The organism is Burkholderia cepacia GG4, from assembly GCF_000292915.1.
Lineage (GTDB): Bacteria > Pseudomonadota > Gammaproteobacteria > Burkholderiales > Burkholderiaceae > Burkholderia > Burkholderia cepacia_D.
The window spans coordinates 1,602,012-1,659,182 of record NC_018514.1 but is presented as its reverse complement, the minus strand read 5'-3'; the positions used below and the strand labels follow the sequence as shown (position 1 = coordinate 1,659,182).

Sequence of the window (57,171 nt, the reverse complement as noted above, 5' to 3'; positions counted from 1 at the left end):
GCGAAATCGATGATCTCCTTCTCGAGTTCGGCCGTTCCCGCATAGCCTTCCGCGAGGGTGACGACAGCCTTTACGCGTTCCCCCATCTCCGGATCGGGGATGCCGATGACCGCCACGTCCAGAATGGCCGGGTGGAGTGCGAGCGCGTTTTCGACTTCCTGCGGATAGATGTTCACTCCGCCGGAAATGATCATGAAGCCCTTTCTGTCGGTCAGGTAGAGGAATCCATCGTCGTCGACATGGCCGATATCGCCCACCATCGTCCACGTCGAATGAACGGGGTGTTGGGACGCACGTGTCTTGTCGGGGTCCTCGTGATACGCGAATGGCGCCGTTTCACGCTCGAAGTAGACGAGCCCGTCCGAGCCAGCCGGCAGTTCATCGCCGCTTTCGTCACAGATGTGAATTGTGCCGAGTATCGAACGTCCGACCGACCCCGGCTTGTTCAGCCATTCCGACGGACTGATGGTCGTAATCCCGTTCAGTTCAGTGCTTGCATAGAACTCATAGAGTACCGGCCCCCACCAGTCCATCATCTTGCGTTTCACGTCGACCGGGCACGGTGCCGCCGCGTGTATTGCAACTTTCATGCTGCTGACGTCATACGCGCTTCTGATGTCGTCCGGCAGTTTCAACATCCGGACGAACATTGTCGGCACCCATTGGCTGACGTTCACGCGATATTTCTCGATTGCCGCGAGTGCGGCTTCGGCATCGAATTTGTCCATCACGACGACGGTGCCGCCCATGGCCTGAATCGCGGCGCAAGTCCGCAGCGGTGCAGCGTGATAGAGCGGCGCCGGGGAGAGATAGACCGTGTCGCTGCCGCACCCGAAATGTCCGCCGAACATGGCGACCATGCTGTCGCCGGCGTCCGACACCTGACGGTCGGGCAGCGGAAGTCTCACCCCCTTCGGACGTCCGGTCGTGCCCGACGAATAGAGCATGTCCGCGCCGCGCGGTTCGTCCCTTGGACGTTCTGACGACGCCGTTTCCAGCACGGAACCCAACGAGACGGAGCCGGGCGAGGCCACGTCGAAATGCACGACATGCGAAAGAGACGGAAGGTCGGTCCATGCACGCGCGAGATTCTGTCCGACCCCTCCGACGAAGAGACATTTCGCGCCGGAGTTGCGCAGGATGTATTCGATCTCGTCGCTCTTGAGATGAAAGTTGATCGCCGCGACGTAGAGCCCCGAGCGCTGGGCCGCCCAGTAGACGTCGAATATGCGGTGGTCGTTCTCCGAGAGGATGGCGACGACGTCGCCGCGGTTCATCCCTTGCGCGCGAAGCCAGTTCGCGATCCTGAGAGACCGCTCTTCGAGTTCGGAAAAGGTGACATGCAGCCCTGATGCAGCCATGATCACGGCGGGCTTCGAGGGATGTGTTTGGGCGTGCGTTCCGGGGTACATTGCTTTCAGGAAAGTAGAGTTGCTCTGGAGGCGAGATCCAGCCTGGATGGCATGGCGGATCGACAAGACGGCGGCGTCGACGACGACTTCCGGATCACGAAGGAGCGCTCGGTGTTTGCGAAGTCGCGAACGACTCCAGCGGATGTGTGCCGATCGCCGCCGCGCGGGTGCCGCAATCGCACTGCAAAGTTCGTGATGAGTCGACGGCGGCCGACTCCATGAGCATGTTGAACTGGCACATCGTCTCCTCTCCATCTTGCATCGTTCTGCGAACCAGGGCTTTGCGCGACCGCGCTGTTGTGGTGCTGACGTCACGCTTCATCGAGCCAAAATACTACTTTGAAGTATATACAATACTTCGACGTAAGAACAATGTCGATTGTGTGTTTGTATGTCTCCGGCGCAGTCGGCTTGCGACCCGGGCGATCGACATATACCGCAGCTCATCGGTCGATTCATTGCGTGTCGGTGACGTCTTCATGTACGCACCCATTTCTCGTATCAATCCGTGGACAAGCGTTGTGCAAGGCGTGCCGCAGTTCTTTGTAATGCTGTTCATATGAACTAGTTCTCCTTGGAACCGGTCCTGCGTCACATCCTGATTCCCGGGGATTGGGGTATCTGCTGAGTCGTTAGTTTTGCGCACTGCGATCTCGTCTATTTCGACGATGGTCTCACCTGCGCGAGTGCGCGCCTAATCCGTGTGCCGACCGTGACACGCATCGCTGGTCGGCGCACTCAGACAAGGTGGAGACAACATGACCGACGAATATCAGACAACCTCGAGCTTCTGCAGGGGGTTGGCCGCGACGAGCATCGTGGGCGCGGTGGTGGCTTTGGGCCTCGCTGCTTGTGGGGGGGAGGTTGACAACGCTGCAGCGCCAACGCCGACGGCGCCGACTACGATGCAAGTGCAGAATGCTGCGAGCGCATGTTCTGCTCTTGCCGGCGCCGGCGTTCCCGCCAGCGCCATTGCACTACCGACACAAGGTGCGACCATCACATCGGCATCGCTCGTTGCAGCCGACAGCACGACGGGTCTTCCGGACTACTGCCAGGTACTGGGCAAGGTGCTGGCCACCAATTCCTCGGATCCCGCGATCAACTTCGAAGTCAACCTTCCGACTACCTGGAACTTCAAAGCATTGCAGATGGGCGGCGCCGGTTTCAACGGGTTGTTGGTAACGGGCCTCGGTGGGCAGATTGGCGGCATACAAAACTGGCCGTCGGACGAGAAGCAGCCGCTTGCCATGAACTACGTGACGTTTGGTAGCGATGGTGGGACGACGCTGGATGGGTCGTTCGGCCTCAATGCCCAGGCACTTGCGAACTATGGCGGCGAGAGCGTCAAACGCACTCACGACACGGCGCTTTATATTCTCAAGGCTTTCTACAAGACCGCACCGCATCGGATGTACCACATCGGCGGATCCAAGGGCGGCCACGAAAGCCTGGTCGCCGCGCAGCGGTACGGTAGCGACTATGACGGAATCGTCGCCTACTATCCTGCAAACCAGAATCAGGCCATGGTGATGTCATGGTTTCGCATGTGGAGTGCCGCGTACTCTACGCCCGGAGGTGCACTCGATCCGGCGAAGCAGGCGCTTGTGAAGGCCAAGGTGATGGAAGCGTGTGACGCACTGGACGGTGTGGCAGACGGGATCGTGAGCAACACCGCGGCGTGCCAGGCGAAATTCTCCATCAACAGCTTGCGCTGTGCCGGCGGAGTCGACTCGGGAGATACCTGCCTTTCGGATACTCAGATCAACACGCTGATGGCGGCGGCGACTCCGATGGAGTTTGCATTCCCGCTGGCCAACGGCGTCACGAGTATTGGCCCGTATCCGGTGTTCCAAGGTGGTGATGTGGCAGGGACGTTGTTCGATCCGGTCGGGACGGACGGTACGCGGACCGCCTACTACAGTCTCGACGAACCCGTGATCAAGTACTTTGACGAGCAAGACCCGAACGGCACGACGACGGGGTTCGACTATCGGGCCTGGCAGCCGCGCGTCACGCAGCTGTCCAACTTGCTGGACGCGACGGATCCGAATCTCGATACGTACCAGAAGAGGGGCGGAAAGCTGATTCTGGTGCAGGGCACGGCCGACATGCTGGTCACGCCGAATCAGACGACGGCCTACTACAAACAGGTCGCCGCCCGATACGGTGATTCGACGAGCAGCTTTGTCCGGTATTACGTCGCACCGGGATTTGGCCACGCTGGCGGCACGTTCGCGTTGAAATGGGACCCGCTGACAGCACTGGACGGCTGGGTGGAATCGGGACAAGCGCCCGTCAATCCGATCGTGACGGACGGCAATCCCGCCACCAAAGGCCGCACGCGCCCATTGTGCGAATACCCACAGTTCCCGAAGTACAAGGGAACCGGCGATGCAAATAGCGCTTCCAGCTTCGTGTGCGCTGACAGCTAAGCGATCCGACTCGGCTTCTCCGAAAGAAGCCGGGTCCACTCGAATGCCCGGTCTGGCCACCTGGTGAAATGGCCGGGATGGCAGGGGCGGGTGTCCGGCGGTGTGGTCGCGGCAAGGTGCTGAAGTGCCGAATCGGAGGAACTCATCCTGACAAGCCTTGCTCGCGTTGCCGGAGATCGAGCGGAGGCATTGGAGCAAGCCGGTTTGCTTGACGGTAAACGTCGATCCGGAAACAAAAAATATTCTTACATTTGGTTAGGAGATCTATGTATGAACAAGCCGTTCTATCGAAACCTTCTCTGTACGGCCCTGCTGGGTGTGTTCTCGGCCGCAAGCCATGCGCAAAGCACCGTTACGTTGTATGGCGTCATTGACGAAGGCGTGGTGTTTCAGAGCAATAGCGGAGCCGGCAAACGGGTCTCCCTCGACTCGCTGGGTGGCATCTTCGGCAGTCGGTGGGGGATGACGGGCAGTGAGGATCTGGGCGGCGGCCTCAAGGCGATCTTCACGCTCGAATCCGGCATCAACTTGAACAACGGGGCATTCGGCCAGGGTGGAACTGCATTTGGCCGCCAGGCTTTCGTAGGTCTCAGCAGCGATCGCCTCGGGAGCCTTACTCTCGGGCGGCAATATGACATGATCTTTTATTTCCCGGAGCCCCTGACCGCCGAAGGGCTGCTCGGCGGTCCGGCCTCGTCGCATCCGGGCGATCTCGATAACGCCGCCAATACCATTCGCGTGAACAATGCGATTCGCTACATGAGCCCGACATTCAACGGGTTGAAATTCGGTGGCGAATATAGTGTCGGCGGTGTTGCGGGCAACTTGACGGCCAATAGCGGCTACTCGGTCGGCGCATCGTATGAATACGGCCCGTTCAAGGTTGCGGGCGCGTACGAATACTTCAAGAATCCGACTTCGGCAACGGCCGGATCCGGCTTCTTCACTGACAACGCCAGCGGTGCATCGCCGCTGGCATTTTCGCTCAACTCCGGATACAAGAGCGCGCAGTCGTTTCAGAATGCGATCGTAGCGGCCAACTACAAGATCGGGGCACTGACGCTGGCGGCGTCGTACTCGAATATTCAGTATGGCCACCTCAACGGCGAGTTGCTGGGCGGAACGGCACGCTTCAACAACTTCGACATCGGTGCGCAGTATCAGTTTTCGCCGTTTTTCTTCGCCGGCATCATGTACAACTACTTGAACGGCCGGGGTGTCGGTACTGCCAGTGGCGCGACGATTGGCGGTCAGCACTACAACCAGGTCGGGTTGATGGCCAACTATTTCCTTTCCAAGCGGACGGACGTCTACTTCACCATGGGCTGGCAACGAGCGTCAGGCATCTCGTCGACCGGCGCAGCCGCCGTTGCGGATATCGGCAACTATGGCGATTCGTCGAACAATCATCAGATTCTGATTCGCGCGGCATTGCGCCATCGCTTCTAAATCTGGGCGGGGCTGCATGCGGACGCGTCAACGAGATCATGCCGCGTGCAACTCTCCACGAGAGTGGCGTTGACCCGGTCGACCATCTGCATTGACGGCGAAGATCGAAACGCGGACAACGCCTCGATGCTTGACAGTGGGTGAGCGTCGCCCCAATATCTACTCACAAGTAGAAAATATACTTTTGAGTATTTCCGGATTCGTGACGTATCCCGAGACGCCAGAGAGACGCGTCGTACTTTTATCCGAATGGAGATTGGCATGCATATCGAGGGATTGGCTGCAATTGTGACGGGGGGCGCGTCCGGACTCGGCGGTGCGGTTGCGCGCCTGCTGGCGGAGAAAGGTGCCAAGGTCACTATTTTCGATCTCAACGAGGAATCGGGCCGCGCGTGTGCCCAGCAAGTTGGCGGCAATTTCGTCAAGGTCGATGTGTGCGACGAGTTCGCGGTCGATGCGGCGCTCGCGACGGCGGAAGGGCTCCATGGGAAGGCGCGCTTGCTGGTGAATTGCGCCGGCATCGGGCCGCCGGGAAAGGTCATCAATCGCGACGGATCACCGCTCGCGCTTGACGACTTCGCGCGGATCGTCAACATCAACCTGATGGGGACCTTCAATGTCTTGTCGAAATTTGCCGCTCGATTGCACACGGAAGCACCGATCGGTGAGGAGCGCGGCGTCATCGTCAATACGGCGAGCGTGGCGGCATTCGATGGACAGATCGGTCAGCCCGCTTATGCCGCATCGAAGGCAGGCATTGTCGGCATGACGCTTCCCATTGCACGCGAGTTTGCGCGGTACGGGATTCGGGTGATGACGATCGCTCCCGGCATTTTCCTTACCCCGTTGCTGGCCAGCCTGCCGCAGGACGCTCAGGACTCCCTTGGCAAGCAGGTCCCGTTTCCGAGCCGTCTCGGGCAACCGGACGAATTCGCCAAGCTCGTACAGTCCATCGTTGAGAACTCGATGCTCAACGGGGAGGTGATTCGGCTCGACGGCGCAATCCGGATGGCGCCGCGATGATGTATCGCGGGTGCCGGCCGAACATTCGACTTGTGCGCTACAAGCAGTCGCTCTGAAAGCAGGCTTGTGGTCGCTGTGCGGTAGACGGTTGGAAACGACGTCGGCGTTTCCGATCCTGAAACATAGGAACGTGTATGAATGGACAAAGCTTGCTGGTCGACGTTGAGGATGGCATTGCAACCCTTGCACTCAATCGGCCGGAATCTGGAAATGCAATCGATTTGCCCCTGGCACAGGCGCTCATGCGGGCAGCTATCCGGTGCGATCAGGATCCGTCGATTCGCTGTGTCGTACTCACGGGCATGGGACGGCTCTTCTGCACGGGGGGCGATCTGGGCTCGTTCGGGGCGGTCGGCAATGACCTGCCCGGCTTTCTGAGTGAACTGGCAGGTACGCTTCATCTTGCGCTTTCGCGTTTCATGCGGATGCCCAAACCGCTTCTCGTCCTGGCCAACGGGCCCGCCGCCGGGGCTGGCTTCAGCCTCGCAATCGCTGGAGATATCGTCATTGCCGCACGTTCCGCGCATTTCACGCCTGCGTATGGCGCGGTTGGACTCAGTCCGGATGGTGGGATGTCCTGGCAACTTCCCAGGCTGGTGGGATTCAGGCGCGCCCAGGAAATGCTGCTTTTGAACCAGCGTGTCCGGGCCGACGATGCACAGGCAATGGGGCTGATCAATCGTGTCGTCGATGATGAGGATCTCGCGAGTGAGGGGCGAATGACCGCGCGTACGCTTGTGCAATCCGCAACGAAAGCCATTGCCGCCAGTCGTGAGCTGCTGCTCGAATCGTTTCACGGGGAGTTCGAGGCGCACCTCGAGCGGGAAGCGCGCTCAATCGCCGCGCTCGGCGCAGGAGACGAGGCTGGCGAAGGCATTCGGGCTTTCACCGAACGGCGAAAGCCCCAGTTTCGTCGAGGGGTCTGAGTCGCGTGCCGCCGCGGCGATCGCCGTGCGGAAACCGGAGTGATGCCGGGCCGCAGGAGAGGAGCCCGACGACTTCCGGACATCTGCGTAGCGCGGTGTCTTGATCGTCCGGCATGCTGCCCAACCGCACCGAGGCGCATGTGCCGGTTTCGTTTTCATGCATCGGCACGGCCGCCGGAAAATCTGCTGCCACGAGCGGGCGCCCGTCGATTAATCGGTACGCCGGCGGAGTTGGAGCCGGATGTACAAGCGGGCATCCAGTCGCTCCGATAACCATGCGACTGGATGTGCTTAATCTCTGGCCGTGCTCCACCCGATGTTCTGGTCCTGGCGCACATACAACTTGCGACACGAACGCGTGGTTGCCAAACACCGCCTCGGAACCGACGGGATCAGGGCGCTTCTTCCGATCCAACACGCGTGGATACCACCGACCATCGGCGACAGCTGGAACCGCAAGCGCCAAGCGAGTCTCAGCGTGTGCCGGGCGAGGTCGTAGGCTCGGGTGGCATCGCCTTCGAGACCGCCCGTGTGCCCCGCCGTCTGGGCGAGCGTGCGATCAAGCGCCCAGCAAGGACCGACATGGATCGGCGGCGTGTGCCTACGGCATTACGGCTTTGCGGTATGCCAGACGTTCATGAAGCCATCGCCGGTGATCTGGCCGGGCGCCTTGTCCTGCGACCAGAGATAGAGCGGCTTGCCGCGATAGGCCCACTGCTTATTGCCGTCGTCGCGGACAACGAGGGTGTAGTCCCCCACGGCTTTGTCGGCAGCATCGGCGGTCAGCGGTGGCCACTTGATTGCGCAATTGCCGCTGCATGCGCTCTTGCCGGCGACCGTATCGCGATCGAAGGTGTATAGCGTCATTCCGCGTGCATCCGTCAGGACGCCATCAGCCGTTTTGACCGACATCGGGGCCGACGACATGCCGATGCTCTGGCTTGCACAACCGCCGAGATTCAGAGCGACTGCTGTTGCGGCTACGACAAGCAACTGCCGCGCGATCGAGTGGGGAAAGGGCTTGAGCTGGTTCACTTGTTTTCCTTGGGAGTGGGGCGCATCGGTTACGCCGAATCACGCAGTAGACGCGCGGCAGAGCGCTTTATTCCAGCCGATCTGATATTTTTTTGTGGTCCGCCGATATACGCGGGGCAAGTCAAACAAGCACGGATTGAAAGCGATGCGACCGATGCCGTTCGCCCCGCATGAAGTGGGGCAATCCTGATCCAGGTCATGACATCGGAGCGCGGGAAGCGGGGAGGTGCCCTTCGCCCCGAATCCCGCGCCGGTTACTCAACTGCCCTGCAGTCGGATATCGCGCGACGACGCACCGACATACACCGTCCCGCCCGGCACGACCTTCCAGCCGTTACGCGACGTGTCCCACACGCTCTGCATCCGCGGCGACACGGTCACGCGCACATGTCGTGCCTCGCCCGGGTTCAGCCGGACCTTCTCCCAGCCGACCAGCCGCTTCGGCGGCTCGTCCTTGTACGGCACGCCGAGATAGACCTGCGACGTTTCCGCACCGGCGGCGCGCCCGTCGTTGCGCACGGTGAACGCGACGCTCAGCGAGCCGTCCCCTTGACGCGACACCGACAGCCCCGAATACGCGAAGTGCGTGTACGACAGTCCGTAGCCGAACTCGAACATCGGCTTGATGTTGCGCGCGTCATACCAGCGATAGCCCATGTTCAGCTTCTCCGCGTAGACCGGATCGTTCTCGAACGCCCCGTTTTGCCCCCACGTCGGCGTGTCCTGGTCGCGCGCCGGGAACGTGACGGGCAGCTTGCCGGACGGATTGACTGCGCCGAATAGCACGTTCGCGATCGCCTTGCCGCCGCCTTCGCCCGGATACCACGCCTCGACGATCGCCGACACATTGTCCTTCCACGGCATCAGCACCGGATTGCCGCTCTGGACGACGACGATCGTGTGCGGATTCGCGCGAGCGACGGCTTCGACGATCGCGTCCTGGTTCGACGGATTCGCGAGGCTCAGGCTTTGCAGATCGCCGAACTCCTCGCCGGCCGGCTGCGCAACCACGACGATCGCGACATCCGAGCGGCCCGCGAGCGCAGCGGCCTGGTCGATCTCCTGCTGCGTGTACGCGCGGAACGGCGATTGCTGGTCGCTGTTGCCCGCGAACGTGACCTGTGCCGCCGGCGCGAGCGCGCGGATCGCCGCGACGATCGGCACGTCGACCTTCAGCCACGGATTGCGCCACCAGCTGCAGCCTGTCGACGAACCGAATGTCAGGCCGCCGCAGCCGGCGAACGAACCTGACACCGGAACGCGCGTGTTACCGGAGCCGCCGCCCGACAGCACGGCCGCGTCGGCATGGCCGCCGATCACGGCGATGCGCGACAGCGCGGACGCCGCGAGCGGCAACTGGTTGCCGTCGTTCTTCAACAATACGATCGACTGCTCGGCGACACTTTGCGCGAAGCGGTTCGCGGCCGCGAAATCGATCGTGCCGCCGCCCTTGGCCGGATCGTCCATCACGCCGACACGGATCATCACCGCGAGCTTGCGGCGCACCATGTCGTCGAGGCGCGCGGTCGACACCGAGCCGTTCGCGATCGCCTGCTTGACGGCTGCCGGCGTCAGGTACTTGCTTGGCGCGACATCCTCTTCCTCGTCGAGCCCGGCGTTGATCGCGGCGGCGGTGCTGTGTGTCGCACCCCAGTCGGATTGCACCTGGCCCTGGAAACCCCATTCGTTCTTCAGCACGTCGTTCAGCAAGTGACTGTTCTCGCACGCGTACGTGCCGTTCAGCCGGTTGTAGCTGCACATCACGCTGCCCGGCTGTCCGCGCTTCGCGGCGATCTCGAACGGGAGCAGGTAGAGTTCGCGCAGCGTACGTTCGTCGATCTGGCTATTGCCGCCGTAACGGTTATGTTCCTGCTCGTTGCCGGCATAGTGCTTGATCGTTGCGATGACTTTCTGGCGTTGCGTGGCAAGGATGCGCTCCGAGAGCAAGTCGCCGGCGAGCAGCGGATCCTCGCCGAGATACTCGAACAGGCGGCCGCCGCGCGGCTCGCGCGCGAGGTTGGTGCCGCCACCGAGACCCATGCCGAATCCTTGCGCGCGCAACTGGATCGCGACCTGCTTGCCGTAGTCGTACGACAGGCGGCGATCCCAGCTCGAGGCGACGGCGATCGTCGCGGGAAACGTCGAACTCGTTTGCCAGCCGCTGCCGGAGCCGGTCGCCGAATCGACCATATTCAGATCGGGAATCCCGAGCCGCGGCACGCCCTGGATGTAGCCAGCGCCTCCTCCCGGAACCTTCAGCATTTCGTATTGCGAATGAATGAACTGCAGTTTCTCGTCGAGTGTCATCTTGTGCACGAGAAGGTCGGCACGCCGCTGTGCAGCGGACGACGCGAACGCGTCGGCAGCGTCGCCCTGTGAATTGAAATCGGTGTTGGCCGCATAGACGCTCGTGCAGAGCACCGTTGCCAGCACGGCGGCCGGCCAGAGTTTGTCCCGCATGTTGCTCTCCATGTTTATGTTGCTCGTTGTTCGAGTGAGGTTCTGGAGTTGCACGCGTCCGATGGATCTGTACCGGACACATTCGGCTGGCAAGGCAGGGTGATGTGGCGTAGTCATGCCAGATCAGGCGAGAACTCGCTACGGCCGGTTGGGCCCGAACGGTCGACGCGGATACCTGTATACAGGTAGCCCGACGTTGACGAATCGATGTAGCGATTCTCTGCAATGGTCAATGGTAGGGATGTAGTCTCGCTACGACAATGGTATTTCTACTGACGAGTAGGTTTTTTATTTTGCGTGGTGAAGGGACGAAAAAAATGACGGTCGTCTTTGCCGATTACGTCGCGTACAGGAGTAGGAAGTACCCGTGCAGAACGCTGCGAGGAAGTACGCCGGCACACAACGGGGAATGATTCGGGTGCTCGTGTTGCGAACTAACGCGGCATCGAGCCGTTGGGCGATTCGGGCGCGCCTGGAGAGACGCGCGGTGCTGGTGCTGCCTGCGCTGCGCCTGAACGTCCTGGTTGACCGGAATGAAGCGAAGGAGAGGAAGAGGCAGAGTTCAATCGTGACGCAGCGAGTGACGACAGTCACCGGGTGCAGGAGTGGATACGGCGGGTTCGGCCCAGTAGCCGCAGTTGCACATCTGCTGCGCGCTCATCGTGCTCGCAGGCCGTTCAACAAGATGGAAGTGGCCTGGCGGGCGATTTCTTCCGCGGTCATTTGTCCGTCTTCGCGATACCACCGGCCGATCCAGCTCAGCGCGCCCGCGACGACGAAGGCACCGAGCTTGGGCTCGATCGGGGCGAAGGCTTTCTCCTCGATGGCCTTTTCGAGCAGAATCCGGAACTCATGATCGATGTCTGCCTTGAGCCTGCGAAGCTTGACCCGGTTCTCCGGAATCAAGGATTCTTCACCGATGCGAATGACGCACATGCCGAAATCCATCGTGACGATCTTCGCGTATTCGAGCATGGCCGCTTCAAATTTTTCGACTGCGCTGCCACCCGTCACCGTGATATTGCGGATCGCCTGTTGCATCATGTCCAGGCCCATGCGTACGCATTCGAACAGGATTTCGTCCTTGTTCTTTGCATAGTAATAGACGGTCGGCTTCGTGATGTGGAGCCGTTCGGCAACCTCATCCAGCGACGATGCGTGAAATCCCTTTTCATTGAAAAGACGTGCGGCCGTTCGAAGAACGGCCAGCCGCTTTCGTTCTCTCTCGCTTTCGCGAGCTTCAGCCTTCTTCCAAGGTGAAGCGATAGCGCCCATGAAGACTCCCTCAGATTCGTCGTGTCCGCCTCCCGTGAACGTCTGTCTTGCACGAGGCAAGTAACGGATCGACACGCGGCGGCAACCGCAGTATGCGAATGGCGGATACTACCATGACGTCGAATCTATACTTTCGGGTAGCGCTGCGCGTCAGTGAGTCTTCGGGAGCGGCGTATTGCCTGCCCGGCATCGCGAGGCGCGGGCGTCGGCGCGATGCCGTTCCAAGAGGCGCTCGTCACCCGGGTGGACCCGGATAAACGAGCCAGTCGGTGTCCTACTCCGTGACGAATGTGGCAACCTGGTTCAGCGGTGCTCTTTCGGTTCGAAATGCATTCGCGGGATGCGAAGAATCTGCATATCCGAAGGAGATGCCGCAGACGACGCGTCGCTCCGACGGGATCGACAGGATCTCGCGCAGGACATGCGCTTTGGACGCAAGGGCGGCTTGTGCGATTGCCGACACACCAAGGCTCGCTGCAGCCAGCATGAAGTTGTTTACGTACGCGCCGCAATCGAGAACGCCATAGGTGCCGAGCAGTGCGTCGGTCGTGATGACGGCCACATGCGGCGCGCCAAACAGCCTGAAATTTTCCTCGGCTTGACGAGCGGAAGCCTCGCGGTCTCCGGCGGTGACGCCCACACTTTCATACAACTGCAATCCGCAGGTGCGTCTGCGATCGCGATATACGCCGCGATATTCCGCTGGCGGAGCGATTTCCCACTGATCGTTGGGTAACGCGGATGCCGCCTGCAATGCGGAACGAAGCCGATGCGTTGCAGCGGGCCTGGTGAGGATGATTTGCCACGGCTGCGAATTGCACCAGGAAGGCGTGCGTTGTGCGATCGAGAGAATCGCGTCGATCGTTTCGGCAGGCACCTCCCGGGAGAGGTAGCCGCGGCAACTGAATCGAGTGTCGAGAACGGATCGCAGAGCGTCGAAAAGGGGCGTGTCTGTCATGGGTCCTGTCGCGCATGCGCGCGTGTGTTCGTGTCGGGGAATCTCATTGGCCTTTGAAGACCGGTCTGCGTTTCTCCAGGAAAGCAGCAATACCTTCTTTCGCGTCGTCGGTTTCGAGCACACGCCGCATCAGTGCGGCTTCCCTGTCCATCCCGGCTTGGTCGGCAGGGCCGTCGGTCGAGGGAAGGCTGTCGAGGATGCTCCGATACGCGACGGCGCTGAACCCCGCCACCTCGTTACCTAACGCGATCGCGTGGTCCAGCAGGGCAGCGCGGTCATCTTTCACGAAGCTCACGAGTCCCCACATCTGGGCTTCCTGAGCATTCAGCACTCGTCCGGTCAGCATCAATTCCGCCGCGCGTGAACGACCGACGACGGCCGGCAGGAATTGAGTTCCGCCGTATGTCGGCATCACGCCCAACCGGATTTCCGGCATCGCGAATGTGGCACGTTTCACCGCGGTCCGCACTGTGCACGCGAGCGCGAGTTCCAGTCCCCCGCCAAACGCGGCGCCGTTCATCGCCGCGATCGTGAACAGCGGCGATCGTGAAAGTCGCAGCAGCAGATTGCGAATGCGGTCGTTCTTCCTGGCTTGCTGGTCCCAGGTCTCGATGGCGTTGTCTTTCAGATCGCTACCGGCGCTGAACGCACGTTCTCCTTCGGCCGTGATCAGCAGAAATCGCGTGCCATCCCGTTCCACCGCGTCCAGGCAAGACTCGAGTCCGTCCCAGACTGCGCGATCGAGTGCATTCAATCGATCGGGACGGGTGATCGTGAAGACGGCGCCGGACTCGATGCGCTCAAATCGGAAATCCAAAGTTGCTCTCCGCTAAGCGGGCGCCGCCGGACGGCGCCCGCGAAACACCGGTTACGTCACTTGCCGCTGCCGAACACGCCGGCCATGAGCTCGTAGCGTGTGCCGTTGAATTGCATCAGCTGCAGCTTCTTGATCGGATAGGCGTCCGTTGCCGACGTCTGCACGTTGATCCCGGGTTGAAGCATCGGCAGGGTCACGTTCAGGCTCAGCGCCTGCTTCATCACATTGTCTCGCGTGAGGTTGTCGCCCGCCTGCTTCAAGGTTTGCACCAGCGTCTGCGCAATCGAGTAACCGAGCACGTTCAGCGTGTCCGACACGTCGCCCGCCGGGTAGTACTGCTTCATGAAGGCCGCGTAATCCTGATACTCCTTCGTTGCCTTCGTGGACGGATCCGTCGGATCCCTCAGATAGGTCGCGCTGATCACGCCCTTGGACGCGCCAAAGCCGGCCGGCTTGAGAACCGTGCCCACGGAGCTGGCCGAACTGACGACATACCGAGTCGGTTGCCAGCCGATTTCGGCCGCCTTCTTGATCGCCATTGCCGAGAACTTCGGCGTGGTCAGCAGAATCAGCGTATCGGCGCCCGAACCCTTCATCGACACGATCTGGCTGTCGACCGTAGGATCGGTCGTCTCGTACGTCTGGAACGAGACGACCGTTGACTTGGCCTTGCTTCCCAGCCCGTCGATGATGCCTTGGTAATAGTCTTTGCCGAAGTCGTCGTTCTGCATCAGGATCGCGACCTTTGCATTCGGCTGGGTTTGCAGGATGTGCTGTGCGTATGCGACCGCTTCAGCGTGGTTGGTGGGTTGCCAGCCGATGGTCCACGGATTCTGCTTGACTTCGCCAAAGCGGGTGGCACCCGAGCCGACGAAGAGTTGCGGCACCTTCTTGATCGTCAGGTATTTCTGGATCGCGAGGTTGTTGGCCGTACCGAGCGGCAGGAAGATCGCCAGCACCTGATCCTGTTCGACCAGTTTGCGAGCCTGCTCGACCGTCTTGGACGGCGTATAGGCATCGTCAACCGAGATGAAATTGATCTTGCGGCCATTGACGCCGCCTTCGGCGTTGATCTTCGCGAAATAGGCGGCGGCCGATTTGCCGATCGTGCCATAGGCCGATACCGGGCCCGAGTAGGGCAGGATGTTGCCGATCTTGATCTCGGTATCGGTGGCGCCGGGATCATATTTCTTTTGCGCGTAGGTCCCGGTCGTGGCCAGCATCAGTGAAGCGGCGGCCACGCCTGCGATAAACGCTCTGCGGTCGATTCGGACGGTCATGGTGTCTCCTGGGATGCAGGGTGCGGATGCCCCTGGGTTTTTCTGCTATTAGTCCCTTGGCATCCTAGGCGCGGTGCAGCCGACACCCCATCGTCGAAAGCGACGAATTGCACATCCGCAGGCAAGCTGGTCAGCGTACGATGCCCAACCGGCGCGCAATTGCCACAGCCTGGGTGCGGCTGCGGCTGTCGAGCTTCGTGTTGATGTTGCGAAGATGCGTGCGTACTGTGCTGTCGGAAATAAACAGCTTCTCGGCCATCGCGGTATTGGAGTAACCCTCCGCGAGCAGTTGGAGAACTCGAATCTCTTTACGCGTAAGCGGTTCGGTAGGTCCGGATACAGCCTGGCCGGCGTCGGCTTCGTCGTCGGTTCCGACCGGACCCAGGCGGTCGGCCAGGCGCTGGACGTACTCTTGCAAGATCGGGTCTTGGGCGGAATCCGCCGAACCCGATTGAATGCGATGCAGGAGCGGAGCCACGATGGGTCCCTCATCCAGCAGCAAGCGGACGAATCCCTCGCGACAAGTTTCCTGCAGAAGCGGATTCGCCCAGTTCATTGCACGCCCCACGTCACCATTGCGGAAGAAGGCGAGCGCCAGAAACAGGCGCAGTTTGAGGGCGCGATGCTGGCGGCCGGACTGCTGGGCAAGTCGCAACTGAACTTCGAGTGGTTGCACCAGTGAATTGGGATCGCCGGCATGGAGATCGAGCCGCATCCGTGCGATGAATGCATCGTCGACGTCTTGAGAGGGTTTCGTATCGGAGTTGAGGGCGTCCAGCGCCAGGGCCCGTGCCAATTCCTCGCGTGCTGCAACTGCATGCCCTTGCAACGTCAGCAGCCTCGAACGTTCCAGCTTCGCGCTCGCGGTGACGCGCGGCAACTGGCGCTGATGGCCCAGGTATTCGAGCTCCGTCAACGTAAGCAACGCGGTGTCCACTTCTCCGCGCAGGAATGCAAGACGCGCACGCAGGCGGTGACTGGAGATCATGTGGTCGGGCAGCCCGACATCCCTCGCCAGCGGCAGGTAGACGTTCAGCAGTCGTTCGGCCGCCACGAGATCATCGGCTTCGTAAAGCGCGCCTGCATAGGGCACGCCGGCCCATGCATTGCCGTGCGCGTAGTTGTAGGCCGACGTGCTCGACGTTGCAGTGACCGCCATGCGAAAGCGGGCGGTCGCCTGTCGCAGATGACCTTCGCGCAGGTCCAGCATCCCCCCGACGGTCTCGGTGTACATGCGGTTGAAGGCGCCGTCCGCCTGGGCATGGCGGGCGTCCTCGAGGAAGCGGTGCGCTTCCTTGCGCTCGCCGATGACCGACAGGATATGCGCCATCGCGTTGAGCAGCACGCTGTCGACGAACGCATTGCCGGTCGGTAGTCGAGCCAGGCCGGAATGGCCGGCTTCATTGGCCTCTTCGTAGCGATCCATCATCGCCAGCAGCACCGGAAGGAGTGCCCGGACGTGGGCCTGAACCTGCGGATCGCCGCTCTCCCGGCAGCCTGACTCTTCCAGCCACTTCATCGCGGTCCACGGGCCCTGGCTGAAGCAGCGTGCCCATACCGCGATCACCTGCAGCCGCGGTCGCGCGCGCAGCAATTCGGGCGTGATCGTGGTAAACCAGCGATCGAGCAGACGCATGCGACCTTGTTCGAGGAGTCCGTGCGCATGGTGCTCGAGCAGTTCCAGCGCATGCGGATAGTCGCCGCCGGCAATGGCGTGGTCGATCGCGGGCACGGGCCGCTGCTGCGACTCGTACCAGCCGGAGGCGGCCAGGTGCAGTCGCGCGGCATCGTCGGGGCGTTCCCGCTCGAGCTGACGGCGGAGGTAGTCCGCGAACAGGCTGTGGTACCTGAACAGATCGGGCGCGTCTTCCACCGGGATCAGAAAAACATTGCCGCGGTGCAGCGACTGCAGCATGGCATCGCAATCCGCCTGCGGGAGCAACGCCTGGCATACGGGCGCGCTGAGGTGATGCAGCACGCTCGTGCGTAGCAAAAACTCCCGAACGACGGGCTCTTGCTGAGAGAACACCTCTTCGGTGAGATAGTCGGCCACGTCGCGGTCCGATGCAGAGAGTCGCGCGACGACATCCGCGGATTGGTCCGAACGTTGCAGCGCCAGCGACAGCAGCCAAAGGGCCGCTACCCAGCCTTCGGTCTTCCCGAGGACGCGATCCAGCGTTTCCAGCGACAGCTCGGCCCCGCGCAGCCGGAAGAATTCAGCGGCCTCGGCGGGCGAGAAACGCAGCGAGTCCGTTTCGAGTTCCAGGAGCAGGCCGCGCGCGCGCAGACGACCGACGCCGAGGTCGGGCAGGTTGCGCGAGCCAATGATCACTTGCCCGTTGCGCGGCAACTGCTCCAGCAGCTCTCGCACCAGGCCGAGCACGCCTCCTTCCCGGATAACCTCGAAATCGTCCAGGAACAACGCGTAGGGGGTTTGTTCCGAAACCAGTTGCGCCAGCGGATCCTGCGCGGCGGCCCCGCGCTCGAGGCCCATCTGGCCCAGCGCGGCTGACAAGCCGGCCAGAAAACGCGGCACGTCGTTGTCGGCGGCATCCAGCGTCAGCCACGCAGTCGCCATGCCGCGATCTTCGAGCGCTTCGCGGATCTGGACCATTGCCATCGTTTTGCCGAATCCGGCGGGGGCGCGCACGAGGATCAACTTGACCGCGCCGGCGTTGGCGAGTCGGCCGGCGACGCCGGCGCGCTTCACCTCGGCCGCGCGTTGCACCAACGGTGCCAGCTTGGCCAGTGAAATCATCGGCGTGGTGTGATGGGGGGGATAGGTGGACACTGGGGGCGCAGAAGTGGATCGCATACGGGGATGTGTCGAATTGTTGCGTGTGAAGGTCCGGCGTGCACTCGTCTCTTCCGACGATGGTATCGCACCAGGTGCGTCCCTAGACTACGAATCGCAGTGGACGGATGGCCGTCCAGCAGACATTGCTCTCACTATGCAACTTGATTCTTCCATTGCTGCCGTCGTGACCGGCGGCGCTTCCGGCCTCGGGGCTGCCACGGCCCGTCGTCTGGCGACGAGCGGTGTCAAAGTCGCCGTGTTCGATCTCAACGCCCAGCTTGGTGAAGCCCTGGCCAGCGAGATCGGCGGAATCTACTGCTCCGTGGACGTCACGTCCGACGAGCAGGTGGACGCTGCTTTCGTCAAGGCGCGTGCTGCACACGGCCAGGAACGGATCATGATCAACTGCGCCGGTATCGGCCACCCCGCGAAGACGGCGAGTCGCGACAAGACCACCGGTGCCGGTCGGCACTTTCCGATGAAGGATTTCGAGCGGGTCATCCAGATCAACCTGCTCGGGACCTTTCGCTGTGCAGCAAAGTCCGCAGCAGGAATGCTCGATTTGCCGCCGGGCCCGGACGGAGAGCGCGGCGTCATCGTCAACACGGCGTCGGTCGCCGCGCAGGATGGCCAGATGGGGCAGGTGGCCTACGCGGCGTCGAAGGCCGCGATCGCAGGTATGACGCTGCCGATCGCCCGTGACCTGATGGACGACGGTATCCGTATCAACACCATCCTTCCCGGCATCTTCGACACGCCGCTGATGCAGGCTGCGCCCGACAAGGTGAAGGACGCGCTGGCCGCATCGGTTCCCTTCCCCAAACGGTTCGGTTCGCCGACCGAGTTCGCTCAGATGGTCGAAATCACGATCATCAACGGATACCTAAACGGTGAGTGCGTCCGCCTCGATGGCGCGATTCGCATGGCGCCCCGCTGATCAATCCCTTCATTACCGCAGGAGAAGCATTCATGGCTGAAGCATTTATCGTCGCTGCCCGCCGCACCGCGGGCGGCCGTCGCAATGGTCGCCTGTCGGGCTGGCATCCTGCCGACCTGGCGTCCGTCGTCCTGGATACCCTGGTGAAAGACACCGGGATCGATCCGGCTGCAGTCGAGGACGTGATCATGGGCTGCGTCGGTCAGGCCGGCGAGCAGTCGATGAACATCGCCCGCAATGCGGTGCTGGCGTCCACGCTGCCGGATTCGGTGCCCGCGACGTCGGTTGACCGGCAGTGCGGTTCATCGCAGCAGGCGCTGCATTTCGCGGCGCAGGCCGTGATGTCGGGCGCCATGGACTGTGTGATTGCAGCCGGCGTCGAGAGCATGACGCGCGTGCCGATGTTCACGCCCAGCGAACTTCCGCGGAAGGCGGGATTGGGTGTCTACAACAGCCCGCGCATGGACGAGCGATTCCCCGGCGTCCAGTTCAGCCAGTTCTCCGGCGCCGAGATGATCGCCCGGAAGTACGAACTGACCAAGCAGCAACTCGACGAGTATTCGCTCGAGAGCCACCGGCGTGCTGCCGTGGCGACGCAAGAGGGTCGTTTTGCGCGCGAGATCATCGCGCTGGAAGCCCGTACCAAAGAAAGCGGAGCCACCGGTGAAATGCATGCCGCCGACGAGGGCATCCGCTTCGATGCAACTCTCGAAGCCATCGCCGGCGTGAAGCTCCTGCAGGAAGGCGGCGTCATCACTGCGGCCAATGCCAGCCAGATCTGCGACGGTGCCGCTGGCGTCCTGGTGGTCAGCGAGCGTGCGCTCAAGACCTTCGGGCTCAAACCCATTGCTCGCGTGCACCACATGTCGGTGATGGGCCACGATCCGGTCATCATGCTCGAGGCGCCCATTCCCGCGACCGAGCGTGCGTTGCGCAAGGCCGGCCTGAACATTCAGGACATCGATGCGTACGAGGTCAACGAAGCGTTTGCGCCGGTGCCGTTGGCCTGGCTGCAAGCGATCGGTGCGGATCCCCGGCGGCTGAACGTCAATGGCGGCGCAATCGCGCTGGGCCACCCGTTGGGCGCGTCGGGAACCAAGTTGATGACCACGCTGATCAACGTCCTTCAACAGAGCGGTGGTCGCTACGGCCTTCAAACCATGTGCGAAGGCGGTGGCATGGCGAACGTCACGATCGTCGAGCGCCTCTGATACAGCGCCGCGGGCCGGGCAGGCCCACCCATGGAGACTGGGATGCAAATAAGACAAGAACGCGCGGATTCGCCCTTGCTCACGGTAGACAGTGTGTCCGTGCGCTTCGGCGGGATCGTGGCACTGGACCGTGTCAGTTTCGATGTGCGTCGGGGTGAAGTTCGCGGCCTGATTGGTCCGAACGGCGCAGGCAAGAGCACCTTGTTCAACTGCCTGTCCCGACTCTATCGCTGCGACAGCGGCACGATCCACTTCGATGGCCATGTTTTGTCCCGCATGCCGCGACATCGCATCGCGAAGCTGGGCGTGGGTAGAACCTTCCAGAATCTGGCGTTGTTCCGGACCATGACGGTGCGCGACAACGTACTGGTCGGTGTCCATTCGCATCACCACAACGGCTTCCTTGCGGACGCGCTTCGACTGCCGGCGGCTGTCGGCACCGAGCGCGCGGCCCAGGAACGCGTGGATGAGGCATTGGAGCTCGTCGGGCTGACGGCGTTTTCCCACCGGATCGTCGTCGACCTGCCGTTCGGAACGCAAAAGCGGGTCGAACTGGCGCGTGCGCTTGCAAGCGAGCCGTCGTTGCTGTTGCTGGATGAGCCGGCGTGCGGCCTGAACCATGAGGAGCTCAGCGGTCTCGGTGAACTGATTCTGGACATTCGCAAGCGCCTGAACCTGACGGTGTTGCTGGTGGAGCACCACATGGGGCTGATCATGGGTGTGTGCGACCGAATCGTCGCGTTGAACTTCGGTCGCAAGATCGCCGACGGGCGCCCTGAGGATGTGCGCAACCATCCCGACGTGATTCGGGCCTATCTCGGCGCGGAAGAAGGGGAGACAGCATGACCCGGCTCTTGGAAATCCGCGATCTGCGGGCAAGCTATAACGCGTCGGAAGTCTTGCATGGCATCGACATGAACGTGGAAGCCGGTCAAGTGACGGCTCTGCTCGGCGCGAACGGAGCGGGCAAGACGACCACGTTGCGCGCGATCTGCCGATTCATGGCGCGTACAAGCGGGAAGGTCACGTTTCGTGGGCAGCAGATCGAAGACCGTTCGACCGAACAGATCGCTGTGCTCGGCGTCGGGCATGTGCCTGATGGCCGCGGGACGTTCCTGGGGCTGACGACCAGGGAGAACCTGTATCTCGGGTGTCATGCGCGCAAGGACCGGCGGGCGGTCGAGGAAGACGTGGAGCGCATGTACGACTACTTTCCCCGTTTGAAAGAGCGTCGCGCGCAGCAGGCCGGCACGCTTTCCGGTGGGGAGCAGCAAATGCTGGCGATCGCGCGCGCACTGATGGCGCGTCCCGCGTTGCTATTGCTGGACGAGCCTTCCTTCGGCCTGGCGCCGATGATGGTGCGCGACATTTTCGCCATCATGCGCCGCATCCGTGACGAGCAGCAGGTTGCCATCCTGCTGGTGGAACAGAACGCGCGGATCGCGCTGGAGCTGGCAGACACGGCCTATCTGCTCGAGTCGGGCCGCATCGTCAAGCACGGCACCAGCGAGTCGATGCGCGGCGACGACGCCGTGCGTCGTGCCTACCTTGGAGAGTGAGCATGGAGTCTTTCGTTCAGCAACTGGTAACCGGCCTGTCGACCGGCGGCATCTATGCGTGCCTCGCGCTCGCGCTCGTCATGATCTATCAGGCGACACATCAAGTGAACTTTGCGCAAGGCGAGATGGCGATGTTCTCGACCTTCATTGCGTGGGCGTTGATTCAGGCAGGCGTGCCGTACTGGGGGGCGTTCTTCCTCACGATAGTGTTGTCCTTCGCGATGGGGGCGGCATTGGAGTTCGTCGTGATACGGCCGTTGCACAAGGCGCCCGAATTGAGCGTCGTGGTGGTCTTCATCGGTCTCCTGGTGATCTTCCATAGCGCGGCCGGTTGGCTGTTCGGCAGCCAGATCAAGGCGTTTCCGAGCCCGTTTCCGAAGGATGCCTGGTTCGGAAGTGCGCTGATGTCGGCGCATCAGGTCGGGACGATCTTCGTCGCGTTGTGCATCGTCGCCGCACTGTTCACCTTCTTCCGCTTTACTACGCTGGGTCTCGCCATGCGCGCCGCTGCGCAAAACCCCGGGTCATCCCGTCTACTGGGCATTCGTGTGGGCCGGATGCTGATGCTCGGGTGGGGCCTGGCCGGCGCCATCGGCGCGGTTGCCGGAATGATGGTCGCGCCGGTGGTCTTCCTCGACCCCGGCATGATGAGCGGCGTCCTTATCTACGCGTTCGCGGGGGCGCTCATCGGGGGCATCGACAATCCGGTCGGTGCCGTGATCGGCGGGTTTCTGGTGGGCGTGCTCGAAAACCTGATCGGCACCTACGTCGTAGGCACCGAGCTCAAGCTTTCGGTGGCGCTGGTTCTTATCGTCGTCGTCCTCATCGTACGGCCCGCGGGCCTGCTGGGTCGTCGCATCGTACAACGTGTCTAAGCCATGAATCCGAAGTCCATGACCTCTCATCCCGCTCCCTTTTCGGGGCCCGCGCGCAGCCAGCGTGCCCGCTTGCCGCGAAGTCTGGTTCTGCTGGCGCTCGCGATCGTCCCGATATTCGCCGCTCATGGGTATGTCCTGTTCCAGATCACCATGGTGCTTTCGTATGCCGTCGCACTGGTCGGACTGAACATGCTGACCGGTTACAACGGCCAGATCTCGCTGGGACACGGCGCCTTCTATGCGATCGGTGCGTACACCGTTGCCATTCTGATGGACAAGGCCTCGGTTCCTTACTGGCTGTGCATTCCTGCCGCCGGCCTGGTGTGCCTGCTGGTCGGGTACCTGTTCGGTCGGCCGGCGCTGAAGCTGCAGGGCCTCTATCTGGCGCTCGCGACTTTCGCTCTCGGGGTGGTGACGCCGCAGTTGCTGAAGTACAAGTACCTGGAACCGTGGACCGGCGGCGTCGGCGGTATCGTGTTGACCAAGCCGGATGCGCCGTTCGGTCTGCCGCTCGATTCCGATCAGTATCTGTACCTCTTCGCGCTGGTCGTGGCGGTGATGGTCTTCGTCCTGGCCCGGAACATGATCGACAGCGGCACGGGCCGTGCACTGCGTGCCATCCGCGATCACGAGCTCGCCGCCGAGTCCATGGGCATCGACAACCGGCACTACAAATCCATGACCTTCGGCGTATCTGCTGCGTTCACCGGCATCGGTGGCGGTCTGTCTGCGCTGGCCGTTCAATTCGTTTCGCCGGATTCTTTCACGATGTTCCTGTCCATCTCGCTTCTGGTCGGCGTGGTCGTCGGTGGCATCGGTACGCTTTGGGGCGCGCTGTTCGGCGCCGCTTTCATCATGTTCGTACCGAGCGTTGCCGAGACGATTTCCAAGGATGCGGCCTGGGGAATCTACGGTCTGGTATTGATCCTCTTCGTTTTTGTTCTACCAGGTGGCGTGATGGGCCTGATTACACGCGTACGTTCGCGACTGCAGGGACAAGAGGGAGGGCAAGCATGAGCCACGAACTCGAGTTCGATCCGGTTGTCCTCGCCGACTATCTGCGAACCTTTATGCCGGAGCTTCGTGGCCGGATGGAGCTGCAACGCATCGGAGGCGGTCAGTCCAATCCGACGTTCTTCGTCACTTTCGAAAAGGGGCCGCGCCTGGTCCTGCGCAAGCAGCCGCCGGGTGAACTGCTCAAATCGGCGCATGCGGTAGATCGGGAGTTCCGTATCTTGCGCGCGTTGCATAAGACAGACGTACCGGTACCCAATGCACTCTTGTACTGCGAGGACCGTGAAATCATCGGAACTCCGTTTTATGTGATGGAGCGTCTTGAAGGTCGGGTCATGAGCAATTACGCGATGCCCGAGATTGACCCGGAACAGCGGCGCAGCTATCTATTTGCTCTGGCCGAGACGCTGGCTCAACTGCACGCGGTCGATTGGGCCAGCGTCGGTTTGGCTGACTACGGAAAGCCGGGCAACTTCTTCGCGCGTCAGATCGATCGGTGGACTCGGCAGTGGCAGGCGTCAAGGATCCAGGACAATCCGGATATCGAACGCCTGATCGAATGGCTGCCGAGCCATATTCCACCGGGCGACGAAACGACGATCGCCCATGGAGACTTCCGCCTCGGCAACGTGATGTTTCACCCGACCGAGCCACGCGTGATCGCGGTGCTGGACTGGGAACTGTCGACACTGGGCCATCCGTTGGCGGACGCCGCGTACAGCAGCTTGCCGTGGCTGACCGAGCCGGACGTGTTCGAAGGCGTCAAGGGCCTCGACCTGCAGGCATTGCATCTGCCCGCTCAGCAGGAGTACCTCGCAGCCTACTTGGCCGCCAGCGGCCGAGGGGATGCTGTTCGTCCCTTCCATCATGCGTTTTCGCTGTTCCGCTTTGCCGTGATCCTGGAGGGAATCACGGCACGAGCGAAGGCAGGAAACGCCGTCGGCGACGACGCCGTGGCGGTCGGTCGTTTGTCGTCTCGTTTTGCGCGTTATGCGGTGGAGTTGATCGCGATCGATAAGGGAGAACAATGATGGCGGGACCCCTGGCAGGATTGAAGGTTGTGGAATTCGCGGGGATCGGCCCGGGTCCTTTCTGCGCAATGGTATTGGGCGACCTGGGTGCAGACGTGGTGCGCATCGCACGGCCCGGTCAGTCACCTGACGCGCGTGACGTGACGAACCGCAACAGACGCACGGTGCAACTGGACCTGCGTGCCGCCGGCGCGCGGGAACACGTCATGTCGTTGATCGGTGCGGCCGATTGCCTGATCGAGGGATTCCGGCCCGGCGTGATGGAGCGGTTGGGCCTGGGGCCGCAGGACTGCCTCGAGGTCAACCCGAGGCTGGTCTATGGCCGGATGACGGGGTGGGGACAACACGGGCCGCTGTCGCAGGCCGCGGGGCATGACATCAATTACATCGCCATCTCCGGTGCGCTGAACGCGATCGGCCGGCCCGACGAGGCGCCGCCGCCGCCGTTGAATTACGTCGGAGATTTCGGTGGAGGGGGCATGCTGTTGGCCGTCGGCCTGCTGGCGGCATTGCTGGAGGCGAAGAACTCGGGTCACGGTCAGGTCGTCGACGCGGCGATGACGGATGGTACGGCGCTGTTGTCAGCTTTCCTGTATGGACTCAGGGCAATGGGGCAATGGGGCAACCAGCGCGGTGAAAACCTGCTCGACGGCGGCGCCCATTTCTACGATACGTATGCATGCGCCGACGGCAAGTTCATCGCGATCGGTGCGATCGAGCCGCAGTTCTACGCAGAATTGCGCACACTGTGCGGACTCGATGATCCGTTGTTCGACGAGCAAATGGATGCAGCACGGTGGCCACTGTTAAAGCTGCGCCTGGCAAACGTATTCCGTACCCGGACCCGACAAGAGTGGTGCGAGATGCTTGAAGGTACTGACGCCTGTTTCGCGCCGGTGCTGGATTGGGACGAGGCGCTGGAGCATCCTCACAACGTTGCCCGTGAAACCTATCTGACGGTAGACGGTGTGGCTCAGCCGGCACCGGCGCCGCGATTCTCAAGGACCGTCAACGCGATACCGCAGCCAATACGGTCTGCGTCGATACACGAGGCATTGGCAACTTGGAGCGTTAATGCGTTTCCCGGTGTAGCGTGACTGGCGCCGCGTATGAAACCGTCGAATTGTGACGGTGAAATCGCGAGTTCTCGTTCTCTGTTCCTTGCGGTGCCTTTCGCCTCTCATTCTTGAGGGGCGACGGGGACCGTGAGTATCCGACGCTTTCGATATTTGCGAGTCTCGGTCGGCCGCTGAAGCGGCGCTGTGTGGCTTAGCAATCGCTCTTGCAAGCGAACGGCGGCGCGAGACCAGCATCTTGTGGCTCGATCAGGCCGAGCGGGTCGATATCGATCGCGCGCTGAACGGCGCCGGCGAGTCATCGTTGCATGGCCGGCGCGTGCTTGCGATTGTGCCGGACGTTGATCGAGCCGACGGCTAGTACGTCTTCAAATGCTCGACAACATATTGACTCACGATCAGGTCCTGGTGCGCGCCGCCGGCATTCTTGTAAACCGTCCGATCCGCGGCCGAACGATGGAACGCCGGCATCCGGCACAGATCGAACAGATCGCCTTCGATGTCACTTTCCCGAATGACGCCCGCCTGCATCGGGATCTGAATGTCGCCCGACTGCGCAGCGTTCTGGTGGTCGTCCACGAAGATCCGCGCACCGCGGAACACCTCGCAATCCGCTTCCTGCATATCGGGTCGATATCCGCCGACCAGATCGACATGGGTGCCGGGCCGCACGCATTCGCCCCGGATCACGGGCGTGGATGCGCTGGTGGCAGCCGTGATGATGTCGGCACGAGCTACCGCGGCATCGAGATCCTCGACAATCTGTGCGCGGATGTTTCGTGCGTCGAGCGCCGCGCGTGCGGCCTCCAGCTTCGACAGCGTGCGATTCCACAACAGCACTTCGCGGATGGATGGCCGGATGTGCAGGTAAGCGTCCGTCAACGACCGTGCAACCGGACCCGCACCCAGCACCAGCAGGACCTCGCTGTGCTCGCTGCTGAGCATGCGTGCCGCCAGCGCGGAATCGGCCGCGGTCTTCCAACGCGTGATTTCGGGACCGTCGAGCAGCGCGACGAGCCCCTTGGTGCGCTCGTCCAGGACGAGAAACGCGGCTTGCTCCGACGGCAGTGGTGGGGCGGCTGCAGCATTGGCCGGATGGATCGACGCGACCTTGACGCCGGCCCCCCTGCCCGGCAGGATCACGCCCCGGCTGAACAGGCCGAAGCCCGCATCCCCGATGAAGTAGCTGTCACCGACAGGCCGGGCGCCGGCGTGCCCGCGGTGCAACGCGTCTAGCACGCCGGACCAGTCGAGTACCGACTGGATCTGCTGCGCGGAAATGATCTGCATGCGCACCGTTCCTACTGCTTCGGCCAGATGTCGCCCACGGTGTAGCCCTCCGGAAACGGATCGTCGCGATCCAGCACGATGGTGTGGATGCCATGGATCCAGCTGGTGCCGGCCAGCGTCGGCACCACGGCCGCTTGCTCGCCGATGCGGGTCGTCTCTTCCAGGCGGCCGGTGAAGACGGTGCCGAGGATGCCCTGGTGCCGGAAGTCCTGGCGCAGCGGAAGCTCGCCCTTGGCGTGCAACACGGCCATCTTGGCACAGGTGCCGGTGCCGCAGGGGCACCGGTCGATCGCGCCGGTCCAGGTGGCCGGATCGTCCCACGAGAGCGGCCCGGTGGGCATCGTGACCGCGTTCTTCCAGTCGGCCCGCGGGTCGTCGGTGGGGCCAGAGAGCTGGGAAATCGTGATGCCGACGCCCGGATAATCGGGATGCGTAACCGGCAATTGCTCGATGGCGGCCTGCCGGATCATGGCCGAGACCCGTGCGATCTCCTTGCCGTGTTCGGGCTTCAGTTCCAGCCCCGGAAACTGCCGCACGTCTGCTATCGCGTAGAACATGCCGCCCCAGCCGACATCCACGCGCACCTTGCCCAGATGCGGCACGTCGATCACGGCATCGAGATGCGCGGCAAATGCCGGCACGTTCCTGAACTTGACGCTCTTGACCTTGCCGTCCTTGCACTCGGCCGTGATGCGAATCAGGCCGGCCGGCGCTTCCAGCGTCAGCTCGGTCACCGGCTCCTGCATCGGCAGCATGCCCATTTCCAGCAGCACGGTGGCGACCGAGATAGTGTTGCCGCCCGACATCATCGGGTACTCGACCTGCTCCAGGATGATGTAGCCGGCGTCCGCGTCGGGGTGACACGGCGGCACGATGATGTTGCAACAGTGGGCCGGGTAGCCGCGCGGCTCACGCAGCAGCAGCTTGCGCAGCCCGTCGTCATTGGCCTCCAGCCATTTCATCTTGGCCTGGACCGTATCGCCGGGAATGTGCGGGATGCCGCCGGTCACGACGCGCATCGGAATACCCGAATGGGTTTCCACCGCATGGATGCTTCGCTTGAAACCCATGAGCTGATGTCCTCTTACGTCCCGCCGCCCCTGTGCGACGTAAAGAGAAATTTATGCCAGTTTCGTCGCAAACTTAAGCGACATTTCCTCCGGCATTGCTTCAACTTTTCGTTGAAGATGGCGCGGCGAGCTGCTGCCTGATCCATTGGCAGAATCGTTTGCACACGCTCGCGTCCGCCTTGTCCTTCCGCACGGACAGGTAATGGCCGCGATTCCTCATGATGGTCGAGTGCGGTAGCGGACGCACGAGGTCGCCGCTATCGACCAGGTGCCCGACGAGGTGATGCCAGCCCAGGGCCACTCCCTGATGTGCGAGGGCAAGCTGCACGATGGCCGGATAGTCATTGCTGGTGAAGAGCTGCCGCGGGACCTCGGCGCCCCAGCTGGTATCGACGTCATGCAGCGCCAGCCAGACTTTCCAGTCGATATGCTCGGAAATCTGCGAGCGGCCATAGGCGCTGAGATCCAGCAGCGACATGTCCAGCAAGCCTGCGGGTGCGTTGATCGCGCCATGGCGCTGCAGATAGTGCGGCGTGCAGACCGGATAGACCTCGTCATCGAACAGGTGCTCGCTGTCGTATCCGTCCCGCAAGCTGGCCAGCTTCGCGATGTAGACGTCAGGCTGCACGCCTGCTTCCATCGAGATGAAATTCTGCGTGGCCAGCACGGTGAGCTCGACGTCCGGCTCGTCCTGCAGGAATTCGGGCAGCCGCCTGTGGAGCCACAGCGCCGAAAACGCGGGCGAACAGCACACGATCAGGGTCTGCCGGGCGGGGATTCTCTTGCGCAGGCGTTCGGCGGCCTGGTGAAGATTGATCAGCGAAAGCTGGGCAGCATCCTTGAACATCTCGCCATCGGCCGTCAGCGCGACGGTTCTGCCGGAGCGCACGAACAGCGGCGTCCCGAGGTAGTCCTCAAGTTCCCGCACCTGCTTGCTGACGGCTGCTGGGGTCACGTTCAGCGCGTTGGCGGCCCCCGTAAAGCTGCCGCACTTCGCGGCCGCGAGAAACGACTTGATGGCTCGCAGCGAAAGCGCGCCGACCAGGGTTTCGCCGATTTCGAATTGAGGCGCCATGACGATGTCGATCGACCTGAGGTGATCGGGAAAGAGTCCAATGCAAGGACTTTCCCGGGATTACTTGAGACACCGGCGCCATTTCCGTATTCCGACCGGCCATGCTCAAGACTACCGTAGTGTCACACGAGTCGCGGCTGATTCCGAAGTGCGTCGCAGTGTGCCAAAAATTGTGCCGCTGCGAAATTGAGCGGGCTTATCGGGCTTCAATACCGCGAGTCGGGCGGCCCAGGTTTCTGCATAGCATCGGGCGTGCTTATGCTCGAAATAAGCGTGAGCAGCGTCATCGACCGCCGGGAAATCGACGGCTAGGATCCCGATGACGCAATGGCGTTCGGTTGCATGATCTCCATTCGACCTTTTCGGCTTTCTCGGCCCTCACAGGCAATGGCTGATGATTGACAACCGCTCGGGGCGTACCTTGATACGGACCTATATCGCCTTCGTCCTGCTCGGCGTATTCTGGGGATCGAATTTCATCTACATGAAATGGGCTGCCGCGGTGATCAGCCCCGGCCAGATATCGCTGCTGCGCATCCTGTTCGGCTTCGTGCCTCTGGCTGTTCTCGCGTGGCGGCGGCGCGCGATCCGATTCGACCAGCTGCGCCACCTGCATCATTTTCTGGTGATGGCCGCGTTGGCGACGGCGTTCTCCTACTTCGCGATGGCCAAGGGCACCGCCTTGCTGCCGTCCAGCATTGCCGGGGTACTGGGAGGATCGCCGCCGCTGTTCACGTCGATGGCGTCGGTCCTGTTCCTGCGCCACGAACGCTTGAACCGCCTCACGGCATGCAGCGTGGCGGTCGGGCTGGTCGGCATCGCGCTCATCGCGCGACCGTGGACGAGCATCGGGGCCGACGCCGCCATCGACCTGACCGGCGTTGCCTGGATGCTGGCTGGGTCGGTCGTGTTCGGGCTGTCGTACATCTACGTCCGGCGGTTTCTTTCGCCGATCAACCTCGCGCCGCTGACCGTCGTGACATGGCAGCTCGGTCTCGCGTTCCTGATGCTGCTTCTGTCGACCGACTTCAGCGGGATCGGCCGAATCCTGCTCGACTGGCGCGCGTTTGCCGGGCTGGTGATCGGTCTGGGGCTGCTGGGCACCGCAGGTGCCTTTCTCCTGTACTACTTCATTCTTCAGGAACTCGGCGCCGTTGCGGCGGCCGGCGCGGTGTACATCACGCCGGTCGTCGCGCTGCTGATCGGCTGGGTCGCCGGCGAGCATGTGGGGCCTTTGGAAGTCTTCGCGGTGGTGCTCGTCCTCGGCAGCGTTGCGTTGCTGGAGATGGGGCGCCAGCGCGCCGTGTCCCGTGAGGCGCCGCAGATTCGCGGCGCGGTCAGCTTCGATTGACGGCTCACCACATGGGTCGGGCTCGGCCGTTTCCGAATCCCCGGGCAGGCGACGTCGCAGCGCGACAGAAAGCGTTCGTCGAACATCAATCACGCACAGGTAAAAATCAATGAAGCTTGGATTTGTCGGAACCGGCGTCATCACGAAAGCAATCGTGACCGGTCTTGTCCACTCGCGTCTGCCGTTCGAGCAGATCGTGCTGTCGCCTCGCAACGCGGAAACCGCAGCGGAACTCGCTGGCCTCGATGCGCGCGTTCGCGTGTGCGCCAGCAATCAGGACGTGCTCGATTCATCGGACGTGGTGTGCATCGCCGTCGTGCCGCAGATCACGGTCGACGTGTTGCGCGCGCTGAAGTTCGACACGCGGCATCATGTCCTGGCTTTCGTGCCCGGCTTTTCGGCTGAAGCGTTGCTGAAGCTGGTGCACCCCGCGAAACGCCTTGCCCGGGCGATACCGTTGCCGGCGGTCGCGGACGGCAATGGGTGCACGGCGATCTACCCTGCCGACGATACAGCGAGGGCGTTGTTCGATGCGATCGGCGGAGCCATCGAGGTGGCAGACGAACATCAGTTCGACGCGTTGCATACCGTCACGGCGACGATGGCCAGCTTCTATGCAGTGCTCGAACACCAGGCTGCGTGGCTGACCGATCAAGGGCTGCCCTACGATGCGGCCCGTGCTTTCCTGTCCGGGTATTGCGTGGGGCTCGCCCACGACACGACTCAGACCGATCGCTCGTTTGCGGAGATGATCGCGTATCTGATGACGCCGGGCGGCCTGAATGAACAGTTGCACGCGGAGCTGTCGTCTCATGGCGCCTACGATCACTACGGCAAGGCGCTCGATCGGGTGCTAGCCCGTGTCCAGGGTCGGGCGTAACGCGGTTGATCATTCCGTCGTTTCAATCTGATATCAAGGAGCGTGAGCATGCCTGTCATTCGCGTTGAACTGTTGCCCGGCCGCTCGCACGAGCAGAAGACGAAGTACGTCGAGGAAGTGACGAGACTGACGTCCGACATGCTGAAGTGCCCGGTCGAATCGATCGACGTGATGTTCGTCGAGATTCCTGCAACCGATTGGGCGCATGCGGGGAAGTTTTACGCGCAGCCAAAATGACCCGCGCGTGACGGGGCGGGCGGCGTGGCGGTCCATGCCGGTGCGTGATCGTGCATGCCCGGATCGACCGAGCCGCCGCGCCGCTGCGCAGCTGCGCCGACCGCCGCCTACCGATGCAGGCCGCAGTCGCGTTGCCGGAGCGTCTACAGCCAGTCGGTTTCGAACGGGAACGTCGACAGCGGAACGCAGCCGGTGTCGGTCAGAAGAATCTGCTGCTCGAGCTTGACGCCTTGCTCGCCGCCTTCCGCACCGATGTAGCTTTCGACGCACAACGTCATCCCGCTTTCGAATCGGCCGTCGTATCCGCTGCTTACCCAATCGAAGTAATACGCAACCGACGGATACTCGTCGACCATGCCGATGCCGTGCGCAAGGCAACTGTAGCGGTTCTTTTGATACGCGGCCGGCATGTTCCAGCTGCGTTCGGCGAATTCCCGGAACGTCATGCCCGGGCGCAGCAGATCCATGTTAGTCGTCAATTGCGTAAAGGCGGCGGCATAGAGCCGGCGCTGATCGTCGGTCGGACGAACGTGGCCGACCGTCCAGGTTCGGGAAATATCGGCGCAATAGCCGAACGGACCGACGAGATCGGTATCGAACGCGATCAGTTCGCCTTGCTTCATGGTCCGTGCGCTGCATTCCTGCATCCACGGATTGGTGTGCGGCCCCGACGCGAGCAGCCGCGTCTCGATCCATTCCCCGCCGAGGCGGATATTCTCGTAATGCAGGTGAGCCCACAGATCCTGTTCGCTCATACCCGGGGTGAGCACGTTGTGCATGCGCTGGATGCCCTGCTCGCAGACCGCGACGGCGGCCTTGATCAGCTCGAGTTCGTCCGGGGATTTCACGGCGCGCGCGTGTTCCATCAGCGCCTGTCCGTCGGCGACGCGCACGCCTTCTTCTTGCAGCGCGTAGACGCCTTCGGGATCGAGCCGGTCGACCGCGATGCGCATCTCCGACGGCGTGTGCCGGCGCAGCAGATCGGCGACTTCGCGTGCCCATTGCCTCGCCTTGCGCGCCGATTCCGGGCCCGAGCTGAAGTAATTCCAGCAGGTTGCACCGCGCAGCTCGACGTCGAGCGTGCTGTCGTTCCACACGTGCTCGCAATTGTGGAATTCGAAGCCGATCACGGGCCCGTGCGCAAACACGATTACATAGCGCGTCGGGTTGCGGCCGGTCCAGACCTGCATGTTGGACGTGTCTGTCGCGTAGCGGATGTTGACCGGGTCGTACAGGATGATGGCGGGGCAATCCCGCGCAACGAGCTCCTTCCTGACCCGCTCGAGGCGATAGTGCCGCACACGGTTCATCAGGCCGTCCTCGAAAGGATCAGGATCGTTCGCCTGCATCGACGTCGCAGCGTGAAGCGCATTGACCGCTGACATTGCTCCTCCAGTTCATGGGGGGTATTGATTGTTCGATCGGGTGACAACGTCGCGTATCGGTTGACCGAGATCGCGTCTCGCCGGTTGTGTCCGGATTCGGCAGATGCTTCGAGGCCAGTATCGAAAGGACGAAAAGGCCAGTCAACGCGCTATATTTTCACGCTCGCATCAATATAAGTTATGCGAACGGTCTGCGTGACGGCAGCGCCTGCCCGGTGCCGCCCGACAGGGCGGGGCGGTGAAGGCGAACGACACGGGGCGACGCCGCGCGGTTCGCAGCGTGATGAAGACGCCGTACTCAGCGAACGGGAAGTTCTTCGCGCAACCAGTCGATCAACTGGGTGACCGCGGGGGTAATCGAGCGGCCGTGAGGCACGATGACGAAGTAGGCATCGCTCTGCTTGGACGTTGCAATCGGAATGCGGACGAGTTCGCCGGTGGCGAGCAGGTCGTGCACCAGCCGGCTCCAGCCGAGTGCAATGCCTTGTCCGTATCGCGCGGCCTGCACGGCGTCGGTGTAGAGGCTGCAACGCAGCGTGTAGTTCAGCTTCGGAGGACGGTAGCCTACCGATCGGAACCAGGATTCCCAGCCCATCCATCCTTCGTACGTCGAGTCGGATTCGACGAGCGGAAGTTCGGCGAGCGCTTGGAGCGAATTCGGCGTCCCGTTCTCCTCGAGCACCGGCGGACGCAATGCCACCGGCGGATCGCAAGTCGGCTTTGGGCGACGCATTGCGGCGCCGGATCGTGAACATGGAACTGGCGCCGGGCGCATTGATCGACGAGGCGGCGCTGGCCGACGAGTTCGGGATGTCGCGGCCGCCGATTCGCGAGCTGATCCGGCAGATGGCGGCGGAAGGCTATATCGAGCTCGAGACGAATCGCGCGCCGCGCGTGTCGTCGATGAATTTCCAGTCGCTGCGCAGCTTCTTCATCGCGGCGCCGGTGATCTATATCGCGACCACCCAACTCGCGGCCCTCAATGCCACGCCCGACGACATCGCGCGGCTGCGTGCGATCCAGGCGCGGTTCCGTGCGGCGATCGCCAGCGGCAACGTCGTGGACCGCGTGATCTACAACGACGAATTTCACCTCGAGATCGGCCGGATCGCGCAGAACGATTACCTGATGCCGAGCCTGCGCCGCCTGTTGATCGATCACGCGCGGCTCGGGAAGATGTTCTATCGCTATCCGGCGACGGACACGATGCAGCATACGCTCGAAAGCGCCGTTGTCCAGCACGACCAGATCATCGACGCGCTCGAACGGCAGGATGCCGATGCGGCCGGGCAACTGGTTCGCGACCATTTCGAGCTGTCGCGCCGCCGGATGACCGAGTACGCGGCGCCGCAGGGGATGGCCGTCTCCGTGAACCTCGGCGATCCAGTGTTGGCGCTGGTCAAGAGGTAGTTCCAGAAGATTGTTTGCGTCATTGTTGGTGGGCTGGCAACTAATACTTAAGGGTCCCAGGCTCCGTCAAATTGACCCAAAAGGGACGCCGCTTGAATCCCGAGGAGTCTGCACCGAAGCTGGCCGAATTTTACATAATTAACACTCTCGTCGGACCGCATGCCTGCATCTTGGCGGCTTGTCGGGAGCATCCCGAACGTAACCGAGCCCGTAAGGGCAACTTTTGGGGCATTTGGGCGAGAAGCTGCTCGACGTCCATTTGCCATAGGGCATTGCGGCCGAGATTAGATTGCCGCTGAGCCAAATGTGGGTAGCATTGTGGGTAGGAGGTCATCTGCAACTGCGGGAGTCTTACCTGGCGTGTCTCCGCGGGTGATGGATGTAGTCTGCTGCCTTCCGCCAGTCAAGGGTTTCTGGGCATTCCGACGTCTTCTTCTTCTTCTTCTTCTTCCGCGGACGTCCTGTAGCGCGCCTTCGTCGCACCGGGCAGTCCGTGGCAAATCGGGGTCGTTGAGAGCGTTGACCGCAAGCCGCGCGAGGAATTGCTGAACCGGGAGGGTTCCGCAGTCGTGCCGCAGCCAAGGTGCTCATCGAACGCTGGCGGCAGTTTTACGACGGGCGCCGGCCTCATACCACACATCGCTATCAACTTCCCGTCACCGTCCGGCCTGGCTGGGTTCCGATAATATCGACGCGAGACTCTGCGTCTGACTGGCTACAAAATTCCGCCGCATGTCACACCGTCGCGTCGTTGATTTTGGGCAGCCAGGCAAACGCAATCGTCACCAGCGTGACGCCGACGACGAGCATCGGCACCACCATTGGCCACGCGCCCAGTTGATAGCGCGGATCGGTGAAAGCCGCTGCCGTCTGTCCCACGGTGAAAGCGAAGAACATCATGATGAAGCCGGACCAGGATACCGCGCGGCCCGCAAGATGCGGCAGGCCGCTGACCGCCCCTGCCTGCCCGCATGGCTGATGGATCCCGTGGCCGAGGCAATACACGCCATGCCCCGCGAGCAGCGGCCAGATGCTCCCGGGAAACAACGCGTAGCCCACGGCCTGAATCACCGCGCCGGAAAGGCTCAACGCTGCACCTTGTCGCACCGTTCGCAGCATGCTTTGACGCCGCAGCAACAGGCGGCAGCCATACGTACTCAGGACATAGACGAGCGTACCGCTCGCGGGTATCCAGCCATATCGCTGGGGCGACAGGCCGAGATGCCGGATGTAGATTGCGGGAGAAAGCAATAGAAAGCAGAACATGCCGGTGTACGTCGAGGCGGCCAGCAGCGCCCATACCCTGAACGTGGCATTGCCGAATATTTCGCGCACGTCTCGGGTCGAGCCCCGGCTCGACGCGATTCCGGAGAAACTTTCCTCGAAGCCGTACCAGCACATGACGAGCAGCCCGAACGCATACAGGCTCATCCCTGCGAGCACCCATCGCCATCCGGCCTGCTGCGTGACATACGCACCGAGAATCGGCGCGAGGAACGCCATCATCCCCATTCCCATGAAACCGCGTGCCATCACGTACGGACCATCGGCCGCCGAATACCGGTCGCGCACCGTCGCGCGTGCGCATACCAGTATCGCGGCCATTGCAAAGCCCTGCATTGCACGAGCGGCCACCAGCATTGCTGCGCTTGAAGCGAGCGCAGTTGCCAGCGCTGCCAGCGCATAGAGCGCAAGGCCGGTCAGCAACACGGGACGGCGGCCGAATCGGTCGGAAAGACTGCCCATCGGCAATTGCCCGATACCGAATATCAATGCGAAAACCGTGAGGCTGACGCTGGCAGAGCCCAGCGTTGCGGCGATTTCAGGCAGCGCCGGCAGGTAACTGTCGGTCGCCACCGGCTGGGCCGCCAGCAGAAGCGGCAACATGAGCGCGAAGTTCAGGCGAGCAGGGCGCGTGGTGTCCGGCATGGCGGTTTTCGGCACGGTATCAGGCATCGGGTGAAGGCAGCGGCAACGCAAGTTCGCTCTGCCAGTGAGGGCGCAGCAGCAAGATGGAAATGATTGGCGGACGGGGCGCCGAACACGACGCTCCGTCGAGCGCTGGCTAGCTGCCCAAGGATCCTGGCACGTGTTCGCGCACGATGCGATGGCGCGCCATCGCCGCGACGCGCAGCCGGTCGTATTCCGCCTTGTCGACCTGTTGAGCGTCCGCTCGTCCCAGGTCGTTCATATGGACACGATGGGTCTCGCGTGCGCTCGCGGCTGCGAGCGACGCAATCACGGTGATGCCGAACGCGATCGCACCGACGATCAGCCAGACGTGGTGTCCTCCGGGCGGCGCGACCGCCGTGAACAGCGCGGGCAGCATCGCCGTGGCCGCGGTACCGAGGTTCTGCGCGATTGCCATCGCCGAGACGCGCGTGCGGGTCGGGAAGAGTTCCGGGTAAAAGGCGGGAAATACGGCGTTGTAGCCCTGGTACACCACACCCCACATGAGCATCGACATCGCGAATGCGAGCGGCACGTTGCGGATGCTGATCGCATACAGGTAGGCAAACGCGAGCAGGCCGGCCGCCAGCGAGCCGACGATGATCGGCGGCCGGCGTCCGACCTTGTCGGACAGGTTGCCGACTAACGGAATCACGATCATCGCAACGATATTGCCCACCACCGTGATCCAGAGATAGATATCTTTCTGGAATCCGATTCCATACGCCGGCTGGACCGCATAGGCTGCGCCGAAGATCGTGGCGACGACCGGAATCACGTTCATCATCGACATGCAGGCAACGCGCACCATGTCGGGAAAGTGGTGCCTGAAAGCGTCGGCAACGGGCGAGCCGGCTTGCGACCGGTTGCGTACCGCTTCATCGAAGGCCGGCGACTCGTCGACCTGGCGGCGAATGATCAAACCCGCAACGATGACCAGCGCACTCAGCAGGAACGGAATGCGCCAGCCCCAGCTGTCGAATTGCGCGGACGGCATGTAGTAGGCGAGCGGCAGGAACACGGCGGCGGCCAGCACTTGCCCGGCCTGCACGCCCTGCAGCGTGAAGCTGACGAAGTATCCGCGCCGACCGAACGGCGCGTGCTCCAGGATCATCGAGCTCGCGCCGGTAATCTCGCCGGCCACGGCGAAACCCTGCAGCAGGCGAAGCGCCACCAGCAACGCCGGCGCGATCAGCCCGGCTTGCTGATAGGTCGGCAGCAGGCCGACTCCGACGGTCGAGATTCCCATCAGGAACATGCAGAACAGCAGGACGGTTTTCCGTCCGCGCGTGTCGCCGAGATGGCCCAGCACGAACGCGCCGATCGGGCGCGACACGTAGCCGACACCGTAAGTGGCCAGCGACGCGATGATGGCGGTCGTGGGGCTGCCGTGCGGAAAGAATATCTGCGGGAAGATCAGCGCCGATGCCGTGGCGTAGATGAAGAAATCGTAGTATTCGAGCACCGAGCCGATCCAGCCGCTGACGGCGGCTTTTCTCGATTGGTGCCTGCCCCGGGGCTCGTCTCGCAAGGTCGTGGTCATCGTCGTCTCCAGATATTGATATGTGTGCCGGGCAACGCGGGTGATGCGGGGAGTCGTCACTGCCCGATGTATCGACTCCGTTGTGTGATCTGAACGAGGCCCATCGATACGACGCACGGCGAACAACCGCAGTGCGCAACGCCGTGCACCGGGGAACGGTTGCGCATGTGCGTCGGCCCCGCATCGGCAGCCGATGCGGGAATCGGCCTATTCCTCGCCGAGCGCCGAGACCGCGGCCCTCAGCGCCAGCAGATAGCTTTGGACACCGAAACCGCAAATCTGCCCGCTGACGATCTCGGCCAGCACGGAGTGATGCCGAAACGGCTCGCGTGCATGAATGTTGGACATGTGCAGTTCGACGATCGGGCACGTGAGGATGGCAAGGGCATCGCGAATGCCGTAGCTGTAATGCGTCCATGCGCCCGCGTTGATCAGCACCGCATCCTGGCGTTCCTCGAAGGCGCGATGAATGCGCTCGCACATCGCTCCTTCGCTGTTTGTCTGGAACGAGTCCACCTGTACACCCAGTTCCTCCGCCAGCCCTTGCAGCCGTGCATCGATCTGCGCGAGCGTGATCGTCCCGTACTGTGCCGGGTCGCGCTTGCCGAACATGTTGTGATTGATGCCGTGCAGCATCAGGATCTTCTTCATGCGAATCTCCATCGCGTGTTCAATCAAAGGGCACGGCCAGCCGATCGATCACCGAACCGGTCTCGGGGCGCACGCCGCGCCACCATGCAAACGCTTCGGCCGCCTGCTCGACCAGCATGCCGACGCCGTCCGCAATTCCATGTACGCCTGCGTTTTTCGCGAGCCGGAGAAACGGCGTCAGACGCTTGCCGTAGGCAAGTTCGTAGGCCGTGCCGGCCGGACTGAACACGCTCGGCGGGACCGGCGGCAGGTCGCCGGTCAGGCTCGCCGACGTCGCATTGACGACCAGGTCGAAACGCCCCATCCGTGCTAGGTCTGCATAGCCGCCGGCAACGAGCGGACCGCGTCCGGCAACCTGCGCGACCAATGCGCGCGCCTTGTCGACGTCGCGATTCGCGATGACCAGTTCAGCCGGTCCGGCGTCGAGGAACGGCAACAGCGCACCGCGCGCCGCGCCGCCTGCACCGAGCATCAGGACACGCTTGCCCGCCATCGGCAGCTTGAGGTTCGCCTCGATATCGCGAACCAGGCCGATGCCGTCGAAGTTGTCGGCCAGGATGCGGCCGCCGTCGAACTTGAGCGCGTTGGCCGCGCCCGCGAGCTGCGCCCGCTCGCTGCGTTCGTCCGACATCGCGAACGCGTCGAGCTTGAACGGCGCGGTGACGTTGATGCCCTTGCCGCCGTCCTCGAAAAACGCACGAACCGCGGCAGCGAAAGCGCCTGCCGGCTCGACGGGCCCCTCGATGGCCGTATAGCTGAGGTCCTGCCGCGACTCCTGCGCGAAGAGGCCGTGAATCAACGGGGATTTCGTGTGCCCGATCGGATTGCCGATCACCGCGTATTGGTCGGTCATCATTGGCTCGCTTTTGAATAGAGGACGCCGTCGGCCTGCATCGCGTCGATTTCGGCCGAATCGAACCCGAGGGCGCGCGCGACTTCCGCGTTGTGCTGCCCGAGATCGGGCGCGACGTCGTGAATCGTCGTATCGCAACCGGAAAACCGGAACGGCAGGTTGGGCAGGCGCAGCGTTCCGTAGCGCGGATGCTGTTGCTCGACGACCATGCCTCTGGCCTGGATCTGCGGATCGTTCAATACTTCGTCGATGCGCTGCACCTTCGCGCACGGAACGTCGATGCCGTCGAGCAGTTCCAGTACCGACGCGACTGAACGCGCGGCCACCCACGGCTCGACCACCGACAGAATCTCCGCGCGGTGCGCGTTGCGCCCGGTGCTGTCGTGAAACCGCGTGTCGGCGCCGAACTCCGCCGGGCCGCTGTGCGTCGCGATCAGCTCGGCGAAGCGTTTCCACGCGTCGTCGACTTGCGCGGCGATCACGAGATCGCCGTCCGAGGCGCGGAAAACGCCGTAGAGCGTCGAGGTCGGCATGTCGTGCCCGGTCTGCTCGGGCAGCACGCCCTGCAGCGTGTAGCACTGCACCGCATATTCGTGCATCGATACCAGCGTGTCGTACAGCGCCATGTCGATGTGTTGCCCGCGGCCGCTCTTCACGCGCCCCAGCAGCGCGGCGTTGATGGCCGCGACCGCATGAATGCCGGTATACATGTCGCCGAGCGAGATGCGCAGCAGCGGCGGCCGCTCGCCCGGCGTGCCCACCATCTGCATGATTCCGCTCTTGGCTTCCGCGATCAGCCCGAAGCCTGCGCGATGCGCATCGGGACCGGTATGCCCGTACGCCGAAATCGAACAGTAGACGAGGCCCGGATTGCGCGCCGACAATTCGGCATAGCCGAGCCCGAGCTTGTCCAGTGCGCCCGGCCGATAGTTCTCGATGAACACGTCGGCGGAGTCGCACAGCCGCTGCATGAACGCCTTGCCGCGCGCGTCCTTCATGTTGACGCTCACGCCGCGCTTGCCCATGTTGAGCTGCAGGAAGTAGCCGCTTTGCTGGTCGTCGAGCACGGTCGCGTGCTGGCGTCCGGCGTCACCTGACCCGGGGCGCTCGACCTTGATGACTTCGGCGCCGAGCGCCGCGAGACAGCGCCCGACATACGGCCCGGCAAGGAAGTGGCTGTAGTCGACGACGCGAATGCCTTCGAGTGGGCGCGCCTGCATCACAGTGCCTCCGGGCGGCGCGGCACCATCAGGCGATGCTCGCCGCGTTGAACGACCTGACCGTCCTGATTGATCAGCTCCGACGGCAGCACGACGATGCCCCAATCCGGGCGACTCTTGCTGGCCCGCATCGAGCCGACGCGGAACTTCACGTGCAGCACGTCGCCGACCTTGATCGGCAGCAGGAAATCCCAGCTCCAGCCGAGCGACATGCCCGGCAGAAAGCGATAGTCGCTCTGCGTCTTCAGGCCGTCGGCGATGGACAAGCCAAACAGCCCGTGCGCGACGAGGCAGCCGAAATGGCTCGCGTTTGCGTATTCCTCGTCCACGTGGACGGGCGTATGGTCGCCGGTGAGGTCGGCGTACGCGAGAATGCGCTCCTTGGTCACGGTGTAGCTCGGGCTCGTGCACGTGTCACCCTCGCGGGCGTCGTCCCAGTATTTCTCGACGATCGTCATGGTCACGCCTCCGCGCGCGGATCGATGGCCAGCGCCTGCGCGACGCAAGAAGCCGGTCTGGCCTGGATCAGTTCGACGGCAAGCCCATCGGGCAGGCGAAGCCAGTTCCGCCCCTGCGGCATCTCCGTCACACCGAATCGTTGCGCCGCGGCCAGCGCGGCCTCCAGGTCTTCGCACATCACGCCGAGATGGGCGAGCCGGCCTTCCGGACCATCGTGTGCCGGCGCGTGGATGAACTGCAGGCCGCCGAGCGTCCAGTACTGCCGCGGCGCGTCGAGCGTGCCGTCCACTTCGCGCAGGGTCATGCCGAGCACGTCCTCGAAGAAGCGGATGTGCCAGCGGATGTCCTTGACCCAGATCGCAACGTGTTCGAGATAGGCTTTCGTGGCATTCATGCGGCGGCCTCCTGCCGTTGGCGATCGGCCATCGCGCGTTCCAGCCCCTTGATGCAGGCGACGAGCGTTGCATTGACCGGGGTCGGCACGCCGTAGCGCTGCCCCCAGCGCACGACCGAACCGTTGATGAAGTCGATTTCGGTGATCGAGCCCTTCTCGAGGCTTTGCAGCATCGACGTCTTGAAGCTCGCGGGTAGCCCCTCAGCGGCCAACGTCCATGCCTGTTCGGGATCGGTCATCGACAGCTTCACGCCCGCAGCCTGCGCCGCCGCGATCGCCTCGGTCACGGCCGCGAGCGACGTCGCCTTCAACAGCGGTTCCTCGTAAAGCTGCCCGTAAGTGAGGCCTGTAAGGCCGGTCAGTGCACCCGTCGCGACATTCACCAGCAGCTTGTCCCACATCGTGCCGACGATGTTGTCGCTGATCGTCGTGGCGAGGCCGGCGGCATCGAACGCGGAGGCGATCGCCTGCACGCGCGGTGTGATGCGGCCGTCGAGTTCGCCGATATAGGTGTACTTGCCGATCACGCCGGATTCGATATGACCCGCACCGCGCAGCACGCCACCGACGTAGGTCTTGCCCGCGAGGACGCGCTCGCGGCCGACGACGTCGATCAGGATGTCCTCGTGCCCGAGGCCGTTCTGCAGCGACAGCACGGCGGTATCCGGCCCCACCAGCGATTGGGCGCCGCGGATGGCCGCGTCGGTGTGGAACGACTTGACCAGCACGACCACCACGTCGGCCACGCCGACATCGGCAGCCTGAGTCGTCGCGTGGACGCGTACGTGGCGGGTGCCGCCCGCGTCGTCGACGCGCAGGCCGTCACGGCGCATCGCATCGACGTGTGCAGGCGAGCGGTCGATCAGCCAGGTCTCGTGGCCGCCTTGGGTAAGGGTGGCGCCGATCGCGCAGCCCAGTGCGCCAGCGCCCAGAATTGCTATTTTCAATGGCTTCTCCTTTGTCGACCAGAGTTGGCGCTTTGGCGCCTTACTCTGGTCCCATGCAAAGCTGACGTATGGCATCACGATAGGAGCCGCCGCTCATGCCGACAATGCAATGGATACAATGACGTCATTGCCATGGACAATAACGCCACGATGCCCGCCGACCTGCCCGACCTGAAGCTGCTTCAGCTTTTCGATCTCCTGTACGACGTGCGCAGCGTTACGCGCGTAGCCGAGCAACTGGGCCAGAGCCAGCCGACGGTCAGCATCTGGCTCGGGCACTTGCGGGAACATCTGCACGATCCGCTCTTCATCCGGACACCCGGCGGCATGGCGCCGACACCGCAAGCCGACGCGCTGATCGGGCCATGCCGGGAAATTCTCGAATCTCTGCGGCGCTTCACTGCGTGGGAGATCGCGTTCGATCCTGCGACGGCCCAGCGACGGTTTCGCATCTGCATGACCGACGCGAGCCACATCACGCTGCTTCCGCGGCTGCTGGCCCATGTCCGGGCGCAGGCGCCCGGCGTCCGGCTGGAAGCCGCACGGATCGACGGCAATACGGAGCGCGCGCTCGAATCCGGCGAAGCCGATCTCGCGATCGGCTATGTACCGTGGCTAGGCGGCGGCATTTATCAGCAGAAGCTGTACGACCAGGACTGGGTATGCCTGGCCAACCGGCATCACCCGAGGATTCGCGGTCGCCTCGGGGCGAAGCAGTATCGTTCCGAAGGACATGTCGCCATTACGGGCGGAACAGGGGCGCAACTTCTCGAACAGGCGCTGCGGCAGGCGCGCATCGAGCGAGACGTCGTGCTGGAGTTGCCGGGTTTTCTGGGATTGGGTGCGATCGTCCAGACGACCGACCTGATCACGACGCTACCCCGGCATATCGGCCAGACACTGGCTCAGGCGAGCGATCTGGCGGTTCATGCGTGTCCGATCCCGGTCGACGGGTTTGCGGTACGGCAGCATTGGCATGCGCGCTATCACCATGAGGCGGGCAACCGGTGGCTGCGCGGCGTCGTGATTCAACTGTTCGGTGCTTCGCATCCGTCCGCAGCGTAGGGGGTGCGATTATTCCGCGTTGCTTGGATCTGTCCGCGTTGGGCAGTACGCCGGGATCGAAGCCTGTGGCTAGCAGGTCGTTGAATTACTGTCCGGGCGGACGTATTTTCCCTTCCGTTGTTCGCGGCGATCACCGCGAAGCGTTCGATTTCGGCTCACTCGCCCGATTTCAATTCGAATGGATCAACGTTGGGGACCTCCCAGTGTCCATTCCGGCCCCTCAGGCGCTTTGCGGGCGCAACGCGGCCAATGATCTCAACCGCGTCAGGCTATAGGCCACCATCGACAGGGTCAGGACTGTCAATTTGCCGTTCTATCGTCGAAGCGCATTGCGGCACGCTTCACGTGCGGGTGAATGAACCGCGGGGTGCCGTGTTCCGTGTGGAGCTGCCATTGGCGGAAGCAGGCTGAACCGACGATCGGCAATGCTTGGGCTCGGCGTGGCAGCCCGAAACCTGGTTGGCGGGATACCGTGCACGTTAAGACCATTCAGGACGCAACTCAGATAAATTAAGTCTTGGACGGACTTGGTGGTGGACATCTAGACTTCATCGTACTCACTCAATGTATGGAGCTAAACGATGAGCATCAAGGATAAATTGCCTGCCGGTACGGTGTTGGGTTTCGGCGCAGCCCCGCTTGGCAACATGTTCCGCAACATTCCGGAAGAAGAAGCGCTGGCGACGGTCGAAGCCGCCTGGCAACGCGGCGTGCGTTATTTCGATACGGCGCCGTTCTATGGGGCCGGCCTCTCGGAAATTCGCGTCGGCGCCGCGCTCGCGAACCATCCGCGTGACGAATACGTGCTGAGCACGAAGGTCGGCCGCGTGATCCTCGACGAAGTCGAAGACGTGTCGGCACGCGATCTCGGTGAAAAGGGCGGCCTGTTCGAACACGGCCGGCCGAACCGCATCGTGAACGACTACACGGCCGACGCGACGATGCGCTCGATCGAGGACAGCCTGAAGCGCCTGCGCACCGATCGCCTCGACATCGTGTGGGTGCACGACATTGCCCAGGACTTCTACGGCGACGAATGGCTCGCGCAATTCGAAGTCGCGCGCAAGGGCGCGTTCCGCGTGCTGAGCAAGCTGCGCGAAGAGGGCGTGATCAAGGCGTGGGGCCTCGGCGTGAACCGCGTCGAACCGGTCGAACTCGTGCTCGACCTGTCCGAGCCGCAACCGGACGGCATGCTGCTGGCCGGCCGCTACTCGTTGCTCGATCACGAGCGCGCGCTGCAACGCGTGATGCCGGCGGCAGCCGCGCAGAACGTCGGGATCGTCGTCGGCGGCCCGTACAGCTCGGGCGTGCTGGCTGGTGGTACGCACTTCGAATACCAGAAGGCGTCGCCGGAAATCCTCGCGAAGGTCGAACGCATCAAGGCGATCACCGCGCGCTTCGGCATCAGTGTGAAGGCGGCTGCCCTGCAGTTCGTGCTGGCCAATCCGGCGGTCGAAGCCGTGATCCCGGGCGCAAGCCGTCCGGAGCGAATCGCGGAAGACCAGGCCGCGCTGAACGAGGTGATTCCGGCCGACTTCTGGCGCGAGATGCGTGAACAAGGTCTGGTTGCGGCAGACGCGCCGCTTCCGACCGCGAAGGTCTGACGCCTTGCATCTCCGGGGGTGAACCGGGAAGTGTCATGTTCGGGGGCAACTGCCCAGGCGATCGTCAGGCGCCAGTGGCATGGTTTGGTGACAAACACATCGCCCGAACATGACGTGACCGACCGGATGGAGTGTCAACCACGTTCCGTCCGGTCGGTCAGCTCGAGCCGGTGGTGATGCGTACTCTTGTATGAGTGTCAGCAAGAGCTCGGGCGTATACAGTCGTTGAAGTCGCTTTCGTTCGGTCAAACCGTGCGGTGCGCCTGGAAGGGCGGCGCGCAGGGCGGCTGACCGAGGTAAGAAAACGTCGAGTCAGGATGCAAATCAAGAGCGCGTCCGTTGGTCCGTCGCAGAAGCGACGCACGCTCGTTTTTATAGGAGTGGAAAAATGATTATCGATCTGTCCGGTAAAACTGCGGTTGTCAGCGGATCAGCAGGTGGCATCGGCCTGGCAATTGCGACCGGCTTGGCTGCCGCGGGCGCGGACACAATCATCAACGGGCGGACGCAAGAGGCCATTGATAGCGCCATCGCCAAGATTCGCGAGACGGTACCCAACGCGAAGCTGCGCGGGATCGCGGCCGATCTCAGCTCGCGCGTGGGCATCGACGCGTTCGTCAAGAGCGTTCCGAGCACGGATATTCTCGTGAACAACCTGGGTTTCTTCGGTCCGGGCGATCTGTTCAGCACCGAAGACGACGAGTGGGAGCGGTACTTCCAGACCAACGTCATGTCCGGTGTGCGGCTGACCCGTGCCTATCTGAAAGGTATGATGGATCGCAAGTGGGGACGTGTCGTGTTCCTGTCATCCGAGTCGGGCTTGAACATCCCGCCGGACATGCTGGCGTATGGTGTTTCGAAGACGGCGCAATTGGGCGTTGCTCGTGGCATTGCAAAGTTCGCGGCTGGCAGCGGCGTGACCGTCAATTCGGTATTGCCCGGGCCGACCATGTCGGATGGTGTGCGTGCAATGCTGGCTGAAACCGCGAAGAACGAAGGCAAGACGATCGAACAAGCGGCACATGATTTCGTCATGTCGACGCGTGGTTCATCGATTATCCAGCGCGCGGCATCCACGGAAGAAGTCGCCAATATGGTCGTCTATGCGTGCTCGATGCAGGCATCTGCAACGACGGGGGCGGCATTGCGCGTGGACGGCGGTATCGTGGACACCATTGCGTGACGTTGTTTGCTCGATTGACTAACGAAGCCCCAGGATCGAGCTCAAGAGGCCATGCCGGCCGCACGGATTGGCAATCGGTCGATACGCCAGCGGAGTACTCGTGACGGTGCTTTACGAGAAACTCGCGAACGATATCGAAAGATTGATTCGACGTGGTGTGTATGAACACGGCGACCGAATTCCATCAGTGCGGCAGGCAAGCCAACAGCATCGGATCAGCATCACGACCGTGCTGCATGCGTACCTGCTGCTCGAAAGCCGCGGGTTGCTGGAGAGCCGTCCGCAATCCGGTTACTTCGTGAACCTGCGTCACGAGGATGCCAAGCGGCAACTACCCGAACTTCATGCAACTAAACCGATCGCGATCTCGTCGTCGGTCGACATGAGCCGGCTCGTGCTGTCGACGCTGCGCTCGATCGGTACGGATGACGCAGTGCCACTCGGCTCGCCGTATCCGGACCCGAGCCTGTTTCCGTTTGAGAAGCTGAACCGCTACGCGTATGCGGCCGGCCGCGACAAGTCGATGTGGGGTGTGACCGACGGGCTGCCGCCGGGCCATCCGCGGCTGATTCGCCAGATTGCGCGGCGCTACCTGGAAAACGGGATGTCGGTCGATCCGAACGAGATCATCGTGACGGTCGGTGCGACGGAGGCGATCAACCTGTGCCTGCAAGCGGTCGCGAAACCGGGCGACACGATCGCGGTGGAGTCGCCCACGTTCTACGCGATGCTGCACGCGATCGAGCGGATGGGGATGAAGGCGATCGAAGTCGCGACGCATCCGGAATACGGGATCGACATCGCGGCGCTGGCGGCGATCGCGAAGTCGCAGCCGATCGCCGCGTGCATGGTGATGCCGAACTTCCAGAACCCGCTCGGCTTCCAGATGCCCGACGAGCGCAAGCGCGAACTGGTTGACTTCGCAACCAGGATCGACATGCCGATCATCGAAAACGGCGTGTACAACGAACTGTATTTTGGCGAGTCGCATCCGAGCACGCTGAAGTCTTATGACCGCAACGGGATCGTGCTGCATTGCGCGTCGTTCTCGAAGAGCCTGACGGCGGCTTACCGGATCGGCTGGGCGTTACCGGGCCGGTATCGCGATCAGGTCGAGAAGCTGAAATTCCTGAACACGCTTGCGACGCCATCGCTGCCGCAGCTTGCCATTGCCGAGTTTCTCGAGCGCGACGGTTACGGGCATCACCTGCGGCGCTTGCGCAAGGCGTATGCACAGCAGGCGAACCTGATGCGTGCGATGGTGTCGCGGTTTTTTCCGGAAGGTACGCGGATATCGAGCCCGGCGGGCGGCTACGTGATGTGGGTCGAGTTGCCGGCGCAGGTCGACGCGATGCGCCTGTACCAGCTCGCGCTGGAGCAGGGCATCACGATCGGGCCGGGCTATATGTTCTCGATCACGGACAACTACCGGAACTTCATCCGGCTGAATTTTAGTAGTCCGTGGTCGAATCGAGTTGAACAGGCGGTTGTCAATGTAGGCAGGCTTGCCACGATATGTGCGTGCGCCTCCTGATTGTGGGTTTCCAAGTATGTTCACTGAAAGAACGCCGGGCGTTGCGTGACGTAGCAGTTATTGATCGGCTTTAGGAATGTTGGACCGATTCGAAATGAGTCCTTCAACGGACGCTTTAGGGAGGAATGCCTCAACGCACATTGGTTCTTGTCGCTTGAGGACGCCAGACGCAAAATCGAAGTCGGGCGCGAGGACTATAACGAGGCGCGTCCTCACTCTGCGCTGCAATGGATGACGCCAGCGGAATTCGCCCGCCCGTGCACCGATCGGGCCGATTCGGCCCGCCTCGAAGAGCCGGAATTTTCCAACCGAGACTGGAACGGAAATTGGGCTAGCCTCACCGGTTTCTTGGCCACAGCGTTACGCGGGACAACCGTCGGGGAGGGTGAAGCGTCGATGGAATTCATGGTTGCATGACTCAACGGCCGGCTGCAACTTGTGCTCGAACACGAGCGCGAATTCTTGGCAAATGTTCAGTGGACCGAACATTTGCCAAGTTGGATCCGACTTGGCGCGCCATACGCACTCGCAATTCGGGCGGTTGACGATACAGGCAAGCCCGAAGAAAGCAGAACTGGAGCCAGTTCATTCCACCGCGAGTTGTGCCGCGACCCCTGCATGGTCCGACGGCCACAAGCCGCTCGCGGTCTTGCTCGCCTGACTCGTACCGAACAATGCGATCCTCTGCACATTGACGTTACCCAGAGTCAGTATCAAGTCCGACCGCACGTATAGCTGGGATACGGCGTTATTCACGAGTTGCGCCTGGCAGCACGTGAATCCAGGAACGAGGGGATAAGTCACCGACCAGGCGTCCTGATAGCCCGCGGCAATGAAATCCGTGTAGGTGCTGTCCTGTGGCAGTGGAGCGGCTTGCGCATTGGAGTCCATCGCCAGGATGACCGGCAGCTGTGTATTGGCCGGACCGGCACGCAATTCGCCGCCTTGAAGCTCACGAATATGCGGGTCCACCGATTCCAGATGTGTGCCAATGAAGCGGAAAGCCTTGTTGTTGAACTGGGCGTCCACGGAAACCCAGGCCCTCGGCAACGGTATGGTGCCGAGCGGCGTCGGGAAGGACGTATGGGCCACGAACGGCTTCGACTGCGGATTGGTCCATTGGAAACGCGACGGTTCCAGATCGGTTCGGGCGAGAATCGCGATCTGATTGGTGACCTGCACGCACAGGAACGTGGAAGGCAAGATCAGTCCCGGTGTCGGCGGAAACGCATACTGTGTTGCGTGCGCGGCGACGAGATAGTGACCTCCCTGAGCGGTCAGCGCATTGAGCAGTTCCTGCACCATGTCGAATTCCACCGTGGTCGGCCCGCACGTCAAGGTGGACGTATCGAGCGGGCCGGAAGACCACTGGTCCAGCTCCTGCAAGCTGACCAGCGCAGGGCCGGCCGCGATGATCTGCTTCGCCAGCGCCTGCATGCGTTCGGCGGGATGGGTTGCGCGCACCTGGGTGATCGTCTGTCCCACGGCGACGAGGAATTGCTGGGTTCCCGATGCCCGCGCCAATTCCAGGTAATCGGTGCCTTCGTCCACGTTGTAGGTCATCACCCGCAGATCGCCGCCTCCAAGCGAGAGCGCTTGTGCATATACGGCTACGGGGAAGCAGGCAATGAGCAGAAGCAGACCGGCGAGCCAACGGCGTAACGGTTTCATCGCAATTGTCCTTTCTTTCACCACACGTTCTTGATTTTTCCTGGTGTTTGCCGCTTGAGCCCGGAACGGTCAGCCTCGGCCAGGCGAGCTCGCGATTCGATTATCGACTCGGTACGGAGCAACATTCGTGCTGACGTCGACACGACAAGGGTTTCCCGGTCAGTGATCGCCGTGAGGAGGCGATTTCCAGGCGAATGTGTTGCACGGCTGAGACGGTGCCATCCGACGGCAAACGGGCAATAGGGCGGGTCGCCGAGCGTGAACTCAAACGAGTCCGCTTGTCGCAAGCTCGTCAACGAGCCGGACCGGACGGGAATGGGATGGCCGCGTCGAAAGCCGTCCGGTACGTTGGCCGAAGCGCGGCCAATTTCGGGCACACGTCGACGTGCGTGGCTGGAAGCTCGAGTATCGTCGGAAGACTCGATACCCGCGGGATGCTGCGAGCCGCTGCGCGGGGCGCCGGCACCGTCTACGCTGGACGTGAGACGTTGGAGCGTTCGGGCTGAGCTCGGAAGACTTTTGGTTTGAACATGTCAAACACGGAAGTTATTGAGTCCATTCGCCGGAGCCAATTGAGCTCCGCGACACTGAAGACGACGCACCTTTTACGCTTGGTCGTTCAGCCTGCGGTTTCTTCCGCCCGATCGATCTAAGGCCCGCGGTACGCGGGCCTCGTGCCATCAGCAATTGCCTTTCTTCGCCTGTCCGGGCGGGCAGAATCCGTTCCCCGGCCCCCCTTGCGGCGCGACGACGACCGGCGCACCGGGAACGTATGCGACGCACCCGCTGAACGCGCCGACCACGCTCGCCGCCGCGAGCAGTGCGATAACCCCTTTCTTCACTTCGTTCTCCTGTTATCGACGAAAGGGCCGCGCGGCCCTTTCGATGATGCTGCCGATGCGTCAGAACATGAAATTGATGTTCGACTGATTGGTCGTTGCGTTGACGTTCGTCGATTGCGTTGCGCCCGACGCCGCGTCCGCTTCGATCGAATATTGTGCCGCGGCGCCCGGCGAGGCAGCCAGCGCGACCGGCAGCGAGCCCGGGTAGGTGCCGACGATCGGCGCGGCGACGGGCACGGACAGCGCATAGGTGCCCGTATCCAGGTTCGCGTTGATCGACGTGATCTCGTAGGCGTTCGCATCGACGGTCTGCAGTGCGCGGACGAACGCGTTGGCGCTTGCCGTCACCGTGCCGCTGACCGTGCTCATCGTCGATGCCGGCAGCGTGATCGGCGCGGTCGAGGCCGATACCGCCGTGGTCGTGTTCACGACGACCGGAACCGAGCGCACGATGCCCGACGCGAAGCTGTTCTGCACGATCACGACGTCGTAGTTGCCTTGCGTCGAGCTCTGGATCAACGGCGACAGCACGAACTTCCCGGCACTGTCGGCAACCGTACCCCTGACGACCTTGCCGCCTTGTTCGGCGTACACGGTCGCGCCGGCTTCGGTCGATGCGACGTAGCCGGAGATCGCGCCGCTCACGACGGTCGGAATCGCGGTGACGACCGGCTTCAGCGCGTACGTACCGTTGCCGCGCTGGACGATCGACTTGCACGCGTTGAAGTCGAGCACGAGGTCGACGAGCGTGTTCGGTTGCACCGTGAAAGGCTGGATGATCTTGTAACCGCTTTGCGTCGCGCTCGGCGTCGCAAGCGCCTGTTCCGTGCCGCCCGTCGGGACGACCGAGTTCGCGAGGGTGTTGCCCTGGTTCTGCGCGAGAACGAGGCGGACCTGCTGATACTGGCCGGCCGGCAGCGCGGTCTGGCCGATATCGGCGAGCGCGCCGTTGGTCAGCGACAGCAGGTCGATCTTCTGCGGTGTCGCCAGCGTGATCGTCGACCAGCCGGTATCGTTATCGGACGCATTCGCATTTGTATTGACGCGAACCTGCGAGACGGTCACATAGACGTGATCGAGTCCGCATGAAGGCGCATCGGTCATCGCGACATGCAGCGTGCCGGTTTGCGGGCTGCCACCGTCGCCGCCGCCGCAACCGGTCAACACCAAAGGCACCATTGCCGCACACAGTGCGGCTTTCCAGAGCGGGTTCATCGTGTTGTCCCCCTTCGACGTTATTGTAGGTGGAGCGAAGAATAGTCCCGAAAAAGGGCCACGGTATGGACAGCTTTGAAACGAACGGTAACTTCTGCGTCGGAGCGTAAGCACTGCCGCCGGTCGATCGGGATTCGCGACGCCATGGTGATAATGCGGTTCGCGGCGACCGGATATCCGTATCGATCCGACCGGGTATGAAGCCCCGGACACGCGGCGATCGCGACCGGCAAGAACTTGATCGGTACAAGCACTGAATCCGCACCAATTATTTCCCCGCTATAGTCGAAGCACGAGCGGTAGATGCGGCGCCATGCGCCGACACCGCTCAGTAACAACTGTAGACGGGTGCTGTATGAAAAACATAATCGAAAGGACCACCGGACCGGTGTGGGGTGTGGCGGCAGGTTTGCTTCTGGCTGCCGCGGGAGTGAGTCTCGGCATCTTCCCGAAAGCGCTGAACAGCGCGGGAACCGCAAACGACTTCCTGGCATCCGGCGTCGCGATGCTGGGTATCTTCCTCGTCGTCTATTCCGCACACGAACTACGAAGAAAGCGCCTGCACTGAGCGCCGGCGCGCTGCTGATCCGCGAACCACGCTCCGGGCCGGCCGGCGGTTCAGGAACGCGCCCGCCCATCGGCGGAACCCGCATCGACCAATAGATCGTCGACGATGATTTCGCCGGCCGCACGGCCTGCGCGCAAGGCGTTGATGCTGTCGTCGAACAGGCGGCCGCCATCGTCGGCAAGGCGGACCGGCGCCAGCAGGCGCGGCGCGATGCCGGCCGCGCGAACCTGCACGATCGCGACGAACCCGAACCGCAGCGCCAGCGTGTCGGGCGGCGCGTGGTCGCGCGGCGCGTCGAGCCGGAATTCGCAGCGGACATCGATGGTGTATCCGCGGTAGGTGTACGCACTGTTCATCTGCAGCTCGCTCGAAAGGGAACGCGGCGACGGACCGTGGGCGCATCATATCGGCTCGGGCGAGCCGTTGGGGATGGGGTGTCTACCTACTTGTTGAGTTCGTGCCGGTACACGAGTTCGACGATGCGTTTCGTCGGAATGCTCGCGCGCAGCGCATCGATGCCGTCGATGCGAAACCACTTGCACTTCTCGATCTCGTTGTTCGCTTGCGGCGTCTGGTCCGGGCCGACTTCCGCGAAGAACACGTGGTGCACCTTCGCAAACCCGGTGAACTGCATCGAATAGACGAGATTCTGGCCGGTCATGCCGGTTTCCTCCCACAGCTCCCGATGCGCGGCTTCGAGCGGCGCTTCTCCGGACTTGATCGTGCCGCCGGGAAGCGCCCAGCGCGACGATGCGCGCGCGACGAGCAATACCTGTTCGTCGCGATAGCAGACGACGGTCGCCCGTTCCTTGATCGGAACGGCGGTGGCTTCCGGAGGGGGCGTGGTGACGGGGGCTTGTGGCATCAACCGATTCTAACGAGTGTCGGGCGCCCGGCCAAGTCGGGATCGTCGGGCGCGACACGGCCCGTCGATCGGGCCGCGTCGTCATGGAGTCCGTAGCGTTACTTCTGTTCCGGCAGGAACCAGTTCATCACGAGCGCGCAGATGCCGCCCGTAGCGACGCCCGATTCCAGCACGTTCTTCAGCGCATGCGGCAAGCTGTTCAGAATGTCCGGCACCTGCGACACGCCGAGGCCGAGCGCCAGCGACACCGCGATGATCAGCAGCGCGCGGCGATCGAGCTGGATGCCGGACAGGATGTTGATGCCCGATGCGGCCACAGCGCCGAACATCACCATCGCCGCGCCGCCGAGCACGGGTTCCGGCACGGCCTGCAGCGCGCCGGCGACGACCGGGAACAGGCCGAGCACCACCAGCATCCCCGCGATCCAGATGCCGACGTAGCGGCTCGCGACGCCGGTAATCTGGATCACGCCGTTGTTCTGCGCGAACACGGAGCTCGGGAACGTGTTGAACACGCCGGCCAGCAGCGAGTTCGCGCCGTTCACGAGCACGCCGCCCTTGATCCGTTGCATCCACACCGGCCCTTCGACCGGCTCCTTCGAGATCTTGCTGGTGGCGGTGACGTCGCCGATCGCTTCAAGCGACGTGACGAGGTAGATGATCAGCATCGGCACGAACAGCGACCACGAGAAGCCGATGCCGAAGTGCAGCGGCGTCGGCACCTGGAACAGCGCGGCCTGGTGCACGCCGGTGAAGTCGAGGCGGCCGAGCACCGCGGCCGCGACATAGCCGATCACGAGTGCGATGACCAGCGCGGTGCTGCGCACCCACACGATCGGCACGCGGTTCAGCAGGATGATGGTGCCGAGCACGAGGCATGACAGCGTCAGGTTCTGGGCGCTCGCGAACGTGCCGTTGGCCATCGCGCCGTAGCCGCCGCCCATGCTGATGAGGCCGACCTTGATCAGCGTGAGGCCGATCAGCAGCACGACGATACCGGTGACGAGCGGCGTGATCAGGCGCTTCACGAACGGCAGGATGCGCGACACGCCCATCTCGACGAACGAACCGGCGATCACGACGCCGAAGATCGCGGCCATCACGGTTTCGACGGGCGTGCCCTGCTTGACCATCAGGCTGCCGCCGGCGATCAGCGGGCCGACGAAGTTGAAGCTCGTGCCCTGCACGATCAGCAGGCCGGCGCCGAGCGGGCCGAAGCGCTTGCACTGCACGAAGGTGGCAATGCCGGAAATCACCAGCGACATCGACACGATAAGGGTCGTATCGCGGCTCGATACGCCGAGCGCCTGACAGATCAGCAGGCCGGGCGTGACGATCGGCACGATGATCGCCAGCAGGTGCTGCAGCGCGGCGACGAAAGCGACCATCGGCGCGGGCCGGTCATTGGGGCCGTAGACGAGGTCGCGCGACGAATCTGCGTCGTCGGCGCCGTGGGAGGCGGTTCGGGCGGGGGAGGCGGGTTGCATGGCGAGCGGGCCGGACTGGATGGAAAGTGCGGCATTTTAGCCGAAGGGCCCGCCGGCGCAGCCGTGGCGCGGTGCAATAGTCGGGATTCGGTCGGCGCGGAAAACAGTGCCGGATCTGCGCCGGCGCATGCGCGGACGTCACCACGCGGCGATCGGGCGCGCCGGCAGGCGGACCGGCATCCCGAAGCCGCGCAGCCCGAATGCTTGCACGAGCCCCGGCGAGAATCCGTTGCCGAGGCGCGCGGGAGACACGCGCGCAATCCGGTCGGCGCCGGCCGCGACGCGCATCGCAGCGGCCCGGCACGACGACAGGCACGGCATGCGCGGAGCGTTGGCGTCGCATGCATGACGGTGCGCTGCGGGCGTTTCGCCGATTCACTACAATGCGACGTCGAGTCGTGGGCACGTCGTCATGCGGCACACGAGATCGACGAGCGACCGCGCATTCTGGAATTGCGACCCGTCGCGACGGGCCGCTGGCGAACATGGAGCGCAGCATGAACGAACCTTACCTGCAGGTCATCGCACATTACTTCGCGAAGCCCGGCAACGGCGACCGCGTGATCGAGCTGCTCGCGGAACTCGCGCCGGCCACGCGTGCCGAGCCGAAGAATCTCGACTACGCGTACTTCCGCTCGCCGGTCGATCCCGACCACATCGTGATCCTCGAGCGCTACCGCGACGCCGACGGCCTCGACACGCATCGGGAAACGCCGCATTTCCAGCGAATCGGTGTCGGCGCGATCATTCCGCTGCTCGATCGCCGCGACGTGACGCGCTACATGGTGCAGCCGGACACCGGCACGGCGACGCCACCGGGAGGCAGTCGATGAACCCGTTTCAATTCCGTACCGTTCCGACGCAGATCGTCGAGTTCGGCGCCGCGCGCCGGCTCGGCGCGGTGTTGCGCGAACGCTTTCCGGCGCTCGTGCGGCTGTGCGTCGTCACCGACGCGTTCCTGCATCGCAGCGGCGTGCTCGCCCCTGCGCTGGAGAGCCTCGCCGCGCACGGCTGGCAGGCGACGGTGATCGACGACGTCGTCGCCGATCCGCCCGAGCACGTGGTGCTCGAAGCGACCGAGCGGGCAGTCGCGTCCGACGCCGAGCTCGTGCTCGGCCTCGGCGGCGGTTCGTCGATGGACGTCGCGAAGCTGATCGCGGTGCTCGCACCGGGGAGGCAGGCGCTGGCCGACATGTACGGCGTCGACAAGGTCGCGACGTCGCGGCTGCCGCTCGTGCAGATGCCGACCACGGCCGGCACCGGGTCCGAAGTCACGGCCGTGTCGATCGTCACGGTCGGCGAGGCGCGCAAGATGGGCGTGGTGTCGCCGCATCTGTTCGCGGACGTCGCGATCCTCGACGCCGAACTGACGCTCGGGCTGCCGCGCGCGGCGACGGCCGCGACCGGCATCGACGCGATGGTGCATGCGATCGAGGCCTACACGTCGTCGCGGCTGAAGAATCCGGTGTCCGACATGCTGGCCGTGCAAGCATTGACGCTGCTGTCGCGCAACCTGCTGAAGGCCTGCGACGACGGCAACGATCGCCGGGCGCGTGAAGCGATGCTGGTCGGCGCGATGTTCGCCGGGCAGGCGTTCGCGAATGCGCCGGTCGCGGCCGTGCACGCGCTGGCCTATCCGGTCGGCGGCATTTTCCATGTGCCGCACGGGCTGTCGAACGCGCTCGTGCTGCCCCATGTGCTGCGCTTCAATGCCGCGGCTGCCGCGCCGCTGTATGCGGAGCTCGCGGCGATCGTCGCGCCGTCCGCGACCGGCAGCGACGAAGCGAGGACCCAGGCGCTGATCGACGAGATTGACCGCCTGATCGTCGCGACGGGGATTCCGCGCACGCTGCGCGAGGTCGGGATCGGGGAGGGCGACCTGCCGAGGATGGCGTCGGACGCGATGCTGCAGACGCGCCTGCTCGTGAACAATCCGCGCGAGGTGACGGAAGCCGACGCGCTGGCGATCTATCGGCACGCGTGGTGATGTTGCGCGCGTGACTGCGCGATTGCGCGACGGCCGACGGCTCGACGCCGCCGGCCGGCCAACGTTATTTCAAATCGCGATCCTTGCAGTTCGACTCGAATTCGCCGTCGAAGTATCGATACAGGTGCACGAGCAACTTGTTGCTGCCGACCTTGCGCCCAAGGTAATGCGTGCCTTCGATCGACGTGCAGGTCGAGAACGCGAGCGGCAGGCCGCCGTCGAGCACGGCTTCCGGATGCACGCCCTGACGCACGAAGCGGGCGTCGCCGGTTACGCCGAAACCGCTCGTGTCCGCCGGAATCGACTTCGGTACCGACAGCGCATATGCGGCGATCGTCCGGTCGTCATGCAGCGCGTCGAGAATCTGGTCGCGGGGTTTGGCGGCAGGCCCGGTGATCATCGCGCAGCAGCGCGCGACGCCCTGATCGTCGTCGGGCAGGATCTGCAGCGACGTGCCCGGCGCCAGATGCGTGTTCGGCGTGTAGTAGACGCCACCGGCGACCACGCCGACCTGCTGCGCACGCGCGGCGACAGGGGCGGCGGAGGCGGCGAGTGCGGTGGCGATCAGGAACGGTCGAAGCGGTCGGATGGGCATGATGACGGCGATGATACATCGGCGCTGCCGTGCGCGATGAGGCCGGGGCACGATCACAACGACGACGCACGAGCCGTTTGCTGCACCGGCCACGCCGGCACGCGCCCGCCCGGGCGCGACCGCAACGAGCGCGACCGAGACGAGCGTACATCGTGCCCACGGTGTGACGCGCAGCGCTTCGCGGTCGACGAGCACGCCGCTGGGCGCCGAACCGGGTGCGACGCTCCGGTTATTCCGGGCAGGAGGACGGTATCGCACGGTCGGGCC

At 63.0% G+C, this 57,171-nt stretch carries 53 protein-coding genes and 3 pseudogenes (1 of these 56 cut by a window edge); 28 read left to right on the top strand and 28 right to left on the bottom strand.

All coding sequences use genetic code 11. From position 1 onward, the window contains the following. Window positions 1–1,361, bottom strand: the 5' portion of a protein-coding gene (locus tag GEM_RS23145) for an acyl-CoA synthetase (RefSeq protein WP_334311452.1). The gene continues 130 nt to the left of window position 1, outside the view; 1,361 of the gene's 1,491 nt are visible here — the first part of the coding sequence; the start codon lies at window positions 1,359–1,361; its stop codon lies off the left edge, out of view. 197 nt (window positions 1,362–1,558) lie between these two features. Here GEM_RS23145 and GEM_RS31515 point away from each other — a divergent pair, with 197 nt between their 5' ends. The 5 genes from GEM_RS31515 (at window position 1,559) to GEM_RS23125 (ending at window position 7,245) form a co-directional block, all read left to right on the top strand. Next, window positions 1,559–1,975, top strand: a complete 417-nt coding sequence (locus tag GEM_RS31515; RefSeq protein WP_148283882.1) for a hypothetical protein — start codon at window positions 1,559–1,561, stop codon at window positions 1,973–1,975. Window positions 1,976–2,170: 195 nt separating this feature from the next. Further along, a complete protein-coding gene (locus tag GEM_RS23140) occupies window positions 2,171–3,847 on the top strand; it encodes a tannase/feruloyl esterase family alpha/beta hydrolase (RefSeq protein ID WP_014899830.1) in 1,677 nt (558 codons plus the stop codon). Between the two features lie 270 nt (window positions 3,848–4,117). Beyond that, window positions 4,118–5,296 (top strand): porin, encoded by a 1,179-nt coding sequence (locus GEM_RS23135; protein ID WP_014899829.1) that lies wholly within the window; start codon window positions 4,118–4,120, stop codon window positions 5,294–5,296. A 261-nt stretch (window positions 5,297–5,557) separates the two neighbouring features. Continuing rightward, window positions 5,558–6,319, top strand: coding sequence for an SDR family NAD(P)-dependent oxidoreductase (locus GEM_RS23130; protein WP_014899828.1), 762 nt, complete (start codon window positions 5,558–5,560; stop codon window positions 6,317–6,319). 134 nt (window positions 6,320–6,453) lie between these two features. Further along, window positions 6,454–7,245 (top strand): enoyl-CoA hydratase/isomerase family protein, encoded by a 792-nt coding sequence (locus GEM_RS23125; RefSeq protein ID WP_014899827.1) that lies wholly within the window; start codon window positions 6,454–6,456, stop codon window positions 7,243–7,245. A gap of 609 nt (window positions 7,246–7,854) precedes the next feature. Here GEM_RS23125 and GEM_RS23120 read toward each other — a convergent pair. The 7 genes from GEM_RS23120 to GEM_RS23090 form a co-directional block, all read right to left on the bottom strand. Beyond that, on the bottom strand, window positions 7,855–8,280 hold the full coding sequence (locus GEM_RS23120) for an ATP-binding protein (protein ID WP_041490797.1): 426 nt from the start codon (window positions 8,278–8,280) through the stop codon (window positions 7,855–7,857). Between the two features lie 258 nt (window positions 8,281–8,538). Further along, a complete protein-coding gene (locus tag GEM_RS23115; protein WP_014899825.1) occupies window positions 8,539–10,740 on the bottom strand; it encodes a glycoside hydrolase family 3 C-terminal domain-containing protein in 2,202 nt (733 codons plus the stop codon). A gap of 657 nt (window positions 10,741–11,397) precedes the next feature. Beyond that, window positions 11,398–12,015, bottom strand: coding sequence for a TetR/AcrR family transcriptional regulator (locus tag GEM_RS23110; protein WP_014899824.1), 618 nt, complete (start codon window positions 12,013–12,015; stop codon window positions 11,398–11,400). A gap of 274 nt (window positions 12,016–12,289) precedes the next feature. Continuing rightward, on the bottom strand, window positions 12,290–12,973 hold the full coding sequence (locus GEM_RS30440; protein WP_014899823.1) for a nitroreductase: 684 nt from the start codon (window positions 12,971–12,973) through the stop codon (window positions 12,290–12,292). Window positions 12,974–13,016: 43 nt separating this feature from the next. After that, window positions 13,017–13,790, bottom strand: a complete 774-nt coding sequence (locus GEM_RS23100; RefSeq protein ID WP_014899822.1) for an enoyl-CoA hydratase-related protein — start codon at window positions 13,788–13,790, stop codon at window positions 13,017–13,019. A gap of 56 nt (window positions 13,791–13,846) precedes the next feature. Beyond that, complete coding sequence (locus tag GEM_RS23095; protein WP_014899821.1) at window positions 13,847–15,070, bottom strand: ABC transporter substrate-binding protein; 1,224 nt, start codon at window positions 15,068–15,070, stop codon at window positions 13,847–13,849. 130 nt (window positions 15,071–15,200) lie between these two features. After that, window positions 15,201–17,828 (bottom strand): LuxR C-terminal-related transcriptional regulator, encoded by a 2,628-nt coding sequence (locus GEM_RS23090; protein WP_014899820.1) that lies wholly within the window; start codon window positions 17,826–17,828, stop codon window positions 15,201–15,203. A gap of 193 nt (window positions 17,829–18,021) precedes the next feature. Between GEM_RS23090 and GEM_RS23085 the strand changes: the two genes are divergently transcribed. From GEM_RS23085 to GEM_RS32330, 9 genes are all read left to right on the top strand, one after another. Continuing rightward, window positions 18,022–18,804, top strand: coding sequence for an SDR family NAD(P)-dependent oxidoreductase (locus GEM_RS23085; RefSeq protein WP_014899819.1), 783 nt, complete (start codon window positions 18,022–18,024; stop codon window positions 18,802–18,804). Between the two features lie 32 nt (window positions 18,805–18,836). After that, window positions 18,837–20,015 (top strand): acetyl-CoA C-acetyltransferase, encoded by a 1,179-nt coding sequence (locus GEM_RS23080; RefSeq protein WP_014899818.1) that lies wholly within the window; start codon window positions 18,837–18,839, stop codon window positions 20,013–20,015. Window positions 20,016–20,057: 42 nt separating this feature from the next. Next, a complete protein-coding gene (locus tag GEM_RS23075) occupies window positions 20,058–20,861 on the top strand; it encodes an ABC transporter ATP-binding protein (RefSeq protein ID WP_014899817.1) in 804 nt (267 codons plus the stop codon). After that, window positions 20,858–21,574, top strand: a complete 717-nt coding sequence (locus GEM_RS23070) for an ABC transporter ATP-binding protein (protein ID WP_014899816.1) — start codon at window positions 20,858–20,860, stop codon at window positions 21,572–21,574. The genes GEM_RS23075 and GEM_RS23070 overlap by 4 nt, the downstream gene beginning before the upstream one ends. Before the next feature lie 2 nt (window positions 21,575–21,576). Further along, window positions 21,577–22,449, top strand: coding sequence for a branched-chain amino acid ABC transporter permease (locus GEM_RS23065; protein WP_014899815.1), 873 nt, complete (start codon window positions 21,577–21,579; stop codon window positions 22,447–22,449). Between the two features lie 3 nt (window positions 22,450–22,452). Further along, the gene (locus tag GEM_RS23060; RefSeq protein WP_014899814.1) at window positions 22,453–23,469 is read left to right on the top strand and encodes a branched-chain amino acid ABC transporter permease; all 1,017 of its coding nucleotides are present in this window, start codon (window positions 22,453–22,455) and stop codon (window positions 23,467–23,469) included. Continuing rightward, window positions 23,466–24,497 carry a phosphotransferase family protein gene (locus tag GEM_RS23055; RefSeq protein ID WP_014899813.1) on the top strand — a complete coding sequence of 344 codons (1,032 nt, stop codon included), beginning with the start codon at window positions 23,466–23,468 and terminating at the stop codon, window positions 24,495–24,497. The genes GEM_RS23060 and GEM_RS23055 overlap by 4 nt, the downstream gene beginning before the upstream one ends. Then, complete coding sequence (locus GEM_RS23050) at window positions 24,497–25,594, top strand: CaiB/BaiF CoA transferase family protein (RefSeq protein ID WP_014899812.1); 1,098 nt, start codon at window positions 24,497–24,499, stop codon at window positions 25,592–25,594. Before GEM_RS23055 ends, GEM_RS23050 begins: the two co-directional genes overlap by 1 nt. Window positions 25,595–25,811: 217 nt before the next feature. Further along, window positions 25,812–25,934: a hypothetical protein gene (locus GEM_RS32330; protein WP_272148389.1), complete on the top strand. Its 123-nt coding sequence runs from the start codon at window positions 25,812–25,814 to the stop codon at window positions 25,932–25,934. On the opposite strand, the gene GEM_RS23045 is transcribed toward GEM_RS32330, so the two are convergent. The 3 genes from GEM_RS23045 to GEM_RS23035 all read right to left on the bottom strand — a co-directional run bounded on the left by GEM_RS23045 (window position 25,931) and on the right by GEM_RS23035 (window position 29,008). Further along, window positions 25,931–26,863 (bottom strand): ornithine cyclodeaminase family protein, encoded by a 933-nt coding sequence (locus GEM_RS23045; RefSeq protein WP_014899811.1) that lies wholly within the window; start codon window positions 26,861–26,863, stop codon window positions 25,931–25,933. The two genes, GEM_RS32330 and GEM_RS23045, sit on opposite strands and share 4 nt — an antisense overlap. An 11-nt stretch (window positions 26,864–26,874) precedes the next feature. Next, the gene (locus tag GEM_RS23040) at window positions 26,875–27,933 is read right to left on the bottom strand and encodes a proline racemase family protein (protein ID WP_014899810.1); all 1,059 of its coding nucleotides are present in this window, start codon (window positions 27,931–27,933) and stop codon (window positions 26,875–26,877) included. 100 nt (window positions 27,934–28,033) lie between these two features. Beyond that, a complete protein-coding gene (locus GEM_RS23035) occupies window positions 28,034–29,008 on the bottom strand; it encodes a LysR family transcriptional regulator (protein WP_014899809.1) in 975 nt (324 codons plus the stop codon). Window positions 29,009–29,402: 394 nt separating this feature from the next. Between GEM_RS23035 and GEM_RS23030 the strand changes: the two genes are divergently transcribed. The 3 genes from GEM_RS23030 to GEM_RS23020 all read left to right on the top strand — a co-directional run bounded on the left by GEM_RS23030 (window position 29,403) and on the right by GEM_RS23020 (window position 31,476). Further along, window positions 29,403–30,359 (top strand): DMT family transporter, encoded by a 957-nt coding sequence (locus tag GEM_RS23030; RefSeq protein WP_014899808.1) that lies wholly within the window; start codon window positions 29,403–29,405, stop codon window positions 30,357–30,359. 109 nt (window positions 30,360–30,468) lie between these two features. Further along, the gene (locus tag GEM_RS23025; protein ID WP_014899807.1) at window positions 30,469–31,239 is read left to right on the top strand and encodes a pyrroline-5-carboxylate reductase; all 771 of its coding nucleotides are present in this window, start codon (window positions 30,469–30,471) and stop codon (window positions 31,237–31,239) included. Window positions 31,240–31,287: 48 nt separating this feature from the next. Next, entirely contained in the window at window positions 31,288–31,476 is a 189-nt protein-coding gene (locus tag GEM_RS23020; RefSeq protein WP_014899806.1) for a 4-oxalocrotonate tautomerase, read from the top strand. A gap of 143 nt (window positions 31,477–31,619) precedes the next feature. Here GEM_RS23020 and GEM_RS23015 read toward each other — a convergent pair whose 3' ends face one another. Beyond that, window positions 31,620–32,861, bottom strand: a complete 1,242-nt coding sequence (locus tag GEM_RS23015) for a M24 family metallopeptidase (protein WP_014899805.1) — start codon at window positions 32,859–32,861, stop codon at window positions 31,620–31,622. A 298-nt stretch (window positions 32,862–33,159) separates the two neighbouring features. Beyond that, window positions 33,160–33,549, bottom strand: a pseudogene (locus GEM_RS23010) (LysR substrate-binding domain-containing protein); the annotation flags it as partial. 5 nt (window positions 33,550–33,554) lie between these two features. Between GEM_RS23010 and GEM_RS23005 the strand changes: the two are divergent. Together GEM_RS23005 and GEM_RS30435 are read left to right on the top strand one after the other, a co-directional pair. Continuing rightward, window positions 33,555–34,271 carry a GntR family transcriptional regulator gene (locus GEM_RS23005; RefSeq protein WP_041490795.1) on the top strand — a complete coding sequence of 239 codons (717 nt, stop codon included), beginning with the start codon at window positions 33,555–33,557 and terminating at the stop codon, window positions 34,269–34,271. 470 nt (window positions 34,272–34,741) lie between these two features. Beyond that, window positions 34,742–34,982, top strand: a pseudogene (locus GEM_RS30435) (integrase core domain-containing protein); the annotation flags it as partial. Window positions 34,983–35,006: 24 nt separating this feature from the next. Here the strand turns inward: GEM_RS30435 and GEM_RS23000 are convergent. From GEM_RS23000 to GEM_RS22965, 8 genes are all read right to left on the bottom strand, one after another. Then, window positions 35,007–36,200, bottom strand: a complete 1,194-nt coding sequence (locus GEM_RS23000; protein ID WP_014899802.1) for an MFS transporter — start codon at window positions 36,198–36,200, stop codon at window positions 35,007–35,009. Window positions 36,201–36,336: 136 nt separating this feature from the next. Next, a complete protein-coding gene (locus tag GEM_RS22995) occupies window positions 36,337–37,764 on the bottom strand; it encodes an MFS transporter (protein ID WP_014899801.1) in 1,428 nt (475 codons plus the stop codon). Between the two features lie 207 nt (window positions 37,765–37,971). After that, complete coding sequence (gene aroQ / locus GEM_RS22990; protein WP_014899800.1) at window positions 37,972–38,415, bottom strand: type II 3-dehydroquinate dehydratase; 444 nt, start codon at window positions 38,413–38,415, stop codon at window positions 37,972–37,974. A gap of 19 nt (window positions 38,416–38,434) precedes the next feature. Next, window positions 38,435–39,268: a shikimate dehydrogenase gene (aroE, locus tag GEM_RS22985; protein ID WP_041490794.1), complete on the bottom strand. Its 834-nt coding sequence runs from the start codon at window positions 39,266–39,268 to the stop codon at window positions 38,435–38,437. Next, a complete protein-coding gene (locus GEM_RS22980; RefSeq protein ID WP_014899798.1) occupies window positions 39,268–40,488 on the bottom strand; it encodes a CaiB/BaiF CoA transferase family protein in 1,221 nt (406 codons plus the stop codon). Before GEM_RS22980 ends, aroE begins: the two co-directional genes overlap by 1 nt. Beyond that, window positions 40,488–40,946, bottom strand: a complete 459-nt coding sequence (locus GEM_RS22975; RefSeq protein ID WP_014899797.1) for a MaoC family dehydratase — start codon at window positions 40,944–40,946, stop codon at window positions 40,488–40,490. Before GEM_RS22975 ends, GEM_RS22980 begins: the two co-directional genes overlap by 1 nt. Before the next feature lie 2 nt (window positions 40,947–40,948). Then, window positions 40,949–41,341, bottom strand: coding sequence for a VOC family protein (locus GEM_RS22970; RefSeq protein ID WP_014899796.1), 393 nt, complete (start codon window positions 41,339–41,341; stop codon window positions 40,949–40,951). Continuing rightward, complete coding sequence (locus GEM_RS22965; protein WP_014899795.1) at window positions 41,338–42,288, bottom strand: ketopantoate reductase family protein; 951 nt, start codon at window positions 42,286–42,288, stop codon at window positions 41,338–41,340. Before GEM_RS22965 ends, GEM_RS22970 begins: the two co-directional genes overlap by 4 nt. Window positions 42,289–42,420: 132 nt before the next feature. Here GEM_RS22965 and GEM_RS22960 point away from each other — a divergent pair, with 132 nt between their 5' ends. From GEM_RS22960 to GEM_RS30430, 6 genes and pseudogenes are all read left to right on the top strand, one after another. Further along, a complete protein-coding gene (locus GEM_RS22960) occupies window positions 42,421–43,353 on the top strand; it encodes a LysR family transcriptional regulator (protein WP_014899794.1) in 933 nt (310 codons plus the stop codon). 249 nt (window positions 43,354–43,602) lie between these two features. Then, the gene (locus GEM_RS32455) at window positions 43,603–43,764 is read left to right on the top strand and encodes an ATP-binding protein (protein WP_334311443.1); all 162 of its coding nucleotides are present in this window, start codon (window positions 43,603–43,605) and stop codon (window positions 43,762–43,764) included. Window positions 43,765–43,934: 170 nt separating this feature from the next. Next, entirely contained in the window at window positions 43,935–44,957 is a 1,023-nt protein-coding gene (locus GEM_RS22955) for an aldo/keto reductase (protein ID WP_014899793.1), read from the top strand. A gap of 388 nt (window positions 44,958–45,345) precedes the next feature. Further along, window positions 45,346–46,140 (top strand): SDR family NAD(P)-dependent oxidoreductase, encoded by a 795-nt coding sequence (locus GEM_RS22950; RefSeq protein WP_014899792.1) that lies wholly within the window; start codon window positions 45,346–45,348, stop codon window positions 46,138–46,140. 100 nt (window positions 46,141–46,240) lie between these two features. After that, window positions 46,241–47,674: a PLP-dependent aminotransferase family protein gene (locus GEM_RS22945; protein WP_014899791.1), complete on the top strand. Its 1,434-nt coding sequence runs from the start codon at window positions 46,241–46,243 to the stop codon at window positions 47,672–47,674. Window positions 47,675–47,770: 96 nt separating this feature from the next. Beyond that, window positions 47,771–47,929 (top strand): annotated as a pseudogene (locus GEM_RS30430) (integrase core domain-containing protein); the annotation flags it as partial. A gap of 330 nt (window positions 47,930–48,259) precedes the next feature. Here GEM_RS30430 and GEM_RS22940 read toward each other — a convergent pair. From GEM_RS22940 to GEM_RS22935, 3 genes are all read right to left on the bottom strand, one after another. Then, complete coding sequence (locus GEM_RS22940; protein ID WP_014899790.1) at window positions 48,260–49,345, bottom strand: hypothetical protein; 1,086 nt, start codon at window positions 49,343–49,345, stop codon at window positions 48,260–48,262. A 680-nt stretch (window positions 49,346–50,025) separates the two neighbouring features. Beyond that, entirely contained in the window at window positions 50,026–50,187 is a 162-nt protein-coding gene (locus tag GEM_RS30960; protein ID WP_014899789.1) for a hypothetical protein, read from the bottom strand. 60 nt (window positions 50,188–50,247) lie between these two features. Next, complete coding sequence (locus tag GEM_RS22935; protein WP_014899788.1) at window positions 50,248–51,402, bottom strand: DUF4382 domain-containing protein; 1,155 nt, start codon at window positions 51,400–51,402, stop codon at window positions 50,248–50,250. A gap of 355 nt (window positions 51,403–51,757) precedes the next feature. On the opposite strand from GEM_RS22935, the gene GEM_RS30425 reads away from it, so the two are divergent. Further along, window positions 51,758–51,970 (top strand): hypothetical protein, encoded by a 213-nt coding sequence (locus GEM_RS30425; RefSeq protein ID WP_014899787.1) that lies wholly within the window; start codon window positions 51,758–51,760, stop codon window positions 51,968–51,970. A 50-nt stretch (window positions 51,971–52,020) separates the two neighbouring features. Here GEM_RS30425 and GEM_RS22930 read toward each other — a convergent pair whose 3' ends face one another. From GEM_RS22930 to GEM_RS22920, 3 genes are all read right to left on the bottom strand, one after another. Beyond that, a complete protein-coding gene (locus GEM_RS22930; protein ID WP_014899786.1) occupies window positions 52,021–52,326 on the bottom strand; it encodes a hypothetical protein in 306 nt (101 codons plus the stop codon). An 86-nt stretch (window positions 52,327–52,412) separates the two neighbouring features. Continuing rightward, complete coding sequence (locus GEM_RS22925; RefSeq protein WP_014899785.1) at window positions 52,413–52,835, bottom strand: NUDIX hydrolase; 423 nt, start codon at window positions 52,833–52,835, stop codon at window positions 52,413–52,415. Between the two features lie 98 nt (window positions 52,836–52,933). Then, window positions 52,934–54,322, bottom strand: coding sequence for a nucleobase:cation symporter-2 family protein (locus GEM_RS22920; protein ID WP_014899784.1), 1,389 nt, complete (start codon window positions 54,320–54,322; stop codon window positions 52,934–52,936). A 497-nt stretch (window positions 54,323–54,819) separates the two neighbouring features. Here GEM_RS22920 and GEM_RS22910 point away from each other — a divergent pair, with 497 nt between their 5' ends. Further along, window positions 54,820–55,155 carry a putative quinol monooxygenase gene (locus GEM_RS22910; protein ID WP_014899782.1) on the top strand — a complete coding sequence of 112 codons (336 nt, stop codon included), beginning with the start codon at window positions 54,820–54,822 and terminating at the stop codon, window positions 55,153–55,155. After that, window positions 55,152–56,309: an iron-containing alcohol dehydrogenase gene (locus GEM_RS22905; protein WP_014899781.1), complete on the top strand. Its 1,158-nt coding sequence runs from the start codon at window positions 55,152–55,154 to the stop codon at window positions 56,307–56,309. The genes GEM_RS22910 and GEM_RS22905 overlap by 4 nt, the downstream gene beginning before the upstream one ends. Before the next feature lie 64 nt (window positions 56,310–56,373). Here GEM_RS22905 and GEM_RS22900 read toward each other — a convergent pair whose 3' ends face one another. After that, window positions 56,374–56,904 carry a hypothetical protein gene (locus GEM_RS22900; RefSeq protein ID WP_014899780.1) on the bottom strand — a complete coding sequence of 177 codons (531 nt, stop codon included), beginning with the start codon at window positions 56,902–56,904 and terminating at the stop codon, window positions 56,374–56,376. Window positions 56,905–57,171: the final 267 nt, after the last annotated feature.

Coding starts and splice junctions, on each gene's coding strand:
- GEM_RS22950 (WP_014899792.1), top strand. CDS start 45,346: ATGATTATCGATCTGTCCGGTAAAACTGCGGTTGTCAGCGGATCAGCA.
- GEM_RS23045 (WP_014899811.1), bottom strand. CDS start 26,863: ATGCAGATCATTTCCGCGCAGCAGATCCAGTCGGTACTCGACTGGTCC.
- GEM_RS22930 (WP_014899786.1), bottom strand. CDS start 52,326: ATGAACAGTGCGTACACCTACCGCGGATACACCATCGATGTCCGCTGC.
- GEM_RS23005 (WP_041490795.1), top strand. CDS start 33,555: ATGCCACCGGCGGATCGCAAGTCGGCTTTGGGCGACGCATTGCGGCGC.
- GEM_RS32455 (WP_334311443.1), top strand. CDS start 43,603: ATGATCTCAACCGCGTCAGGCTATAGGCCACCATCGACAGGGTCAGGA.
- GEM_RS22920 (WP_014899784.1), bottom strand. CDS start 54,322: ATGCAACCCGCCTCCCCCGCCCGAACCGCCTCCCACGGCGCCGACGAC.
- GEM_RS22900 (WP_014899780.1), bottom strand. CDS start 56,904: ATGCCCATCCGACCGCTTCGACCGTTCCTGATCGCCACCGCACTCGCC.
- GEM_RS22905 (WP_014899781.1), top strand. CDS start 55,152: ATGAACCCGTTTCAATTCCGTACCGTTCCGACGCAGATCGTCGAGTTC.
- GEM_RS23130 (WP_014899828.1), top strand. CDS start 5,558: ATGCATATCGAGGGATTGGCTGCAATTGTGACGGGGGGCGCGTCCGGA.
- GEM_RS22935 (WP_014899788.1), bottom strand. CDS start 51,402: ATGAACCCGCTCTGGAAAGCCGCACTGTGTGCGGCAATGGTGCCTTTG.
- GEM_RS23080 (WP_014899818.1), top strand. CDS start 18,837: ATGGCTGAAGCATTTATCGTCGCTGCCCGCCGCACCGCGGGCGGCCGT.
- GEM_RS23075 (WP_014899817.1), top strand. CDS start 20,058: ATGCAAATAAGACAAGAACGCGCGGATTCGCCCTTGCTCACGGTAGAC.
- GEM_RS23140 (WP_014899830.1), top strand. CDS start 2,171: ATGACCGACGAATATCAGACAACCTCGAGCTTCTGCAGGGGGTTGGCC.
- GEM_RS22960 (WP_014899794.1), top strand. CDS start 42,421: ATGGACAATAACGCCACGATGCCCGCCGACCTGCCCGACCTGAAGCTG.
- GEM_RS22970 (WP_014899796.1), bottom strand. CDS start 41,341: ATGAATGCCACGAAAGCCTATCTCGAACACGTTGCGATCTGGGTCAAG.
- GEM_RS23000 (WP_014899802.1), bottom strand. CDS start 36,200: ATGCCGGACACCACGCGCCCTGCTCGCCTGAACTTCGCGCTCATGTTG.
- GEM_RS22940 (WP_014899790.1), bottom strand. CDS start 49,345: ATGAAACCGTTACGCCGTTGGCTCGCCGGTCTGCTTCTGCTCATTGCC.
- GEM_RS22980 (WP_014899798.1), bottom strand. CDS start 40,488: ATGCAGGCGCGCCCACTCGAAGGCATTCGCGTCGTCGACTACAGCCAC.
- GEM_RS23090 (WP_014899820.1), bottom strand. CDS start 17,828: ATGATTTCACTGGCCAAGCTGGCACCGTTGGTGCAACGCGCGGCCGAG.
- GEM_RS22995 (WP_014899801.1), bottom strand. CDS start 37,764: ATGACCACGACCTTGCGAGACGAGCCCCGGGGCAGGCACCAATCGAGA.
- GEM_RS22955 (WP_014899793.1), top strand. CDS start 43,935: ATGAGCATCAAGGATAAATTGCCTGCCGGTACGGTGTTGGGTTTCGGC.
- GEM_RS22975 (WP_014899797.1), bottom strand. CDS start 40,946: ATGACGATCGTCGAGAAATACTGGGACGACGCCCGCGAGGGTGACACG.
- GEM_RS22910 (WP_014899782.1), top strand. CDS start 54,820: ATGAACGAACCTTACCTGCAGGTCATCGCACATTACTTCGCGAAGCCC.
- GEM_RS23025 (WP_014899807.1), top strand. CDS start 30,469: ATGAAGCTTGGATTTGTCGGAACCGGCGTCATCACGAAAGCAATCGTG.
- GEM_RS23065 (WP_014899815.1), top strand. CDS start 21,577: ATGGAGTCTTTCGTTCAGCAACTGGTAACCGGCCTGTCGACCGGCGGC.
- GEM_RS23070 (WP_014899816.1), top strand. CDS start 20,858: ATGACCCGGCTCTTGGAAATCCGCGATCTGCGGGCAAGCTATAACGCG.
- GEM_RS23015 (WP_014899805.1), bottom strand. CDS start 32,861: ATGTCAGCGGTCAATGCGCTTCACGCTGCGACGTCGATGCAGGCGAAC.
- GEM_RS23050 (WP_014899812.1), top strand. CDS start 24,497: ATGGCGGGACCCCTGGCAGGATTGAAGGTTGTGGAATTCGCGGGGATC.
- GEM_RS23095 (WP_014899821.1), bottom strand. CDS start 15,070: ATGACCGTCCGAATCGACCGCAGAGCGTTTATCGCAGGCGTGGCCGCC.
- GEM_RS23035 (WP_014899809.1), bottom strand. CDS start 29,008: ATGGCGCCTCAATTCGAAATCGGCGAAACCCTGGTCGGCGCGCTTTCG.
- GEM_RS23060 (WP_014899814.1), top strand. CDS start 22,453: ATGAATCCGAAGTCCATGACCTCTCATCCCGCTCCCTTTTCGGGGCCC.
- GEM_RS23020 (WP_014899806.1), top strand. CDS start 31,288: ATGCCTGTCATTCGCGTTGAACTGTTGCCCGGCCGCTCGCACGAGCAG.
- GEM_RS23125 (WP_014899827.1), top strand. CDS start 6,454: ATGAATGGACAAAGCTTGCTGGTCGACGTTGAGGATGGCATTGCAACC.
- GEM_RS23040 (WP_014899810.1), bottom strand. CDS start 27,933: ATGGGTTTCAAGCGAAGCATCCATGCGGTGGAAACCCATTCGGGTATT.
- aroQ (WP_014899800.1), bottom strand. CDS start 38,415: ATGAAGAAGATCCTGATGCTGCACGGCATCAATCACAACATGTTCGGC.
- aroE (WP_041490794.1), bottom strand. CDS start 39,268: ATGACCGACCAATACGCGGTGATCGGCAATCCGATCGGGCACACGAAA.
- GEM_RS23085 (WP_014899819.1), top strand. CDS start 18,022: ATGCAACTTGATTCTTCCATTGCTGCCGTCGTGACCGGCGGCGCTTCC.
- GEM_RS23110 (WP_014899824.1), bottom strand. CDS start 12,015: ATGGGCGCTATCGCTTCACCTTGGAAGAAGGCTGAAGCTCGCGAAAGC.
- GEM_RS23030 (WP_014899808.1), top strand. CDS start 29,403: ATGATTGACAACCGCTCGGGGCGTACCTTGATACGGACCTATATCGCC.
- GEM_RS23115 (WP_014899825.1), bottom strand. CDS start 10,740: ATGCGGGACAAACTCTGGCCGGCCGCCGTGCTGGCAACGGTGCTCTGC.
- GEM_RS23055 (WP_014899813.1), top strand. CDS start 23,466: ATGAGCCACGAACTCGAGTTCGATCCGGTTGTCCTCGCCGACTATCTG.
- GEM_RS22925 (WP_014899785.1), bottom strand. CDS start 52,835: ATGCCACAAGCCCCCGTCACCACGCCCCCTCCGGAAGCCACCGCCGTT.
- GEM_RS23135 (WP_014899829.1), top strand. CDS start 4,118: ATGAACAAGCCGTTCTATCGAAACCTTCTCTGTACGGCCCTGCTGGGT.
- GEM_RS30425 (WP_014899787.1), top strand. CDS start 51,758: ATGAAAAACATAATCGAAAGGACCACCGGACCGGTGTGGGGTGTGGCG.
- GEM_RS30440 (WP_014899823.1), bottom strand. CDS start 12,973: ATGACAGACACGCCCCTTTTCGACGCTCTGCGATCCGTTCTCGACACT.